A 57,065-nucleotide genomic window follows, 5' to 3' on the forward strand; every position below is an offset into this window, starting at 1 on the left:
GACCTGCTCGACGAAGTCGTCCAGATGCAGGTGAACCACGGGTACGAACTCGCCGGAGCGACGAGTTTCCGGTCGAACAACCCCGTCTACATCATCGTCGGCCGACGCGACGCCGGAGGGCTGGACTGATGACCGTCTACGGAATCGGTCTCGGTCCCGGCGACGCCGACCTCGTGACCGTCAAAGGAAAGCGAATCCTCGAATCGGTCGATGTCGTCTACTCGCCGGGGCGACTCTCCCGGACAGTCGCGCTGAACCACGTTCCCGAAGAGCGAATCGGCGACCTCGACTTCCCGATGACGCGCGACCCGGACGAACTCCGGCGCGCGTGGAAGGAGGCCGCCGCGGAAGTCGCAGCGAGAGCCAAATCCGACGATGTCGCGTTCGTGACGCTCGGCGACCCGAACGTCTACTCAACCTTCGGTCACCTCCGCCGAACGCTCGACGCGTTCCACCCCGAAATCGAACTCGAAGTCGTCCCCGGTGTGAGCGCGATGACCGCGTTCGCAACCGCGCTCGGCGTCGAAATCGAGTCGGGAACCGGGCTCGCACTTCGCGAGGCCGCCAAGGGAGCAGCCCCGACCGGTCCCGACAGGATGATTCTGTTCAAGGTCACGGACGCTCCCGCGACCTACGAGGGGCTGACTGAAGCCGGATACGACGTGAAATTCGGCCGTCGGCTCTTCATGGAACAGGGCGAGACGCTCGTCACCTCCGACCCCGGGGAACTCGAAGAGCGCGACTACTACACGCTGGCCTACGCCGAGCGAGAGGGTATCGAACGCGACGTTGCGACCGCGGAATTCGAGGCCGAGTCGGCGGACGCCGACGCGGTCGAGCCGGAGGTGTCGAAATGAGCGACACCGTCGACGGCGACGCAGACACCGGGTTCACCGACAACGAGGGCATCCCCTTCATCGGTGCCGGTCCGGGCGACCCCGAACTGCTCACGGTCGCCGGACGGCGACTCGTCGAGGAAGCTGACCTCGTCGTTCACGCCGGGTCGCTCGTCAACAGTGAACTCTTGGACGAGTACTGCGACCACGCCGAACAGGTCAACAGCGTCGGCAAGGACCTCGAAGAGCTGATTCCGCTGATGGCCGACGCCTACGAATCCGGCGAGACGGTCGTCCGACTCCACAGCGGCGACCCGGCGATATACGGAGCCGCACTGGAGCAGATGGACGCGCTGGCGGAAGCGGGCGTTCCGACCTACCTCGTTCCGGGCGTCACCTCGGCGTTCGCCGCGAGCGCGACCCTCCGCACGCAGTTGACCCTGAATGAGGTCGCCAACCACGTCGTCTTCACCCGACCGCAGGGCCGAACACTCACTGCCGAAGAAGACCATATCAGCGATTTCGTCGGCTTCGGCGACACCACGGTCTGTATCTACCTCGGCACCCACGCCGTCGCGGAGACGATGGACCGCCTCCTCGACGAGGGCCACGACCCGGACACCCCCGTCGCGGTCGTCTACCACGCCTCGTGGCCGGACGAGGACGTTATCGAAGGCACCATCGAGACCATCGGCGAGAAGGTCGAAGACGCGGGCTATCGCGCTTCGGCACTCGTCATGATTGGCGACGCCGTCACTGGCTCGGACTACGAGCGGTCGTTCCTCTACGGCGACTGGGCCCGCGGCGGCGACGCACCGAACGACGACCCCGATTCTGAACCACAGGAGCGTGATGCACAATGAGTGATTCTGATTCCGGAAGCGGACACTGCCAAACGCCAGACAGCGACGGAGAGGTCGCACGCGAGATTGGCATCGTCAGTTTCGAGCGAAAGATGGAGACGGCCGAGGAAATCAAGGCCGAACTCGCCGACGACTACGACCGCATCGACATTCTGCCCTACCACGGCGAGGTGTTCGCCGAGCACTGGGGCGAATACGACTGTTTCGTCGGCCTGATGGCCAGCGGCATCGCCATGCGAAAGACCGCTGGCCTCCTCGACGACAAGTGGGACGACCCCGCGGTCGTCGTCGTGGACGAAGAACTGACGTGGGCGATTCCGCTCACGGGTGGCCACCACGGCGCGAATCAAGTCGCCTACGACCTTTCGAAACTCGGCGCGGTCCCGGCGATGACGACCGCCTCCGAGGCGGCCGGAAAGCAGGGCGTCGAGAGCAAGGCGAAGGCACTCGACACGCACGTCGTCAACGGCGATTCGACCGTTGCGACGAACCTCGCGGTCCTCAACGACGAACTCGGGCCAGTCGCCCGACTCGACGGCCCGAAAGCCGTCCTCGTCGACGACGACGTGACCGTCCTCAAACGAAACGGCGACGACGGCGTCGTCCTCGGAACTGGCAGCGTCTCCGGCGCGAAGAAAGAGCAGTTCCTGACCGCGTGGGAACGCGCCCTCGACGACGCCGACTGCGACTGGGGCGACGTGGACTTCGTCGCGACCGGGACGCGAAAGGCCGACGAACCCGGCATGCTCGACGCTGCCCAAGAAATCGGCGCGGGCGTCGTCTACTTCGAGAAGGAGACGCTGACCGAGTTCGAAGGACCGACCCCGTCGCGGTCGAAGGAACTCATCGGCTGGCCGGGAATTGCTGAAGCGAGCGCGATTGCTGGCGGCCGTGACCACGAACTGGTCGTCGAGAAACAGCGCTACGACGATGCAGTGACCGTGGCGGTGGGACGATGAGCGACGGTGCGGAGACGATGAACGACGGCGCGGCGACGGCGACAGACAGCCACTCGGAAGTCCCCGACGATTACGGCACACTCTACGTGGTCGGCATCGGCCCCGGCCTCCCGGCGCACATGACCCAGCGCGCTAAGGAAGTCATCCAAACCGCAGACTGCGTGGTCGCGTCGAACCTGTATCAGGAGTTCCTCCGCGACGACGACACGCTCCCGCCCAAGGACAGCGACGACGGCCCGGAAGTCGTCCGGTCGTCGATGGGCCAGCAGGTCGAACTGACCCGCGAGGCCTTCGAGCGAGTTCGCGCGGGAGAGGACGTAGCGCACGTCTCCGGCGGCGACCCGAACGTCTACGGCAAGTCCGACCTCGTGTTCACGATGGCCGACGCCGACGACGCGACGGACGTGCCAATCGAAATCGTCCCCGGCGTGACCGCCGCGCTCGGCGGCGCGGCGATGATGGGTGCGCCGCTGTCGAACGACTTCTGTACCATCTCGTTGTCCGACAAGTGGCGCGGGTGGGACGAAATCGAGGAGAAACTGCGCGCGGCCGCCATCAGCAACTTCGTCATCGTCCTGTACAACTGCTGGCGGAACTACACCCGCGCCATCGACATCATCCGCGAGGAACGCGACGACGACGTTCCGGTCGGCATCTTCAACGACGCAGGCCGGGGCGAAGCCGGTCGAAATCTGGACGACGAGACGTTCTCGATTACGACCCTCGGCGACGCGAAATCCCACGACGAGGACGTCGGCGGGATGGGAACGTCGATTCTCATCGGCACCCACGAGACCGAACCCTGGAGCAACGACTACGAAACGTACCTCGTCACGCCCCGCGGCGGGCGCGACGTCGACGACTTCTAATCCATGAGCGACAGCAACACAGCATCCGAATCGAAGTGCGGCGGAAAGACGACCGAATCAAGCGACTCCTCGGCCTCCAAATGCGGCGGGTCGAAGAAGTCGGACTCCTCGTCGAGTTCCAAGTGCGGCGGGTCGAAGAAAGAACAGACCGACGAGAAAGTCGAAGCGACAATCGACGACTTCGACGGCGAACCCGGCCAACTCGTCGCGGTCGGTCTCGGCCCCGGCCGAGCGAGCGAGATGACGACGCTGGCGAAAGAGACGCTCCGCGACGCAGAACACATCGTCGGCTACACGACCTACATCGAACTCCTCCCGGACGACATCGTCGAAGGCGCAGAAGACATCTACTCGACGCCGATGTGCGGCGAAGTCTCCCGAACCGAAGAGGCAATCGACCGGACGCTCGCCGGAAACGACGTGGCAATCGTCGGCAGCGGCGACCCGAACGTCTACGCGCTGGCCGGTCTCGCGCTCGAAATCCTCGAATCGAAGGGCGCGACCGCGAGCATGGTCGATTTCGACGTGGTTGCCGGTGTGCCCGCTGCGCAGTCCTGTGCGGCCCGACTGGGTGCGCCACTGGTGAACGACACCGTCACCATCAGCCTCTCTGACCACCTGACGTCGATGCCGACCATCGAGTCGCGTCTGCACTCGGCCGCGAAAGAGGGCTTCACCATCGTCATCTACAACCCGTGGAGTCGCAAGCGCCGGTCGAACTACGAGAAGTGCTGTGAGATTCTGCTCGAACACCGCGCCCCCGAGACGCCGGTCGGTATCGTCCACGGCGCGGGCCGCGACGACGAGGAAGTCGAAATCGTCGAACTGCAAGACCTCCCCGAACTCGGCGAGACCGACCTCGTGGACATGACGACGACGCTGCTCGTCGGCAACGAGGAGACCTACGTCTGGGACGACCGGATGGTGACGCCCCGCGGCTACGAACAGAAATACGAGTACTGAGATGTTCGAAATCGAAATCGACCGCGACGCCTGCGACGGCATCTTCGCCTGCCTCACCCGCGACGAGCGGTTCATCGAAGACGACGACGGACTCGCCACGGTCGACCCGAACGCAGCGGGCGTCGTGTCAGTGTCTCGGGATGGCGACAGAGTCGTTGCGACCGTCGATGGCGACATCGACGACGCGAACCTCGCCGCGAAAGCGTGCCCGCCAAATGCCATCGTGATTCGGGAGGCAGAGACATGAGCGATACCGGTATCGACACTGAGACCGAGACCGACACCGATATCGATGTCGCCCCCGCCGACGACCTGCTGAAGAGCGCGCCCGAGACGGCCTACCTTTGGGGCCACGTCGCCGGGAGCGGTGATATCGAAGCTGAGGCGGCGACGATTCACACGAACGACGAGACGTGCGCGAATCGCCTCGCCGCAATCGCCGGGGGCGGCGACATCGACAAACAGGAGACAGCGCACCCCTACGCGCACAACACCTCCGTCACCCGCCGGAAGGACGAGTACCTCGTCACAATCGAAGGCGCAGTCGTCGCGAACGCGACCGGCGCGTTCGGCCTCCCAGTCGGCGACGACGCGGGCGGCTACCGATTCGACGTGTTCGAGGACGCCCGGAAACAACTGCTCCGGGGCCTCCTCGAAAGCTGCGGGACGGTCTGTTTCAAGTCCTCCAGCGGCACGGTCGGCATCTCGTTCGTCCACGACGACCGGAATCTGCTGGAGCGAATCGACCGCCTGCTCGACTCCTGTCCAGTAGACGCGCCGACTGGCGACATCAGTGAAACCTCCTCGGGTGGCTACTGGTTCGGCATCGACGACGACGCCGCGGGAGACTTCGGCACGTGGGTCTACGACGGCAGCGGCGAGACGAACCTGTTCGCGCCGACGCGCCGACAGAAGCTCACGCGAAGCCTCGAAGAGGCCGAAAACGCATGAACCACCCCGGTTCTGAACGAGCATGACAGCCGCCAAGCCCGAACGAGCATGACACCCACCGAATCCGACCACGAATGAGTCTCGACCATCCCTCACTCGACGACGAGACGGTCCTCCTCGTCGGCCACGGGTCGCGCCGAGAGAAATCCAACGAGCAGGTTCGGACGCTCGCCTCCAAACTCGAATCTCACCTGTCGCTCCCCGTCGACGCGGCGTATATCGAGCTTGCCGAACCCGCAATCGAAGACGCCATCGAGTCACTGGCACCGACGTGCCAGTCGATGACCGTCGTTCCGCTGTCGCTGTTCGCCGCCAGCCACGTCAAAAACGACGTTCCGCTGGCGGTCCAGACCGCCCGGGCGCAGTACGACGACCTGAACTTCCACGTCGGGTCGCACCTCGGTATCCATCCCTCTATCGTGGACCTGCTCGACGACCGCGCTCGGGCCGTCGAGACCGACCTCGGCGTCGACCGCGAGGCTGACGACGTGGCGGTCGTCCTGTGCGCCCGCGGGTCGAGCGACCCGGATTCGAACGGCGACGTGCACAAACTGGCCCGGCTGCTCTACGAGGGCCGCGAATTCACCCGCGTCGAGTCGGCCTTCATCGGCGTCACGACGCCCCGCCTCGAAGAGACGCTTCACATCGTGGCGAAAGACCGGCCGGACGCAATCGTCGTCCTCCCGTACATGCTCGGTGACGGCGTCCTGACCCAGCGAATCGTCGACAAGACGGAGACGTTCGACGAGGAGTATCCTTACGTTCGCGCTGGCGCATCTGGGCCGCTTGGCACCGACAGCCGAGTCGTGGATGTACTCGCCGACCGCTGCCAGGAAGCGCGGACCGGGAGCGTGCAGATGTCCTGTGACACCTGCAAGTACAAAGTCGAACTCTCGGGCTACGAAGAAGACCAAGGCGGCGCTCGTGCGATGCTCCGCTCGCTCGTGCATCAGGCCGAACACGCCGACCGGAGCGACGTCGACGACGACCCGCACGTCCACGACGCGCCCGAGAAACACGTCGCCGTCTGTACGAACCAGACCTGCGCCGCGAGCGGCGCGGCCACCGTTCTCGAACGCCTCAGACAGGAGTCGCGGGACGCCGACGACTGCGACGTGCACGTCTCGCGCAGTTCCTGTCTGGGGCAGTGTGGTGACGGCCCAATCGTCGCCGTCTATCCTGATAGCATCTGGTACGGCGGCGTGACGCCCGACGACACAGAACGCATCGTTTCGTCCCACCTCGAACGGGACCGCATCGTCTCCGACCTCGTCCACCAATCACTCTAACCATGGCATGCGCTGAACTCGAAGCACTCCGACTCGCACTGATGAACATCACCGGCACGACCGACGAGAGCGTCAAACGACACGCCGAAGCCGAACTCGAAGGCTACCTCGACGAACCCGGCCCGATTCAGGCGCTCGCGAACGCGACCACCCTCGACGAGGCACAGCGGCACCTCGACGCCGCCCTCGTCGACCTCGAAGAGAAGGCGACGCAGACGCCGAACGACGACCCGAAATCCGGCTATCTCCGAGGTCGTGTCATCGCTGTCCGGGACGCCGAGCGGTCGCTTCGGCGACTTCGCACCCAGACGGACTCACTCCTCGACGACCTCGGCGAGGCGCACCACGGCCTTCACGACACGTTCCCCGTCGAGGAGTAACGCGATGGCCGACTTCACGAACCACCGCGAACTGGGACCCCTCGACGCCGCCCGAAGCCGACACAACTGGGCGCGGTCGGCAGTCGCGACGGCCGACAGCCGTGTGTTCGTCGGCACAGCAGACGGTCGAATCGTGGCGTACGATTCGGCTCTCGACCGTGTGCAGTGGGATGCAGACGGTGGGGAACAGCAAGACGCGACCGGCGACCACCGAATCGTCTCGATGGCCGCAACCAACGACTGTCTCGTCGTCGGCGAACGCGGCGGCGACGGCACCATCAGCGCCTTCGACCCGGAGACGGGAACAGAGCGCTGGTCGTACGCGACGACCGACGATATCGGTACTGCGACGAAGGACTCGCTGTTTTTCCTCCCTTACGTCGTCGATGTCGCGGTCACAGAGGAGCGAGTCGTCGCCGCCGCCAGACGCTACGAACGCGACGGTGAGAAGCGAGTCTGGTCGAGCGTCGTCCTCGGATTCGACCACGACGGCGCGGTCCAGTGGCGCTCCTGGGTCGCCGCCTCGCCAATCGCGCTGGATACCGATGGCGAGCGCGTCGCCGTCGCGTACAACCGCTGTCCCGAACCTGAGCAAGATGGACTCGTCGTGCTGGACGCCGAAACGGGCGATTCGGTCACGACGTGGGACCCCGAACTCGACGCAGAACGCCGCGTCGGCGACGTGGCGTTCGCGGGCGACGACATCGCCGTCTCCTGCCACGGCGACAAGCGCGGCTATCTGCTCGATTCCGACGGGAAAGAGCGGTGGTCGGTCGACCTCGCGGTGAAAGAACCAATCGGCGACGAGACGGTGTACGCCTATCCGAACCACGTGTGCGTCGCCGACAGTGTCGCGGTCTTCGTGACGGGCAACACGTTCGCTGAATCGACCCGCGACCCGGACGCGAGACATCCACAGGAACACACTGCGTTCGCTGTCGAAGACGGCGAGATACTGTGGACCCACGATATCGGCGGGTTCGCCCGCGGCGTCGAGTCAGTCGGTGAGCACGCACTCATCCCTTCGGCCCAGAACTTCCGGCGGCGGAGCGCCGACACCCACGGCGTCCACGTCTTCGATGCGGAAGGCGGACACAGCGAGACGACCGCACTGTCGGGGATTCCGACGGCGCTCGCAGTCGGCGACGGCCTGCTCGCAGTGGTCGAAGAGCCAGTCGAATATCACGACGAAGAAGTCACGCACGGAGCGTATCGACTCCACTCAGGAACGCTGGAATAGCTGTTTTCGGGGGGTCAGCGCTCCTGTTCGGACGTCGCCGCGTCCGCCACTCGTTCTGCCGAGAGTTCTGAAAGCGGGATTCGCTGGCCGCCCGTCTCGGAGACGAGGATATCGGTCACGCCGACGCCGTCATCTCCGGCATCGACGACGACGACCGAGGCATCCGCGGTTGCGAGTTGCCGCGCCGCCGAGCGCGTCTCCCCGGTCGGACTGCCGTCGGCGACGTTGGCCCGGCCGTCGGTTACGACGACGACGAGCGACGAGTCGGCCTTCGCGTGGGTGACAAGTCGGTGTGCTGCGTCCAATCCGGACGGAAGCGGCGTTCTATCGCCCGTCGGGAGTTCCTTCAGGTGGCGGGCCGCGAGCGTCACGCTGTTGGTCGGCGGAAGGAGCACTTCGGCCGAGTCGCCAGCGACCGCGACGAACGCGACTTCGTCTCGTTGCTGGTAGGCGTCTTCGAGGAGAGCCATCACCGTCCCTTTCGTCTGGCGCATCGCCGACCGCATCGACGCGCTCGCGTCCACGACGAAGACGACGAGCGAGCGGGCCGAGCCGCGTTTGACCGACGTTTTGAGGTCTGATTTGGTGACGCTGGTTCGCCCGCCGGTCGCCGCCGCCCGAACCGAGGCGGCCACGTCGATGTCGTCGGATCCCGTCGCCGATTCGGTTCGAACTCGTGACCCGCGTCCCTGCCGCGATTCGCCGACAGTGGCCCGGGTTCCGCCGCCGGGCGTCTCTGCTCGTAGCTCCGTGTCGTCGACTGGTGGTTGGTCGACCTCGCCGATTGACGCCCGCTGCTGTCCGGGAAGAAGGGGCGTCGCTTCGGGTGCGTCGTCTTCGTCGTCAGAATCCGAGTCCGACGGAGAGTTGTCGTCGCGGTCGTGGTCGGAGTCGCCTTCGTTGTCGTCGCTATCGTTGCCGTCGCCTTCGTGGTTTGGGGCCGTCTCGATGTCGCGGGACTCAGACCCGTCCTCGTCTGTCGGAGAGTCGCCGCCGCTTTCGCCGTCACGCTCCGAATCTCCGTTTCCCTCGTCGCCAGTTTCTGTCTCGCTGTCGGCGCCCGTTTCGTTGTCGGGGTCCGTCTCGTCTTCGGCGTTCGTTTCGCCATCGGCGTCTGTCTCATTGTCGGCGTCACCCTCACCCGACTGTTCTTCGTCGTCGAAGTGGTCGTCGAGAATCTCGTCGGTGTCGGGGGCGTCGTCGAACGGTCGGCTCTGGAGGCGATGGGGGAGCGCGAGCGCGGCCGCCTCGCGAACGTCGCCCTCGATGACCTTGGTTCGGCCGTCGAGGGCGGCCAGCGTCCGAGCCGTACGGGCGATGGCGATGTCGGCCCGGTGGCCCTCGACGCCCGCGTCCAGACAGAGTTCGGCGATGTCGCGCTTGAAGTCAGTTGGGAGCGAGACGGCGTCCAGCAGGTCCGCCGCGTCGTGGACCCGCGATTGCAAGGCTTCGGTCTCGTCGCGGTACGCGTCGGAGGCCGGGGGCGACTCGGAACCTGCTGCCGACGAGTCGCGGCCGCGGTTCAGCGCGCGGTCGATAATCGTGACTCGCTCGTCGATGTCGCGGCTTCCGACGACAGTCGCCTGTAGCGCGAATCGGTCCCGAAGTTGCGGACGTAGGTCGCCCTCTTCGGGGTTCATCGTCCCGACGAGCGTGAACTCCGCGGGGTGTTCGACGCTCACACCGTCGCGTTCGACGCGGTTGACGGCACTTGCGGCCGCGTCCAACAGGAGGTCCACGAGGTGGTCGTCGAGGAGATTGACCTCGTCCACGTAGAGGATGCCGCGGTTTGCGCGAGCGAGCAGGCCGGGGTCGAAGGTGGCCTCTCCGGCAAGTGCATCTGAGACCGAGAGCGTCCCGACGACCCGGTCCCGAGTCGCGCCGAGCGGGAGCGTGACGAGCGGGACCGACCGCAATTCTACCTCGTGGTCGTCGCGCTCGCGGCACGACTCGCACTGTCGGGGCGGGTCGTCTGGCGGACATCCGTAGGGGCAGTCCACGACGACTGTCTGTTTCGGCAGCAACTCAGAGAGCGCCCTGACGGCGGTCGATTTCGCCGTCCCCTTCTCGCCGCGGACGAGCAAGCCGTCCAATTTGTCGTTCACGCCGACGGCCAAGAGCGCCCGCTTCAACTCCGCCTGCCCGACGATTGCCGGGAACGGAAACGACTGCGTCTTCATGAAGTCATGAAACCTTACTTGTAGTAGGGCAATAATGCTTTACTAAGAATGCCAACAATCGGCTTGTACACGGCAACCGAAAACGAGTTGGGTGCGGTCCAACAGGCCGCCCAGCGACTGGACGGACTCGACCTCGTCGTCCGGTCTTCGAGCGACCTTGACGACGTGACCGACGTGGACGCGTTCGTCGACGAAATCGAGTCGGCGACGGCAGTCGTGCTCTGGCTGCACGGGTCCGAAGACAGCATGCCCGGCTACGACCACGCCGTCGAGCGACTGGCCGACGCGGGCGTCCCGCTCGTCGTCAAATCAACTGGCGACGCTTTCGCCCTCCAGGATACGACCGTCGCCGAGGAAGACCGCGACCGAGCCTACGAATACCTCGAACGCGGCGGTGTGGTGAACATCGAGAACCTCTGTCGGTTCCTCGCCACCGAGTACGACGACTTCGACGCGGCACCCGACGACCCGGTCGAACTGCCGACCGAGGGCGTCTACCACCCGGACTACCCCGGCGTCGAGTACGAGGAACTACTCGACACCCACGACGACGACAAGCCGACGATTGGCCTGTGGTTCTACGAATCCCACTGGACGCACGCGAACACGCGGTACGTCGATGCGATGGTCGAACGACTGGAATCGCTCGGCGCGAACGTCCTGCCTGCGTTCTGTAACCCCGCGACCGACGAGGAGGGGCAGGAGAACGCCGAGTGGGTCGCGAAAAACTGGTTCTCCGACGACGACGGCCCACTCGTCGATGCTGTGGTCAGTTCGTTCATGTTCTCGCTGTCGATGAGCGAGCGCGGCCGAAGCGCGTCCGACGAAGGCGACGATGCAGAAGACGTGTTCCTCACGGAACTCGGCGTCCCCGTGTTGCAGGCGATGACGACGATGCGGTCGCGCTCGCGGTACGAAGCAAGCGACACCGGCGTGATGGGCTTCGAACTCGCGCTCTCTGTCGCCCTGCCGGAGTTCGACGGTAACGTCATCACCCACCCGATTAGCGGGAAAGAGCGAATGGAAGACGAGGCGGGCGTCGGCAGCGCGCCGAAACAGCACTTCCCTATCGAGGACCGCGTGGACCACGTCGCCCGACTGGCAGTCAACTGGGCGAACCTTCGACACCTCTCGAACGACGAGAAGAACGTCGCCGTCGTCCTCCACAACTACCCACCGAGCGACGACGGCATCGGCACGGCCTTCGGGATGGACAGCCCGGCGAGTACAGTCAACCTCCTGTCCGAACTGCGGGAGCGTGGCTATTCCGTGGGCGACGTGCCGACCGACGGGCAGGCGCTCATCGAGGAACTCACGTCGCAACTCACTCTCGACGACCGCTGGGTCGCACCCGATGATGTTCGGGACCTGAGCGTCGACGTGGTCTCGCCCGACCAGTACGGCGAGTGGTTCGAGGAGACTGACGAACGCTTCCAAGAAAATCTCATCGACGAGTGGGGCGAACCGCCGGAGCGCCCCTTCGCGATTCCGGGCGTCGAGTTCGAAAACGTCCTCGTGACGGTCCAGCCGCCGCGCGGCTTCGGGATGGACCCCTCGAAGGTGTACCACGACTCGGACCTGCAGCCACCCCACGACTACCTCGCGTTCTACGGCTGGCTTCGAAACGAGTTCGAGGCCGACGCCGTGGTCCACCTCGGCACCCACGGGAGTCTCGAATGGCTGCCCGGCAAGACGGTCGGGCTGAACGGCGAGAGCGCGCCGGACCAGTTGGTCGGCGACCTCCCGAACGTCTACCCGTACATCATCAACAACCCCGGCGAGGGAACGCAGGCCAAGCGCCGCTCGTACGCAGCCATCGTCGATTACCTGACGCCCGTCATGCGAACCGCCGGAACCTACGACGACCTCGCCGACCTCGAAGAACTCGCCCGCGAGTACCGCGAGGCGGGGATGGACGAGGCGCGACCCGACCGCGGCGACCACCTCCGCGAACTCGTCTTAGAGGCGGTCGAAGAACTGGACCTCGCGGTCGAACTCGGCTTCGAGGACGCCGACGATATCGACTCGTTCGACCCCGGAAACGTCGATTTCGACAATCTCGTCGAGCGCATCCACGAGTACCTGACCGACGTGAAGACGACGCAGATTCGACTGGGGCTGCACACGATGAGCGAACCCCCAGAGAACGACCGCCTCGTGGAGTACCTCGTCGCTCTCACGCGACTGCCGAACGCCGACACGCCGAGCCTCCGAGCGAGCGTCGCGGGCGTCATGGGCGTCGATTACGACCAGATGCGAGACGAACCCGGAACCTACGACGAGGACCTCGGGATGTACCTCTCGGAGGCGGCCGACCACGTCTACGACCAGTGTGTCGAACTGGTCGAAACCCTCGCGGAACACGACTTCGACGTGCCCGAATCGGAGGTCGAAGCCGACCCCGACGACGAGGTGAACATGAACCTGCTCGTCGTCGATATCGACCAACTCGGCGACGCGCGAGCGAAGCGCGGCGCGCACGACGACCTCCGAGAGGTGCTGGCGTTCATCTGCGACGAGGCCGCCCCGCGAATCGCCGCCGCGGAAGACGAGATCCCGCAGACCGCGAACGCACTCGCAGGTGAATACGTCCAACCGGGTGGCTCCGGCGCACCGACTCGCGGCGGCGTAGACCTGCTCCCGACGGGCCGGAACTTCTACACGCTCGACCCCCGGAAGGTTCCCGCCAAACCGGCGTGGGACGTGGGCAAGCGCGTCGCTGAAGGCGTGCTCGAACGCCACCACGACGACCACGACGAGTACCCAGAGGAGTTCGGTGTCGTCGCGTGGGGGACGCCGACGGTTCGAACCCGCGGCGAAACCATCGCGCAGGTGCTCGCGTTCATGGGCGTCGAACCGGTCTGGACCGACGCGGGCCGCATCGACGACGTAGAGCCGATTCCGCTCGACGAACTCGACCGCCCGCGAATCGACGTGACCACCCGCGTCTCGGGACTCTTCCGCGACGCGTTCCCGCAAGCCGCGAGCGTTATCAACGACGCCGTGGACGTGGTCGTCGAACTCGACGAACCGCACGAGATGAACTACGTCAAGAAGCACGTCGAGGAGGAAGCCGAGGAGTTGGAAGCCGACGGCTTCGACGCCAGCGAGGCCGAGAAACTGGCCAAGCACCGCGTCTTCACGACCACGCCCGGCGGGTACGGCGCGGGGACGAACAAGGCAGTCGACGAAGGCAACTGGGACGACAGAAGCGACCTCGCGGACGTGTACGTCCAGTGGGGCGGCTACGCTCTCGGGAGTCGCGGCCGAGTGACCGAAGCCCACGACGCGTTCGAACGACGCCTGAGCGGAGTCGAAGCGACAGTGAAAATCGAAGACACCGCCGAGCAAGACGAGTTCGACTCGTCGGACTGGTACGCCTTCCACGGTGGGTTCATCTCCGCAGTCGGCGAGATTTCCGGCAGCGACCCGGCGTCCTATGTCGGCGACTCCAGCGACCCGGACAACCCACAGATCTACACCAACGAGGAGAAGGTTCGCAAGACGATGCGGGCGCGCGTCCTCAACCCCGATTGGCTCGATAGCATGGAAGAACACGGATACAAGGGTGCTGGCGACCTCTCGACGACGGTCGATGTCGCGCTCGGCTGGGACGCGACGACCGGCGTCGTCAGCGACACCCTCTGGGAGAGTCTCGCCGAAGCCTACGCCTTCGACGAGGACCGACAGGAGTGGATGCGCGACGTGAACCCGTGGGCGCTCGAAAGCATCACCGAGACGTTCATCGAGGCCATCGACCGCGGTCTCTGGGACGCCGACGCCGACGTGAAAGAACAGCTACAGGACATCAACCTCTCCGTCGAGGGAGACCTCGAAGCGAACACGACCAACGCGGTGACGCAGACCAATGACTGAAAAAGAAGCCTACGCGGACCTCGGTGCAACGACGCAGGAAGCGATGGATATCGCGGAGACGAGCATGGACATCGTCCGGACGTTCGTCCCCGACGAGACGCTGAACGACCGGCTGCGGCAGAAGGCGGTCCACTCGACCGGCGACATCGAGTTCCAGCACCTCATTCGCTGTCAGAACAACCCGGTCGTCGCCGGTGCGCGGGCCGTCCTCGACGAACAGCCAATCGTGACGGATATCACGATGGCGAAAGCCGGAATCACCGGCCGCGGCCACGACTGCCCGGTCCAGAAGGCAATCGGCAACGGTGCCGAACTCGCCGCCGAAACCGGAATGACACGCACCGCGGCCTCGGTGCTCGAACTCGACAAGCAAGGCGTCTACGAGGGTGCAATCGCGGTCGTCGGCAACGCCCCGACCGGCGCGCTCGCGCTTGCCGACTGCATCGAAGACGGAACTCGCCCGGCAGCAATCGTCGCCACCCCCGTCGGCTTCGTCAAAGCCGAGGAGAGTCGAAAACGCATCCGCGAGGTTGCCGACGAGTACGACATCCCCGCCGTGACGAACGTCGGAAAGCGAGGCGGAAGCGGCCTCGCGGCGGCGCTCACGAACGAACTGATTCACGTCGCGAGCGACGCCCGCGACGGCGAGGTGGACCTGACCGCTCATGAGTGAGGACGACCCGTACGACCTCGATTCGGGGCCGGACCCGGCGACGTTCGCGGCCACCGAACCCGAGCCGAACATCGAGGAGGCCGACAACCCAGTCTACGGCGTCGGCGTCGGCCCCGGGAATCTGGAGTATCTGACGCCGCGCGGCCTGCGAGCCATTCAGGAAGCCGACGTGGTCGTCGGCTTCCAGACGGTCGTCGATTTCGTCGCCGACGAGACCGACGCGGACCTGCTCACCTGTGGGTACGCCGACGAAGCCGAGGCGCTAAACGAGTTCGCCGAGCGCGTCGCGGCCGGTGAGCGCGGGACGGCAGTCCTGATGGGCGACCCGAACCACTCGGGCTACCAGTTCCTCGGGAAAGTTCAGCGGGCGGTTCGGCGAGTGTCCAAGCGGCCGGTCAAGGCGATTCCGGGCATCTCCTCGCTGCAAATCGCCGCGAGCCGCGCGCGAACGCCGATGGAGGACACCCGATTCGTCACGCTCCACAAGAGCGGGTCGCTGGACTCCGACCTCGACCGGCTCGCCGAAGTCGTCGGCGAGCGACACCTCCTCGTGTTGCCGCGCCCGTTCGATTTGATGCCCGGCGATATCGCCGACTTCCTGCTCGACTCCGGCGCTGACGAGTCGCTGGACGCGCTCGTTCTCGAACGACTGACCCACGACGACGAACACATCACGCGAACGACGCTCGGCGAACTGAGCGAGTCTGCCGGTGGGAGTGGTCCCGAATCGACGCCGTACTCGGACCTGTCCGTACTTGCGGTTCGCGCGCCTATTGGGGAGGAAGAACGAGCATGAAAGGGTTCGTCCTCGGCGGCACGAGTTCCGGCGTCGGAAAGACAGTCGCGACGCTGGCTATCGTGAAGGCACTCCAAGACGCAGGATACAGCGTCCAGCCCGCGAAGGCCGGACCCGATTTCATCGACCCGAGCCACCACGAGCAGGTCGCCGGACGGCCATCACGGACACTCGACCTGTGGCTCGAAGGCGACGACGGCGTCCGCCGGAACTACTACCGCGGTGAGGGCGGCATCTGCGTCGTCGAGGGCGTGATGGGACTGTACGATGGCGACGGTTCGAGTACCGCGATGGTCGCCGAAGCGCTCGATATTCCGGTCGTGTTGGTCGTCGATGCCAAAGCCGGGATGGAGAGCGTCGCGGCTACTGCGCATGGATTCCGCGAATACGCCGCACATGCTGGACGCGACATCGACGTTGCCGGAATCGTTGCCCAGCGCGCCCACGGCGGCCGCCACGAAAACGGCATCAAAGACGCCCTTCCGCCGGGTATCGACTACTTCGGTCGCATTCCGCCGCGGTCGAATCTCGAAATCCCGGACCGGCATCTGGGACTCCACATGGGCGATGAGTCGCCACTGGACGAGGATGCGCTGTCGGAGGCTGCCGAATCCTTGCGCCCCGAGCAATTGGTCGATGCCGCGCGGGAACCGCCTCGGCCAGCCTCCGAAGAGCCGCCCGAGAAGACCGGCGCACGAGTCGCACTCGCCCGCGACGAAGCGTTCTGCTTTGCCTATCCTGCAAGTGTCGAACGCCTCCGAGAGCGAGCCGACGTGGTGACGTTCTCCCCCGTCGCTGGCGACGAACTTCCAGAGTGCGATGGCGTCTACCTCCCCGGCGGCTACCCTGAACTCCACGGCCCCGAACTGGAACAGAGTCCAGCACTCGACGACATCGCCGACCGCGCCGCTGACGGCCTCCCGGTGTTTGGAGAGTGCGGCGGGCTGATGGCGCTCACCGAGTCGCTGACGACTGACGACGGCACGTACGAGATGGCCGGCGTGCTCCCGGCGTCCGTGACGATGTGCGACCGCTATCAGGCGCTCGACCACGTGGAACTGCAGGCGAAGACAGACACGCTCACCGCAGGGCAGGACGGTCACCTCCGCGGTCACGAGTTCCACTACTCCAGTGCAGACGTCGATTCGGACGCACGCTTTGCCTTCGACGTGGTCAGAGGAAGTGGGATTCAGGATAGTTCAGACGGCCTCTTCGAGTATCAGACGCTCGGCACCTACTGCCACGTCCACGCAGAGAGCGGGGCGTTCGATACGTTCGTCGAGCGTCTGTAGTCGCTCCTCGAGACAGCTTCTCGGAATCTTCCCGGAAGCGTTCTCCGAACTACGTCAGCGTGTCACACACCGCGTCGAGTTCGGACTCGACGTCCGAAACCGACTCGCTGACGTCCGAGATGCAGGCCCCGAACGTCACGAGTTGAAGCGCAGAGTCGTATTCGACGAGCCCCGCCCGGTCGAGTTTCGGGAGGTGGATGTGGTGTAGCATGACGATGAGTTCCTCGTCGACGAGGCCGCGGTGCGATGGGTCGCGTTGCGAAAGCGTTCCTGCGAGGCCGAAGAGCGTAACGGGACTGGTTTGGGAACCCAGCTCGACGATAATTTCCCGGCGGCGGTGGTCGCTGAGGATGTCGAATAGCTCGTCGGTAGATGCGGGAGAGCGCTCGGTTGACCCGATCGTACTCATACACGTCTCAACGAACGTCGAGTAGATAAAGAGACACTAGAACTCAGATCGAAACAACACAAAAATTCCGTCTCTGCCTCCATATTTTCACTAATATATACTAGTTGAACAACTTTCGTTCAATTTAGTCCAGACGTTTTGAATATCCGATGACTCCTACTATCCGCATGGTCTCCTTCGACCGAGAGCGAACGGAAGATAGGGCAATCGAGCTTATGACAGAACTCTCTCTGACCGAGTATGAGGCCCGCACGTTCGTTGGCTTACTTCGGCTCGGGCGAGGGAGCGCGAAAGAAGTGAGCGACACCGTCGAAGTTCCCCGCTCGCGGGTGTACGACGCGGTGGAGTCGCTCCACGAGATGGGGCTGGTGGACATCCGCTACGGGACGCCGAAGCAGTTCATTCCCGTCTCCCGCGAGACGACGGTCCGGAAGTTCGAGGTGAAGTACGAAGACCTGACCGAGGAGCTTTCGACGACGTTGGAGCGGCTGAATCCCACAGGGGCGATGACCGAACAGATTGGCGTCTGGACGGTCACCGGAACAGAGAACATCAATCGGCGTATCGTCGAGTTCGTCAACGACGCGAAGGCCGAAATCGTGTTCATGACCGACGCCTCGCTGTTGTCGACTGACATCGTCGAATCGCTCACCGCAGCGGAAAAACGGGACGTTGGCGTTCACCTGGTCGGCGTCACAGAGGAGACGACAGACACCGAGACCGTGCAGCCAGATTCCAGTGTCGTCGAGGCGCTTTGGGCGTGGTCTGGGTCACACATCTCTCGCTTGCTGCTCGTCAACGACGAAGTCACGCTCGTGAGCGTCGAGCGCCCGGTCGACGACACGGAGACTGTCGAGGTCGCAATCTGGGGCCGCGGGACCAAGAACAACCTCGTGGTCGTCCTGCGGACGATATTCGCTGTCCAGTTCGGTGAAGACCGAGACACGGTCGAACTGGATACAGACCTGCTCGAAACGACCGAAGAGACAGACCTCGACGGGTAAACGACACCCACGAGACGGGTGTGAATTAATCCACAGCACATCAGGCAGACACATCCATTCGAGACATAATCGCGCAACCACACACTTTTGGCCCGCCTAAAAATCGAAGAAGGTAAATTGTTTTAGGTTAGCCTAAACAGTATGCAGAGAGAAAATGCAGGTGAGAGCGGCCCGACGCGCCGCGAGTATCTGGCGTACGCAGGTGTCGTTGGGAGCGGACTGCTCGCTGGCTGCACAGCGAGCGGCGACGGCGATTCGACCGAGACAGAGACGACCGAAACGGCCGTGACGACAAGCCAGCCCGAGACGGAGACGAAAACCGCCGAACCGGAGTCGGGGTACTCGGTGTCGATGTCTCCTGTGGGTGACGTCGAGTTCGAGTCACCGCCCGAGGATGCGATGGTCATATTCTCCCACTACGCAGACATGGCCGTCGCACTGGGCAAGGCAGACACCGTCAATTCGCTCTACGCACCCAGCTTCGCAGGCCCGGCGCTGGACGCATTCTACAGCCGACTCGACGGCGTTTCGCTGGAGTGGGACGGCCTGCCGGACCCGCTTTCGAACGGCGTCGACAAGGAGATGCTGTACGAACTCGACAGCGACGTTCACTTCATCGACCCGTCGTACGTCGTCAAAAACCAAGACAAGTGGAACACCGACGACGTCGCGGAAATCGCCGAGAACGTGGGGCCGTGGTTCGGGAACTACCACAGCGGACTCCACGACAAGCCCGTCTCGGCCTACGCCGACGACTACCAGTACTACTCTCTCTGGGAACTGTTCGAGAAGGTCGCAGCAGTGTATCAAGAACAGGAGCGCTACGAGGCGCTGCGGGCAGTCTACGACGACATGGTGCGCGACATCGAGTCGTCGCTCCCCCCCGAATCGGAGCGTCCGACGGCGGCTCGCGTCACGCTCATCAACGGCACGTTCTACGCGTACAAGCTGAACGCGCCGGGATTCTGGCACGCCGACACGCGGCCGCTCGGTGCGACCGACGCCTTCGCCGACGTCGAGTGGGAGGGGACGTGGGGCATGTTCGACTACGAGACCATGCTCGAAACCGACCCCGACGTCATCCTGCACCTCTGGGGGATGTCGCCGGGCTACTATATCGACGACATCCGGGAGGAGGTCGCAAACGACCCGGTCGGCAGCCAACTCTCTGCGATTCAGAACGACCGCTTCTTCGCCGGTGGCGTCCGCTTCCAAGGCCCACTCACGAACCTGTTCCAACTCGAACTGACCGCGAAACAGCTCTATCCCGAGCAGTTCGGCGAGTGGCCAGGCTACTCGCCCGGAGAGCCGTACCCGGAGATTCCCGAAGCAGAACAGTTGTTCGACCGCCAGCGCGTCGCAGACATCGTCAACGGAGACCTGTAACGCGAACCGAACACCCAGCAACGTACACTGAACACCCTACTGTCCCCCATCCAATGTTTGGAACAACACTCGTCGAAATTCGGAACCACATCGAAGAACTCGCCACGGACGACGGCAGCTACGTCATCGTCTGCGGGCGGACAGGTGAACAGCCCGTTCCGACTACCGGACTCACTTTCGAGGACCGAACGACCGCCGAGAACGCCGTTCGGGCCGCGACGCAGTACCGGTCCGCACTTCGGCGATACGACCCCCGCGTGCCGTACTACGACCTGATTGTATCGCAAAGCGACGACGTACGCATGGTGTCGGCCCGACCCAACGGGACGTGGGACACCAAGACCGAACAGGAACGTGGGCCCCCGGTCTTCGAAATCGAGGGAGACGGGGGACAGCAGACCGAGCGCATCGAGTTCTGTCATCGCGTCGCCTCCTCGGTGTTCGAAGCGCTCAGCGATACCGGGCACCGGGCCGTCGAGACGGCGGTCATGGACGCGTACTTCGAACTCGCGGAGACGACATCGAGTCCTGACGAACTCTGCCTGCGACTGCTCGAAAGCATGGCAACAGAGTTGCACTACCGGCTGGAGTCGTCCGAACAGGCTGCGGTGCTCGCTCGCGCCTCGGAGCGTCTCCCCTCGCGACCCGGCGCAGATGGCTCGGTCGAAGCGACGTTAGACGAGATGCAGCGACTCGGGCTCATCGGCTCGTACACCTGCTCTCAGTGGTCGCCGAACCCAGAAGACGGCACGAAGTCGGTCGAAATCACCTTCGGCGAGTACGCGCTCTCGGAACGGGAGGGTCGGCTGCCGGTCCTGCCGGTCATACTTGACCTCTACCGGCGGCGCGGGGCGTCGAAGCCGGTTTCGCTGCACGTCACTCGCGAGGGCGACGAATGGCACGGAAGGCTGGCAGTGTCGGCCGAATCGAAGGGAGTCGGTCTGGCGAGCGTTCCGATTCACTCGAAGATGACCGGGTAGTTCGGTTCGGGTCTGTTCGGAGAAGGAAAGTAAGGGAAGGGTAGGGAAGGACTGACGCCGTCGCTGGGGACGACGAGGGACGCGCGCTGTGACAGTTGAGTTTGGGACATACCAACCGAATTTGAAAGGGGGTTTCACTCGTTTTTGCACACAGACAGTGGCATCCGAACACGCTCGAACGGGTGAGTCCCACGCCCGAGCCGACGCAGAACCGATATCGTCCCAGAGGCAGCAGTGGCGGCAGGCCGCTCGGCAAGGACTCGCGCTCTGGGGACTGGTCGTACTGGGATGGCTGGTGGTCCCTGCCGACCATCCAGCCCAGATTGCCGTCGGATTCGGCGGGATGTATGCAGCGATTCTCTTCGCAGTGGCGCTCTACTTCGGGTATCGAGGAGGCGAGACCGCGGCGTGTGTTCGAAAGGTAGTGGGCTGTAGAGTCGGTCTCCGGCGGTCTCGCTGCCAGTGTGACTCGTAACTCCCAGTCGAGTCCGAGAAATCGAGCGCGACCGCTGATTCGGGTCCGAGAGAAGAGACGTTACGCCGTTGCGCCCGCTCGCATGCTGTGTAAGCCGTCTTCGCCAGTCGCGTCGAGCAGTTCGCGGTAGCGCTTCCGAATCGTCACCTCGCTGATGTCGGTCGCCTCGCTGACTTCGCTTTGGGTCAGTTCTTCGTCCGCGATGAGCGCACCGGCGTAGATGGCCGCGGCGGCAAGTCCGACCGGGCTCTTTCCGCTGTGGATACTCTCTCGTTTCGCCGTCTGGAGGAGCGTCCGAGCGTATCGCTCGACTGCGTCGTCGACACCGAGTTCGGAGACGAACCGCGGGAGGTACTGCGCCGGGTCCGCGGGCCGAATGTCGAGTCCCAGTTCACGGGAGATGTAGCGGTAGGTTCGCGTGAGTTCCAATTTGTCGACGCGGGAGACGTGCTGGACTTCGTCGAGCGACCGCGGAACGCCGACCTGTCGCGCGGCGGCATAGATAGCCGCCGTGGCGACGCCCTCGATAGAGCGACCCGGAAGCAGGCCGTCGTCGAGTGCGCGGCGGTAGATGACCGACGCAGTCTCGCGGACGGTGTCTGGGAGACCGAGCGCCGAACCCATGCGCTCGACTTCGCCGAGCGCTTGTTTGAGATTCCGCTCTTTCGAGTCGCGGGTGCGATAGCGCTCGTTCCACGTGCGGAGTCGCTGCATCTTCTGGCGCTGCCGCGACGACAGGGAGTTTCCGTAAGCGTCACGGTCCTGCCAGCCGATGTTGGTCGACAGCCCGTTGTCGTGCATCAGGTTCGTCGTCGGCGACCCGACGCGGGATTTCTGGTCGCGCTCTGCGGCGTCGAACGCCCGCCACTCGGGACCGCGGTCGACAGCGTCCTCGCGGACGACTTCGCCCGTCTCGGGGTCGACCCACTCACCATGCTGTTCGTCGTAGACGAGGTCGTCGTCGTCCATCGCCGACTCGGCTCGCGTTCGCACGACGTCGCGTGACTCGCTGTTTGCGGACGACTCGACACGACTCCCTGCGGAACGCCAACTGATTCGCTTCGTCTCGGACATTGAGGTACCTCTTCGTTCCGGCGTCTGGCTAATGGAATCTCGTTTGGGACATTCCAACTGGACAGTCTATCGGGCTACTTCGCGAGGAAGGAATCGACTGCCGCGACGACGCGTTCCGGGGTCTCACTGGGGCCGCTGTGGCTGACGCCGTCGAATTCGACGAACCGACTTCGGGGCAGTGTTTCGTGAACACTGCGGGCGCTCTCGCGGAGGAAGTCCGGGCCAGCGGTCCCTGAGAGGACGAGAACCGGAGCATCTACGTCGAGTTGGTCGGGGAGTCGGTACTGTTCGACAGCGCGGTTCATTCGAATGACTTCCTCGACGAGGTCGACACACTGGGGCCACACCGGCCAGTCGTCGAGCCACGCGTCGAGGTCGGCGAGACCATCCGGGTGGAGCACCATCTCGATGTAGCGTTTGATAGCCTCGCCGGGGCGACCGACCTCGACCAAATCTGCCATTCGGTCGGCGAGGTCGGCCTCGCGGCGGAAGTCGTCTGGGAGAATCGCCGGTTCGTAGGCGACCACTGCCTCGACATCTACCTCGCTGGCTGCCTCGATAGCCGTGAGTGCGCCGAAAGAGTGCCCAAACAGGATTGGGTCGCCATCGACGGCGTCGGCGAGTGCCCGGACGTAGTCGACTTCTCGCGCCAGTACGTCGGCAGCGCTTGTCTCCTCGGGGTCGTCGAGACAGGTGCCGAACCCCGGTCGCTGGGGGACGACTGCGGCGTAGTCGTCCAGGTGGGGAAGGACCGGATGCCAGTACTCTTTGGGGGCCATTCCCCCGTGGAGCAACAGCATCGGTTGTCCGTCGCCGTGTCGTTCGTACGCAACCTCGATTTCGTCGACCGAGTGTGATGACTGCATTGCACTCCGTGTTGGGCCGTGCCCCGGCTAAGCCGTTCTCTCAGTGGTTCGGCCGTTTAAGTGGTGGCGGGAATCACGGGGGCTGCGTCTCGATGCCGCTTCGACACGTCCATCACTTTCGAGAGGGACCGGAGTCCATGGGACTCGTCGCCGAGTTCGAGATTGATTGCGATGCACTCCCGCTCACTGGGGTCGCCGCGGCGGTACCCGAAGCGACGGTCGTCCTCCAACTCCAGTTCAACCACGGTCCCCGGCCGATGTTTCTCGTCACCGTGACCGACGGGCCAAAACAGGCCGTCGAACAGGCGTTCGACGACGCCTACGATGTCGCGGAGTGGTCGCTCGTCGGAACGGCCGGAGCGACGCGACGCTATCAGGCACGGCCAGCCCTGAGTTTCGAAGCACAACTCGGCGACGCTATCGACGACCTTGGCGAACTCGAAGCCCTCGCTCGGGCCGACGCCATTATCGAACGAATCGAAGTCCAGAAAGACGGGTGGAGACAGACCGGGTGGTTCGCTGACCGCGAGGAGTTCGGCGCGTTCTCGTCGTTCTGGCAGCACCACGCCGGATTTCGACTGTGTCGTCTTACCCATGACGGCGAGTCCGAATCGTCCGGGAGCGGCTTGACCGACTGTCAACAGGAGGCGCTCCGAATCGCCTACGAACGCGGCTACTTCGAAATCCCGCGCCGAACGTCGCTCGAAGAAATCGCGACAGAACTCGGTATCTCTCCCTCGTCGGCGTCCGAGCGGCTCAGGCGAGCGCAAACGCAACTCGTCGAAGAGACAGTCGCACCGACGTGGCCGCCGCTTCCCGACTAAGCTACGGGCGAGTGCTTAGAGTTCGACGTCGAACCCTTCGTCGCGGAGGGCAGCTTCGAGACGCGCTCCGTGTTCTCCTTGGAGTTCGATAGCGCCGTCGTCTGAAACCGTTCCACCGACCGCGAGTTGGCTTTTCAGCGTCGACGCGAGCGACGCGAGTTCGTCCGCCGGGAGGTCGAGTCCGGCGACGATAGTGACGGGCTTTCCGTACCGGCGGGTGTCGACGCGAATCGAGGCACGCTGGTTCGACCGGGCGAGGTCGTCTTCGATTCCGAGGTCGTCTGGCAAGCCGGTGATGTCGCTGAATGTGTCCTTTGCCACACTCCTGAGTAGGAAGGGAGAGCCAATGACGACTCGTTTGGAATGTACCAATCCGAGGGAGAACCCTGATTAGGCGCTGAGTTCGAGTTCGGCAGGGTCGATGCGGTCTTCGACTTCGGTGCCAAGCGTGTCGGAGACGAACTGCTGGGCTAACCACGCCTCGGCGCGCGTCAGGCGGTACTGGAGCGTCGAGTTCGGCACGTCGAGTTCGTTCGAAATCTCTTGGACGGTGTTGCGTCGCGGCGTCTCGTAGTACCCGTATTCGACCGCTGCTTCGAGGGCGGCCTGTTGCTCCGGCGGGAGGCCGTCCGGACCGACGCCCGCTTCGAGCCAGCACTCGGGTTCGCTGATGCGCTGGACGCTGAGCGAGAGGTCGTCGCTCAGCGCATCGTGGACCTCTTCGTAAATCTCGCCGACCGTGTCGTCGTCGTCGATGAGGAGTCGCCACTGATACTGGTTGCCCCGACGCTCGGCTTGCATCAGGAGGCCGTCGCCGATGTGTTTCGCCGCGATGTGCGGAATCGAGTGGACGCCGTCGCCCTCCTCGCGGAAGGAGTAGACGATTCGCTTGTCGGGGGTGCGAGAGAGAACTTCGAAATCCCACTCGACGACCGGCGCGCCACACATTCCCTTGACGCCGTCGCAGTGGGTGACGTATTCGGTGATGTCGTCGAACTGTTCGAGAACCTCGGTCGGCCCCGTAAGCCGGTCGAGACGCCACATCGACTCGCTTGTCGCGTGGATGGCCATCGTCTTCGAGTGCAACCCCGGATTCTCGATGAAGAGGTCCATCAACTCGTCGACGCCCTCCTCGTATTCGATAGTAAAGACGAACTCGCGCATGTTGCTGGTGTATTCGGCTCCATGCCTATAGCCTTGGTTGGAATATTCCAACTGGCTTGCTGCAGAGTGCTCGCGCAGCGACAGGTCTCGGAATACTCCAAGCGAGGACTGAGGGGCCTTGCGAACGAAGAACGAATCGGATGAGCGACCGATGGGCCACCCTCACCGACGCGCCGCTTTCGTGTTACGACTGCGGGCACTCGTACTGGTACGTCGGCGACGGACCACACGACGGACGCTGCCCACGTTGCGGTTCGCGACTTGTCTCACCCGCAGGCGACCTCCGAATCGTGAACACGCAACCGGTCGATGCCGAAGACGACACAGCAGGCGTCCAACTCGTCGGACGCGACGACTCGGGGCGGCTGTTTCAGTACTGGCTCTGCACGGATAGCGACGAGCGTGCCCGCTGCACCCGAATCGACATCTGCGGCAACCGAGTTCCGCACGGAGACGAAGGCGGATACCCACCCGAATTCTTCCCACCGGCAGTTCAAGACGCCGCCACCGAGGCCGGACTGGTCGTTCCAGACGGACCATACGGCGAGTGACAGTCAGGCGGTGTCAGCCCCCCAATCCACCTCGGTGGCAAAAATTTCAACTCGGAGAGTGATTGCGTGAACTATACCAACCAGAGTCCCCACTGATACCGTATGTCACACGACAGGGTGACGGTCTCACTCGACGCCGACGCTCGGGCGGCGCTCGAAGACCTGACGAGCCGCACCGGCGTCGGGCAAAGCGAGATGGTTCGCCGGGCGCTCGCGTTCTACGCCGCGAACTTTCAGGCGGCAACCACCGATACCAGCGCGAACCTGCAAGATTACCACGAGATGCTCTCGGGGGGCGAACACGTCCTCCTCGACATCGACTTCCTGCACTGCTTTCTCGACTTCGTCGAGGGTGAAGACGGCAAACCCGACCCGAAGTTCCTCGAAGGTGCCGACCAAGTATCGGACTACCACGCCCACGAATACGACGGCGAGTTTGACTCACTCGGTGAGCTACTGGAGTGGCTCTCGCTCTGTGGCTTTCTCACGGTTCGGCGGAGCGAAGAGAACACCTACCACGTCGTCTACCCGTCCGAGCAACTTCGGTGGTTCATGACCCGATTTATCGAACGGAGCGTCGTCAATCTCCCTTTCACCGTCGATATCGAAGAGGGGCTTACGAAGGTGCTGATGACCGAGACACCCAAGTGACTGCGACCTATTTATTCATTCTTCATACTCGTTCATAACTATTCATACGCGGTCGACACCACCTCATACGGCGCACACACGCCATGAGACACGATAACAAGAGACTATATAGGCCCGCCATACAGAGGCATTAGCATGTCAGAGGGTGACAGATTCCAAGACGCGCTCAGACGGCGGCGGTTCATGCGGCTCGCTGGAATGGCGGGCGTCGCTGGGCTGGCGGGATGTATCGGACAAGAAGACGTCCAAGAAGGCGGAAACACCGGCGGAAGCGGTGACAGTGGAAACGGTGGCGACTCCGGCGGCGACACCACCGAAAGCGGCGGTGGTGGCGACGAATCCAGCGGAGAACCCGTCGACGTGGGCGTGGTCATCCCGTTCAGCGGCGACCTCTCGGACTTCGGCGGTCCGATGATGAACGCGCTGCGGATGGCTCAAAAGGACATCAACGCGGCTGGCGGCCCCCTCGGTCGGGAACTCAAGCTTCACGACGAGGACTCGGGTACCGACTCGACGCAGGGCGTCAACGCGGCGAACAAGCTCGTCGACACCAACGGCGTGAGCGCGGTCATCGGCGCCGTCTCGTCGGGCGTCACGATTTCCATCGCGAAGTCGGTCACAATCCCGAACGAGGTCCTGCACATCACCTCGGCGTCCTCGTCGCCGAGTATCAGCACGCTCGACGACGACGACCTCGTGTTCCGAACGCGGACGAACGACCGCTTCGTCGCCAAGGTGATGGCGAGAATCATCGAAGACCAGGGCGTCGAGAAGGCGTCGGTCGTCTTCATCAACAACGACTTCGGCGAGGCGCTCGCCGATACGTTCGAATCGTCGTTCTCGGGGACGACCACGACCACGGTCGGATACGAATCCGGCCAGTCGTCCTACCAGCAGGTCCTCGCGAAGGCGTTCGAGGACGACCCCGGATTCGTCGCGTTCGCGGGCTACCCCGAAAGCGGGACGACCATGCTCAGCCAGTGGGCCGAAGAGGGCTACGGCGGCAACTGGGTGCTGCACACCAGTCTGCTCTCAGAGGACGTTATCTCGAACGTCGGCGCGGAAGTTATGAACGACATGTACGGCGTCCGAACCAAGCCACCGAGCGGCGGCGCGACCGAGTCGTTCGTCTCCGACTACCAGGAGGCCTACCCCGACGCGCAGGTGTTCGACCCCTACTCGTGGAACTCCTACGACGCACTCGTCTCGTACGCGCTCGCCGTCGAGAAGGCCGGAACCACCGACGCCGCCGAGGTCAAGAAAGCGATGCGCGAGGTCTCGAACTCGCCCGGAGAGGCCGTCGGCTACACCGAGTTCGGTGCTGGCGCGGATAAAATCGGTGCTGGCACGGACATCGACTACAGCGGCCCCAGCGGCAACGTCAACTACGACGACAACGGGGACGTGGCGAGTGACATGGTCATCGTCCAGGTCGAAGACGGGACGTTCGCGAACAAGGACACGATTCCGGCAGACGAACTCGTCTAACACACATGTTCCATCTTTCCGACGTACGCAACACAGCCCAGTCACGACTGTCGCGAAGGTCGCGCCGCCGACCGTCGCGAGACCCCCGCTCACGACCGGTACGGAGGTCCTATGAGTGAGGAGCGCCGGGTCGGCGTCGACATCGGCGGGACGTTCACCGACATCGTCACCATCCACGACGGAACGGTGAACGTCTCGAAGACGCCATCGACCCCCTCGAACCCGGACGAAGGCGTCATCAACGGCCTCACCAAGGTCAGCGACCGCGACGACTTCGACCTCTCGGAAATCGGCTTTCTCGCCCACGGGACGACCGTCGCTACCAACGCCGTCCTCGAAGGCGAGTGGGCCGATACCGCCCTCGTCACCACCGAGGGCTTCCGCGACGTACTCGAAATCGGCCGCCAAGCACGGCCCGACATCTACGACTTTCAGGTCGAAAAACCGACGCCAGTCGTCGAGCGAGACCGCCGTTACGAGGTGCGCGAACGCCTCGACGAGCGCGGGAACGTCCTCACCGAACTCGACGAATCGGACGTGCGCGACCTCGCGGCCGACCTCGTCGAGGCCGACGTGGACAGCGTCGCCATCAGCCTGCTGTACGCCTTCGAGGACGACAGCCACGAACAGCGCGTTCGGGACATCCTCGCCGAAGAGGGCCTCGACGCGACCTACTCGCTTTCGAGTGGAGTCCTCCCCGAGATTCGCGAGTACGAGCGCACCCTCACCACGGCGCTAAACGGGTCGCTCAAACCGGTGATGGACCGCTACATCGGCAACCTCGAATCGAAGGTCGAAGCCGAGGGCGTCGGCGCGGAGCTGAAGATTATGCAGTCCAACGGCGGCATCATCACCGCCGATATTGCCCGCGAGCGCCCGGTCAACACCCTGCTTTCCGGCCCCGCCGGTGGCGTACAGGGCGCGACCTACGTCTCCGGTCTCTCCGACGAATCCAACCTCATCACGATGGACATGGGCGGCACGTCCTGCGACGTGTCGCTCGTCGAAGACGGCACGCCGCTGGTCTCGACCGACACCGAAGTCGGCGACTACCCGGTGTCGGTTCCGACCATCGACATCCACACCGTGGGCGCGGGCGGCGGCTCTATCGCGTGGATTGACGCCGGTGGCGCGCTGCGCGTCGGCCCGAAATCCGCGGGCGCAGACCCCGGTCCAATCTGTTACGGTCGCGGCGGCGAGCAACCGACCATCACGGACGCGAACCTGCTTCTCGGCCGTATCGACCCCGGCGCGTTCCTCTCTGGGGAACTCGACGTGGAACTCGAAGACGTGCGCCGAACCGTCGAGGAGGAAATCGCCGACCCGCTCGATATGTCGGTGACGGAAGCCGCACAGGGAATCCTCGATGTCGCCAACGCGAACATGGCGCGGGCGCTCCGGGTCGTCTCTGTCGAACGCGGCTACGACCCCCGCGAGTTCGGTCTCGTCGCCTTCGGCGGCGCTGGCCCGCTGCACGCCTGCAAACTCGCCGAGGAACTCGACATTCCGAAAGTCATCGTCCCCCGGACGGCGGGGGTCCTCTCAGCGCTCGGGTTGCTCATCAGCGACATCCTCTACGACTACAGCACCTCACGAGTGCGTCCGTGGGCGGACGTGTCGCCTGCAGACCTGCACGCTCAGTTCGACGAGTTCGCCGCCGAGGGGCGCGAGCGCCTCGACTCCGAGGACCTCGACGCGGACGCGATGCAGTTCGAGCGCACCGTGGACCTGCGCTATGCGGGACAGGCGTTCGAACTCTCCGTCTCCGTTCCCGAAGGCGACCTCGACGCAGACGCGATGGAGACGATTGCCGAGCGCTTCCACGAGCGCCACCGGCAGCGCTACGGACACGCCTACCCCGAAGAACCGGTCGAACTCGTCACCATCCGACTCCGGGCGCGTGGCGTGGTTGAGACGCCTGACCTCCGCCCCGCAGAGACGGGTGGCTCGGTCGAGGCTGCCGTCACCGACACCCGCGAGGTTGTCTACGACGGCGAACCCACGGAGACGCCGATTTACGACCGCGACGCGCTGCCAATCGGCTCCTCGTTCGAGGGTCCCGCGGTCGTCAGCGGGGTCGAGAGCACAGTCGTCATCCACCCCGGCCAGCGGGTGTCGGTCGACGACTTCGGCAGTCTCCACGTGGAGGTGAACCAATGAGCATCGATTCAGTCACGCTCGAAGTCATCAGAAACGCCTGTATCGCCATCGCCGAGGAGATGAACGCGAACCTGATTCGCACCGGCTACTCGCCGAACATCAAGGAACGACGCGACTGCTCGTGTGCGATGTTCGACGCCGACGCCGAACTCATCAGCCAGGCGGAGAACATGCCCGTCCACCTCGGCGCGATGCCGTTCTCGGTGGCTGCGGCCATCGACCGCTATCCACCCGAGACACTGGAAGAAGGCGACGCGATAATCCTCAACGACCCCTTCCGCGGGGGCGCGCACCTCCCGGACCTCACGCTCGTCACGCCAATCTTCGTCGACGGCGACATCGTCGCCTACGCGGCGAACCGCGCCCACCACGCCGACATCGGCGGGGCGCGGGCTGGCAGTGTCGCCGCCGACTCGACCGAAATCTACCAAGAGGGCCTTCGCATCCCGCCGGTGAAGCTGTTCGCCGGTGGCGAGGTGAACGAGCCGGTCATGGAGATGATTCTGTCGAACGTCCGGACGCCGGACGAACGCCGCGGCGACCTCCGAGCGCAGGAGGCCGCCAACCAGACCGGCAAACGGCGCTTTACCGAACTCGTCGAGAAGTACGGCGTCGAGACGCTCACGGAGGCACTCGCGGAGATTAAAGACTACTCCGAGCGCCGGATGCGCTCGGAAATCGAGTCGCTTCCGGACGGGACCTACTCGTTCGAAGACGTGCTCGACGACGACGGCGCGGGCAACGAGAACCTGCCCGTCGTGGTGGAGTTGGAGGTCGACGGCGACTCGGTCCACGTGGATTTCGAAGGCACCGCACCGCAGACAGACGGCCCGATAAACGCCGTCTTCGCGGTGACCGCGAGCGCGACCTATTACGCGGTTCGCTGCGTGACCGACCCGGATATCCCGCCGAACCACGGCTGTTATCGACCCATCGACATCCACGCACCCGAGGGGACCATCGTCAACCCGACGCTCCCCGCGGCCGTCGTCGGCGGGAACCTCGAAACCTCCCAGCGCGTCACGGACGTGGTGCTTGGAGCCTTCGGGAACGAAGTGCCAGAGCGGGTCGTCGCGGCCGGGCAGGGCACGATGAACAACATCACCTTCGGCGGCACCGACCCGCGCGACGACTCGCCGTATGCCTTCTACGAGACGCAGGGCGGCGGCTTCGGCGGTCGCACCGGGAAAGACGGCATGGACGGCGTCCACGTCCACATGTCGAACACGATGAACACGCCCATCGAGGTGCTGGAGACGGCCTACCCGCTTCGGGTGACGCGCTACGAACTCCGGCAGGACTCGGGCGGTGCGGGCGAGTTCCGCGGCGGCCTCGGCCTCCGGCGGGACATCCAGGTCCGTGACCACCACGCGACCTTTAGCTTGCTCGCCGAGCGCCACCGCAGCACCCCGTACGGACTCGCAGGCGGCGAATCCGGCGGCAACGGCGCGGCCTACCTCATCGACGGCGACGAGGAGAAACTGCCCGAGAAATCGACGCACGTGCTCGAACCCGACCAAATCGTGAGCGTTCGGACGCCCGGCGCGGGTGGCTACGGCGACCCCGACGACCGCGACCCCGAGGCTATCGCTCGGGACCTTCGGCTCGGCAAGGTATCGCCCGAATTCGCCCGCGAGCACTACGACTACGAGGACTAACGCATGACGACCCGACCCACTCGGTCACTTCGGCTCACGCCGCATCTCGCGGTTGCCAGCGTCGGCTACGTGGTGTTTGCTTACGCCGCGGTTCCCGACGCGCTGATGGCCGCTTACGGGGTCGGGTTCACCGAAATCGGCTTGCTGATGAGCGCGGCACTCGCCGCGTTCGTCCTCGTGCAGGCTCCAACGGGCCGCCTCACCTCGAAAACGGCGACGACGCGGCTGCTCCTCTACGGGACGGCCGCCCACGCCCTACTCGCGGTGTTGCTCGACGTGGTGTCGGGATTCGCCGCACTGCTCGCGCTCCGCGCGCTCTGGGGGCTGGCTGGAGGCTTCGTCCTCTCGGTCGGCGCGACCCACATCGCCCGCCTCTACTCGGGGCAGGCCGCGACGCGGCAACAGGGCCTCTACGGCGGGATGCTGACGCTCGGCGGCGCGGTCGGCTTCGCTGTCGCACCCGCGCTCGTCGAGGAAGGGCTGCTCCACGGATTCGGCAGTGGGCTACTCCACAGCCCCGGCGCGGTGCTGGCGACTCCAGCACTCGTCGTCCTCGCGCGGGAGCGCCACGACACGCTCACAGTCCCAAAGTCGGGGACCTCACCCGGCACCTTCTCGTCCACGCTCACCCTCGCGGTGGCGCTGGCATCACTGTGCTACGTGGCCATCATCGCCTCGTACATCACGCTCTCGACGTTCATCACGGCCTACGCCGCAGACATCGACGTGACCGGGCCACTCAACGTGGCCGTCTTGCTGACGGCCACGCTCGGGCGGGCGACCGGCGGCGCGGCGGTCTTCCAGTTCTCGATAGGCGACCCGTGGTTCATCGCCGGAGCGACCGCGCTCGCGGCGGCCTGCTTCGCGGGACTCGCCGGACTGGGCACCTCACCACTCACCTTGGTGTTGCCCGTGGCGGCGATGCTCGCCGTCTCGGTTCCCTTCGGGGCAGTGTTCTCGGTCGCTGCCGACGCCGCCGTCCACGAAGGTGCCGCAATCGCGGTCGTCGTCGCGGCGGGCAACGTCGCGGCGCTCGTGCTTCCGGCGGTCACCGGCATGCTGCGCGACGCCACGGGCACCTACGCGAGCGGGTTCGCCCTGCTCGCCGGACTCAACGTGGTCGCCGTCGGCGCGGCCACGCTTCTCGGAACGAACCGGTTCTCACAGACTCACCAGACATGACTCACAGACACAGACAAACGGACGTATCGCCAGCCGTGGAGGAGGGTCGCTGATGGCATCGGCGGGCCTCCTCGACGCGCTGTTACAAGGACTCATCACGGGGATGATTATCGCAGCGGGCGCGCTCGGCCTCTCGCTTATCTACTCCATCGCGGAGGTTCCGAACTTCGCCCACGGCGATATGATAACCATCGGTGCGTACCTCGCACTCGCTTTGAACAAACCCGGGGCGATTCCCTTCGTTCCCGAATTCGGCGGCCTCCCGCTCATCGCGGCGGGCATCCTCGGCGTCGCCGTCGCCGGTAGTACCGGGGCAATCTACGAGGTCGCCATTTTCCGGCGGTTCCGCTCGAAAGGAGCCGACCTCATCACGATGGTCATCGTCTCGCTCGGCCTCGCGCTCGTGCTCAGAAACGTCGTGTTGTTCCTCGTCGGCTCGGGGAACATCAACTACGACACCGAGCGCGTCACCAACACCAACGTCGAACTCTACCTGACCGGAAACGGGCTGAGCGTCCAGACCGTCCAGCGACAGGCCGGTGACCTCGTCACGCTCGGCGAGTGGGGCTACGGCTGGCTCTCGCTGCTTGCTATCGTCGCTCTCGCCGCCGCGGTCGGCATCGGCGTCTACCGCTGGCGGAGCGACGACGCCTCCTTCGAGACGGTCCACCTCGTCTCGCCGCGCATCTTCGGCATCGCTTCGGGCATCACCGCCCTCGCCGCCCTCGCAACCGTCTTGCAGGGCGCACCGCACACCATCGACGCCGCAGTCTGGTCGACGAGCGTCGGCGTCAGCATCAAATACGGCGTCATCATCGGCCTCACGCTGGTGACGATGCTCGCCATGAATCTCCTGCTCAAGGGGACGAAGACGGGTCGCGCGATGCGCGCCACCGCCGACAACATGGCGCTCGCAGAGATTCGCGGGGTCAACATCGACCGCGTCCAGCTCGTCGTCTGGGTTCTCGCCGCGCTTTTGACCGCGCTCGCGGGCGTCCTGACGGGCTGGTTCGCGAGCAACCTGAATCCAAATATGGGCTTTTCACTCCTGCTTCCCATCTTCGCCGCCGTCATCATGGGTGGCATCACCTCCCCCTACGGGGCGGTGCTCGCCAGTCTCATCATCGGCGTCTCGATGGACGTGGGCGTCTTCCTCCTGCCCGCGGAGTTCGCGACGTACCGGACCGCAATCGCCTTCGTCATCCTCATCGGCGTCTTGCTCGTCAAGCCCGAGGGACTGTGGGGTGACGTCTGATGGCGCTTGCTGACTTCTTCATCAGCCTGCTCACGTTCGTCACCATCTACAGCCTCTTCGGGCTGGGACTCAACGTGAAGTTCGGCTTCACCGGCCTCATCGACTTCGGCCACGTGGCGTACTTCATGATTGGCGCGTACGTCACCGTCTTCGTCGCCATGCCAGCGGGTCTCTCAGAGACCTACGAGGGCCTGACGGGACTTGGTCTCGCCACGGCCTTCGCGGGAGTCCCCGGCGGCGACCTGCTCGGCTGGCTCGTCGCGCTCGTCATCGGGATGGCCGCCGCGGCGCTCGTCTCGGTGTTGGTCGGCATTCCGACGATACGCCTCCGCGAGGACTACCTCGCCATCACGGCGCTCGGTATCGCCACCATCCTGAACGCGATCTTCCACAACGAGCGCTGGCTGTTCAACGGCGCGTTCGGCATCCGCGAGGTTCACGAACCCCTCTCGGGCGCGTTCCCCATCGGAACGGGGAGCTTCCAGCTGAACCTCCTGCTCTTCGGCCTGCCGTCGGTGGCCATTCTCGGTTACGCGGCCTACCGCACAGCCAAGGTCGTCCGCCCGCTCAGTGTCCGTCCGGCACTGCTTGGGACTGGCGCGACTCTCGCGCTCGCCGGGAGCGTCGTCTTCGTCATCACGACGATGACGGGGCTCGTCGTCGACCTCGGCGTGTTCGTCCTCAACGTGGACAACACCATCGCGTTCGTGCTGCTGGTCGGGTCGGTCGTCGCGGGCCGGGCGGCGCTCACGGAGACCGACCACATCGGCGCGCTGCTCGCGCTCGCGTCGGCGCTCCTCTTTACGCTGTGGTACCTCGGCCAGCCGCTCGTCGCGTTCGTGACCGAAGGTGAGACCGCAGACCTGCTTCTCAACCTGTTTTGGCTCTACGACGCCACCGCAGGCTCGGCAGGCGGACTGGACTACGACCGGTTCTTCTTCCTGTTCACGCTCGCGTTCCTCGTGGGCGCGTACCTCTGGGTCGAGCGCACGGTCAACAGCCCCTACGGGCGCGTCCTGCGCGCAGTGCGCGAAGACGAGTCGGTGCCCGAAGCACTCGGGAAGCCGACGTTCCGCTACAAGATTCAGAGCCTGATGTTCGGGTCCGCGCTTGCGGGCGCTGCGGGCGGTCTCTGGGCCGCCAACATCGGCTTTATCGACCCGACGCAGTTCGCCTCGACGGTGACGTTCTTCGCCTACACGGCGGTCATCATCGGCGGCACCGCGAACAACCGAGGCGTCATCCTCGGAACCGCGGTCTTCTGGGTCATCAACTCGGGGACGCGCTTCCTCGACGACTTCTTCCCGAGCGAGTACGCCCAGCAACTCGCGGCGCTGCGGCTCATCCTCATCGGGGCGCTGCTCATCGTCATCCTCTACTACCGGCCGGAGGGGATGCTCGGCGAGCAGGACTACGACATCGACCTCGGCCGGGGAGGTGTGAGCGATGACTGAGATTCAAAACCCGATTCTCGACGTACAGGGCCTCGAAAAGCACTTCGGCGGTATCACCGCCATCGGCGGCCTCGATATGCGCGTCGGCGAGGGTATCACCGGCCTCATCGGACCGAACGGCGCGGGGAAGACGACGTTCTTCAACTGCGTCACCGGCGCGCTCACTCCCGACGCGGGTCGCGTCGCCTTCGCCGACGGTGACATCACCGGCAAGCGCCCCTCGGCAGTCGCACAGGAGGGACTCGTTCGGACGTTCCAGATTCCACGGGAACTCCCGGAGATGACCGTCCGCGAGAACCTCCAACTGGCACCGCGCGGACAGAGCGGCGAGCGTCTGGCGCAGGCGTGGCTCCGCGGCGACGAGTTCGCCGACGACGAACGACGCGTCCGCGAGAAAGCAGCCGAGATGGCCGAGTTCCTCGAAATCGACCACGTCCTCGACGCGAAAGCGGGGACGCTCTCGGGCGGCCAGCGCAAGTTGCTCGAACTCGCCCGTGTCCTCCTCACCGAACCAGACATGATTCTGCTCGACGAACCGCTCGCGGGTGTCAACCCCACGCTGGAACAGAAGATTCTCGACCGCATCCACGACCTCGAATCGCAGGGGTACAGCTTCCTCTTTATCGAACACGACATCGACGTCATCATGGAGACGTGCGAGCGCGTCGTCGTCATGCACCAAGGGCAAGTCCTCACGTCGGGCGAACCGGCGGACGTAAAGAGCGACGACCGCGTCATCGAGGCCTACCTCGGGGAGGAGGTCTAAATGCTCGAAATCACCGGACTCGACGCTGGATACGGCGACCTCCAGATTCTCACCGACGTGGACATGCACGTCGACGACGGCGAGTACGTCACCATCGTCGGCCCGAACGGAGCCGGCAAATCGACCGCGATGAAATCTGTCTTCGGACTGACCACCCACATGGACGGCACCATCACCTTCCGCGACGAGCGGATAGCGGGTATCGACACGCCCGAAATCATCCGTCGCGGCATCGGCTTCGTTCCCCAGACGGACAACATCTTCCCGACGATGACCGTCCGCGAGAACCTCGAAATGGGGTCGTACATCGACGAAGAGTCGGCCGACGAAGCGCTCCAAGCGGTGTTCGACCGCTTCCCCATCCTCGAAGAGCGCCAGCGCCAGCGCGCCGGAACCATGTCCGGTGGCCAGCGCCAGATGCTCGCGATGGGTAGCGCGCTGATGCTCGACCCCGACTTGCTCCTCCTCGATGAACCCTCGGCGGGGCTCGCACCCGACCTCGTCGACGAGATGTTCGACAAAATCGACGAAATCAACGAAGCAGGGACGGCCATCCTGATGGTCGAACAGAACGCAAAAGAGGCGCTTCGACGCTGTGACCGCGGGTACGTACTGGTCAACGGCGAGAACGCCTACGACGGCCCGGGGACCGAACTCCTCGGAGACGACGAAGTGCGCCAGCGCTTCCTCGGTGGCTGAGCCTCGCTCGGCCGCCCTCAGGGTCTTGTCAGAGAGACCCCACTGGCACGACGAGTCAACATCGGATGTTGGTGAGAATCCACGTTCCGACCGTCTTTTTCGACAGTCGCTTTCTTACGATGATTGTGACAGCGACGATATGACCACCAAAATTGTCGTCTGAGAGCGTTCACGTCCCGACGGTGAGAGTTGAACCGCGCGACGACAGTCTTTCCGATGGACGGATCACTGCCGGAAATTAAGTCATTGTTTTTACACTATCGGGTCGTAAGCCAGCTATGGCGACGACAGAACCCATTCAAATCACCGACTTCGACTTCATGGAAGGCGACGACGGGAAGACGCTCGTCGTCGTCGAGATGCGTAATGCGAGCACGGAAGCACAGACGCGAACGCTCAACGTGGTCGGGTCGTCGGGTGGAAACGAACGCGAGGGGTCGGCGACCGTGACGGTGTCGCCAGAGAGACCGCAGTCGGTCGAAGTCCCGCTTGGCCTCGAATTCGAGATGTTTCGTGTTCGCGGCGACCTCTCGTTCGACCTCGAATAGTGTGGCTGGGTTCGACCTGAAATGGGTGGCCCGTGCGTTCGACCTGAAGCAGATATTCGACGCGAAGCAGTGGTCGCGTCAGTTCCACCCGAAATAGACGTCTGTTCTGCTCGATCAGAGACAGGCTGTCGCCTGAATCGACCCTATGTGGACGATTCCTGCCGATACTGGTCGAGTGTCTCCTGTACCGCACCCCACGAGACCGGGGGTTCGAACTCGTCGATAGCCGACTGGAACGCGTCGAGGTCGTCGCCGTAGCGGTCTGTCCACGCCGACTGTGCGAGCGAATCGAGTTGTTCGGCGAGCCGTCCGGCTCGGGCGTCGATGTCGTCGAGTCGGTCGCCGATGTCGTCCAGTCCCCCGGTCTCGTCGACGTCGTCTCGACTCGCCAACTCCCGCAGATCGTCGAGTTCTGCCCGCACGTCGGCGACGAGGAGCGGGACGACGCGACACCGGAGCGCCGCCTCGTACCACGCGTGGGCCACGTCGTTGCCGTCACTCACGGAACTTGATACGTTTTCTCGCGTGCGCGCGATGTCGTCGAGCGACTGCTCCAGTGCGTCCACGTCGGTGTCGAGGTCGCGCCGCCGCAGGTCGTGGTCGGCCAACCAGCGTTCGAAGTCTTCGAGTTCGAGTTGCGTGTCGTCGGCCGCCATCTGGACCGTTTGGGCGTCCGAAGCGATGTCCCGCAGTCCGGTCACGAGGTCGAAGACGGGGCGGTCGTCGCGTTGCCAATGTGAGAGCGACTGCAGTTCGGACCCAAGTCCAGAGACTCGCTTTTCAGCCGCGGTAACAGTCTCTTCGAACGAGTCGAGGCGGGTTCGGACAGCGTCCACGTCGGTGACGTCGCTGGCTTCTTCTTCGGCCTCTGAGAGCGCGATTTCAGCCAGTTCGACGCGCGTCTCGGCCGTGGAAAGCATCATCGACGTGTCCGTCACGGCGCTGTCCACGGCCGACTGGGTAACGACACCGTCGTCGTCAGTAACGTGGTCGAGGACGGCGCGCACGTACTCGGGGTCGCGCGTCTCGTCTTCAGCGAGGAGTACGTCCACGGCGTCGTCCTTCGACAGCCCGACGATGCACTTCGGGGCGTCGCTGTCTCCGTCGTCCATATTTGAAGTCGTCTGACCGCCGCATTCTACATTCTATCGGTCAGAGAATATATAGCAGAACGTAGCACTCAGTCCCCATCATATGTGGTTGTAGCAGTCACGTACTGTATTAGCGGCGTCATACCGCTCATTATTACTACAGTCGAATACTATTGGACTAAAGTAGTATTATAAACGCATTTTATTATATCACGGGTCGGTGCTGGTGATGGCGCGCGACTCCAAGCAGCTCACAGAGAGCGTATCACGTCGGAAATTCCTCGTCGCATCCGGTGCCGCCGGCCTCGCTGGTCTGGCAGGATGTAGCGGTTCCTCGGGTTCGGAGACGGACGCAGCGACCGATGCTCCCGAAACTGAAGCGGAGACTGACGCCCCCGAAACCGAAGAAGAGACCGCGAAGCCGGAAGACAACGAGCCAGAGATGCTCACCGCCGAGGGTTCCTCGACGGTCTACCCCATCGCGAACAAAGGCAGCTCCTACTGGAACTCTAACGCACCGCCGAGCGACGGTGAGTACTGGGGTTCGAGCTCCGAAGGCACCGTCCCCGGCTGGTCCGAACTCGGCGAGCCAGACATGCGTCTCGCAGACTACTTCGCGAGCCTCTACGGCTTCGAGCCGACCGAAACGCAGGCGAACCCGCCGTTCGCGACCAGCATCGGTCTGAGCCACTCGGGTACCGGTTGTAAGTCCGTCCGTGACGGCCTCGTCGACATCGGTAACTCCTCCGGTCCCATCACGGCCGAACTCGGAATCAGCGAAGCAGAGCGCGACGAGAAGTACGTCGACCACGTCGTCGGCCGCGACGGTCAGCCCGTCGTCGTCTCGAAGGACATCTTCGACGCCGGTGTCACGGAACTCACCGGTGAAGAAGTCAAGAAAATCTACCAGGACGAAATCACGAACTGGAAGGACGTCGGCGGCCCGGACAAGGAAATCTACGTCGTCGGCCGTGCGGAAGGGTCCGGTACGGACACCTCGTTCCGCCTCAACATGCTCGGTGACGCCGATGCGTCGATGGAAGGCGTCGACACCCGGAAGGGTCAGAACCAGCAGGTCAAGACGGTCGTCCAGCAGAACGAAGGTGCCATCGCGTACATGGCACTCGCGTTCACCGGCCCGCAGGTCAAGCCCATCGGTATCGAGTTCGAGGGCACGCTCTTCGAGCCTGACAAGGACGCCGAGAACACCATCTTCGACAGTGCCTACCCGCTCAACCGTGACCTGCACCAGTACACGACCATCACGGACGGGACGCCCAACGGCACCGACAAGCGCGAAGCGGCGTTCATCAACATGTTCCTGACGACGTTCGGCCAGGAGCTGTTCGTCGAGGCGAACAACTACATCCCGCTTCCGACGAAGGACCTCGAAGCCGAGAAGGCGAAGCTGCCCGACCAGGCGTAACTCCCCGGTCCGCACGCAGCACAGGCCTGGACTCGTTCTTCACCATTCATTTCAATTTCAATCATGACCATACTGCCAGACAAAGACGCCGGCGACCTGCGAGCCGCAGCACGGCGTGAGGTCCAGCGGGGGCGTGACTTCGTCGACGAAGCCGACCCGGAGGCGCTCGTCACGGTGACAGTCGCCTCGGTGGCACTTCTCGCCGCGTTCGTTGGCTTTCTCGCCGTGTCGTCGCTCACAGCCATCCCGTTCGTGGTGTTCCTCATCGCGTCCGGGTACGGCTGGTTCAGACATCAAGAACTGACCGCGCGCGTCCTCACGCTGACGACGACCGTCTCGACGATTCTGATACTCGGGCTCATCCTCGTGTTCATCTTCGTCGAGGCGTGGCCGACCGTCGAGTACGCGACTGTGACGGTGTTCGGACTCCCCATCCCCGGGCTTCGACTCTTCATCGACACCCGCTGGAGTCCGGTCTCGCCGCCAATTCGCTACTCGTTGGTGCCGATGATTCACGGGACCGTCCTCGTCACCATTATCGCGACGGCCGTCGCCGCACCACTGGGCGTCGCGGCCGCGCTCTTCCTGAGCGAAATCGCACCCCGAGCGGTCCGCGAAGTCGTCAAACCGGGCGTCGAGATTCTCGCCGGAATCCCGTCTATCGTCTACGGATTCATCGGGTTCACCATCCTCAGCCCGTGGGCGTCGGACCAGTTTTCCATCGTCGGACAGGGAACGTACCTGTTCGTCGGCGTCGTCGTCGGTCTGATGGCGCTTCCGACCGTCGTCTCGGTCGCCGAAGACGCCCTCAACAGCGTCCCCGAATCCATGAAAAGCGGGTCGCTCGCGCTCGGCACGACCGACTGGCAGACGATGACCTCGATTACGCTTCCGGCGGCCTTCTCGGGCGTGTCGGCGGCGGTACTCCTCGGTGTCGGCCGCGCCATCGGCGAGACGATGGCCGCGACCGTGATGCTCCGCGGGAGTCCGGGCCTCACGAAGCCACTGTACAACGTCTTCTACGGAAACGATACCCTGACCTCGCTCATCGCGGCAAACTACGGTGATGCCGACGGCCTGCAACTCTCGGCGCTGTTCGTCGCCGGTGTCATCCTGTTCATCACGGTGCTGTTCCTCAGCATCGGGTCGCAGTACATCGAGGCGCGCATGCGGAAGAAGCTCGGAGGTGCCGAATAATGGCTGGCGCAGTCGAATCCGAACTCGTCAGCGAAGACACCTCCGAGACGGAAGCCGTCGCGGCGGCCGCGGTGGGCGTCGCCGCAATCCTGTTCGCGCTCTCGCTCGCCGCGCTGTTCGAACTCGTCACGATTACTGACACCGTCGCGGGCATCCCGATGGTCGCACTTCTCGGCGCACTGTTGATTCTGCTCGGTCTCGGCGTCGTCGGCTTCGGCGTCGGGTCGCGACTCGGCTACGTCGCCACCAACCCGCGACCGTCTGCGGGCTTGGTCGCGGCAGTCGCCTTCTCGGGTATCTGGTTCGTCGTCGGTGGCCTCGTCGCCTCCCAAACGCTCGGACTCGGAACTATCGGCTGGGGCGGCGTCGCGTTCGTCACCGGTGGGCTGGCGTTCGCCGTCACCGCGCTCCCCCGCGAAGACATCGGCTCGACGCTTCCGGCAGGTCTGCTTGCAGTGTTTGCCGGCGCTGTCTTCGTCACCGGTCTCATTGGCCCAGGGTGGGTGTGGGACCTCGGGTGGGAGCAGTCTGCGTCGTTCAATGCTGAGTTCACCATCCCGGTGATTACGGCGTTCTGTTCGCTCCTCGTTTCGTGGGGAGCCGCCAAATCCTACGGCGGATTCGGTGCTCGCGGCCGACACGTGGGCGCGTATCTCCTCGTCTATCTGAACGCTCTCTCTATCATCGCCGTGCTGTTCCTCCTCGTCGCGTTCACCGTGTTCAAAGGCCTTCCGGGGCTGTTCAACAGTATCTCGTTCGGCCTCGGAGTAGGACCCGAGACGACCCTCTTCGGGTTCACGTTCGCGTGGCCGCTCTCGTGGCCGTTCGTGATGAACGGTGTCGCGCTTCTCAACGACGTCAACGGCGTTCTTCCGGCTATCGCTGGAACCATCTGGCTCGTCATCGGGGCCGTACTGTTCGCCGTCCCGCTCGGCGTTGGTGCGGCGGTGTTCATCACCGAGTACGCCGAACACGGCCGGTTCACGCAGGTTGTCGAAATCGCGACGAACGGCCTCTGGAGTACCCCGAGTATCGTCTTCGGGCTGTTCGGCCTCGCCTTCCTCGTTCCGCGTCTCGGAAACGGGAAGTCGCTCTTGGCCGGGATGCTCACGCTCGGATTCATGCTCCTCCCGCTTGTCGTCATCACCAGTCGCGAGGCGATGCTGGCGGTTCCCGACGAGTACCGCGACGCGAGCGCGGCCCTCGGCGTCACCAAGTGGCAGACGATTCGCAGCATCGTCCTGCCCGCGGCACTTCCCGGTATCGTCACGGGAATCATCCTCGGCGTCGGCCGCATCGCGGGCGAGACCGCACCGATTCTCCTAACCATGGCCGGCAGCGTCGCGCCGCCGGGCAGTCAGACGGTGGACGTTATCGGCGGCTTCCGATTTATCTCGTCGCCGCCGTTCGTGGAGAATCCCGAACTTCTGCAGGCGACATCTGCACTTCCGTACCAACTGTACTCGCTTATCACTGCGGGCGTCGGGCAGTCGTCGAGCATCGCGAACATCGAACAGTTCCGGTGGGCGACGGCGCTCATCCTGCTCGTGGTGGTCTTAGGCTTCTATGCGGTGGGTATTGCGACCCGGTACTACTTCCGGCGGAAACTACAGCACGAGTGACCAATGACTGAAACGACACAATCGACAGATACGGATCAGGCGGCAGAATCGGCGCAGACGAGCGATATCGAGATGCAGGGCTCGGGTCAGCCACTCGAAGTCACGGCTGGCGAGACGCGAGAGAAGACTCGCGACGAGTGGACCGACTACGAGTTCGAAGGCGACGCGAAGTTCGCCGTCGAAGACCTCGACGTGTACTACGGCGACGACCACGCGCTGAAGGGCGTCTCGATGGATATTCCCGAAAACAGCGTGACCGCGCTCATCGGCCCCTCGGGCTGTGGGAAGTCCACGTTCCTCCGGTGTCTCAACCGGATGAACGACCGCATCAAGGCGGCCAGTGTGGACGGCACCGTCGAACTCGACGGCGAAGGCATCTATCAGGACGGCATCAACCTCGTCGAACTCCGCAAGCGCGTGGGCATGGTGTTCCAGTCGCCGAATCCGTTCCCGAAGTCGATTCGGGACAACATCTCCTACGGCCCGCGAAAGCACGGCGACCTCGAAACGGGCTTTCTCGCGAACCTCCTCGGCCGGAGCGACGACGAGGAAGTCGAGGAACTGGTCGAGCGCTCGCTCACGCAGGCCGCTCTCTGGGACGAGGTCAAAGACCGCCTCGACGACAACGCACTCGGACTGTCCGGTGGGCAGCAACAGCGACTCTGCATCGCCCGCGCGCTGGCGACCGAGCCAGACGTGCTCTTGATGGACGAGCCCGCGTCCGCACTCGACCCGATTGCCACCTCAAAAATCGAGGACCTCGTCCACGAACTCTCGGAGCACTACACCGTCGTCATCGTCACCCACAACATGCAGCAGGCGGCGCGTATCTCCGACCAGACCGCCGTGTTCCTGACGGGCGGCGAACTCGTCGAGTACGGCGATACCGAGCAGGTGTTCGAAGACCCAGAGAGCCAACGCGTCGAAGACTACATCAGCGGCAAGTTCGGGTGAGGAAAGTGGCACCGAGCCGACCCCCGAACGGTCGGCCGCCCGCGGCAGTGAGCCACTGGTCCCCCGACACTGTCGTGGACACGCGCACGGAGAACCATGGAGACACGTAAGATACAACAAGTCAGCAACGGGACGTTCACGGTCTCACTGCCGAGAGACTGGGCGGATTCGGTCGGTATCTCCGCCGGGGCGGTCGTCGACCTCCACACGCACATCGACGGCCTACTCGTGATTCAGCCACCGGAGAGCGAACTGGACACGGTCGCCGCAGTCGAAATACAAACCGAGTGCGGTGACACGGCCCACCTCGAACAGACCCTCCGTGCGGCCTACGCCGCCGGACCGAGTGAAGTCGTCCTTACCGGAAGTAGCGAGTTCACCGGCAGCCAGAAACAAGTCATCCGCAGCGTCGTTCGCAACCTCGTCGGCGTCACCATCGTCGAGGAGTCGGTGTCACACGTCGTCGTGCGAAACGTCCTCGACTCGACGGAGGTGTCGGTTCGGCAGTCTATCCGCCAACTGCAGTTCGTCGCGCTGTCAATGCACCGCGAGGCGACCACTGCACTGACGAGCGACGCGCCCGCGGTGGGCGGTGCCGACCAAGACGACCGCGCCGACAGACTGTACGCGATGGTCGAACGGCACTTCACCCGGAGCCTCGAACGCCTCGACGAAGTCGACGCGCTCGGCGAGACCCGCCGGGAGTTGTTTCGGCTCCACGAGACCGCACGCGAGTTAGAGCGCATCGCCGACCACGCAGAACGAATCGCGGACGTCGCGACCGCAGTCGACAAGTCGCTCGCTGACCCACTCGCAGAGGACGTGTCAGCAGTCGCCGAGCGCGCCCGCGATGCCGTCGAGTCGGCTGTCGATGCTGTCTTCGACGATGGGAGCATCGAGGACGCCCAGTCGGTGTTCGAAGCTCGGGACGACGTGTTCGAGCGCGTCGACGCCCTCGAACGCGAGTTGTTCGACGCAGCCGACGCCGAGTACCAGTACACCCACGCGCTCGACAGCATTCGCCGGACGGCCGCCCACGCCGGAAACATCGCCGAGCGAGGGTTACAAACCGCTATCTGTCAGCAGGAACCGGCCGACGTGGCAGTCGACTTCGGCGGGAACGAAGGCGTCGGAAGCCAACGCGTCGGCGAGTAAGTCCCCGCAGGCACACTCACACATCGTATTCGATAGCCCAGTGGTGAAGGTGGGCGAACACAGGAAACAGCGCTTTGCCTTTCTCTGTCGGTTCGTACTCGACTCGCGGCGGCATCTCGTCGTAGGCACGCCGAGTCAGCAATCCCGCCTGCGTGAGTTCGTGCAACCGTGTCGAGAGCGTGTTCGGCGGGACGTCGAGGTCAGATTCGAGGTCACTGAATCGCAGTGGCCCATCTGCGAACGCGAAGGCGCTGAGAATCGACATCGCGTGGACTTTCCCGAGCACCGAAAGCAACGACGCGACCGTCTCCTCGATTCGCGCTCGCTCGTCGGGGTCGAACGACGCTCGCAACGCGGTCGCTTCCTCGCGGGAGAGTTTTTCGCCGATTTCGGGCGTGGGTGCTTCCCCAGTGTCGGGTGTAGGCGGCGTCTCGGACGTAAGTTCGTCCTCGTCTGTGGGCGGCGTCTCAGCCATGCCTCCTTCTACACCGCCATCCGTAATGAGCACTCGCACCAGCGTGCTGTTAAACCGCGATTTGAGTTTCGAGACCTTCGATACTTCGAAGATTCGAAGTTGCAAGTATTTCACTTCAACATCCGTATTGTTGGTATGCGAATCACAGTGTTCGGGGCCTCCGGTCGGACCGGCGTCCCCTTCGTTCGACAGGCAGTCGCCCGTGGACACGACGTGGTCGCGTTCGTCAGAAACGCCGACCGCTTCCCGGTGACAGACGAGTCGGTGACGGTCGTCGAAGGTGACGCCTACGAGGGAACTGGTGTCCGAGACGCCGTCCGCGACGCCGACGCCGTCGTCTCAGTCCTCGGCCAGACGAAGTCGGGGCCAGACGACCTACTCACCGTCGCGGGCGACACCGTCGTCGCGGCGATGCGTGACGAAGGCGTCAGCCGGTACGTCACGCTCGTCGGCGCGGGCGTCCGCAAAGACGGCGAATCCGTCTCCCTCTCGGGGAAGGTGATGGGAACGTTGCTGAAAGTACTCGCTGGCGAGGTTCTCGACGACGCGACAGAACACGTTCGGCGGGTCCGAGCGAGGGACCTCGAATGGACCGCCGTTCGCGCACCGCGACTCACCGACGACGAGGCGACCGGCGAGTACCGCCACGGCGACATCGACCTCGGATTCGAGTCCATCGCCCGCGGGGACGTGGCGACGTTCCTCCTCGACTGCGTCGGAGACGATCTGTACGTCCACGACCTGCCAAAGGTGGGACCAGCATGACGGCACAGCGCGTGTTGGTCACAGCAGGAACGGGGACCGTCGGACAGCACGTCGTCCGAGAGTTACGCGATGACGACATCGAGGTACGCGTCGGAACGAGACGGCCACAGTCAGTTCGGGAGGCCAACGACAGCGACGAGTGCGTCGTCGAGTTCGACTTCGTTCGACCCGAAACGTGGGGGGCTGCGCTCGACGGGGTGGACGCCATCTTCCTCGTCAGGCCGCCCGGTGTCGAACAAGGACAGGTCACGGCGTTCGTCGACGCGGCGAGTCGCGTCGGGGTCGAGCACGTGGTCTATCTCTCGACACTCGGCGCGGACAAGAACGTCCTCATTCCGCACCATCGTATCGAATCCCACATCCAGCAGTCGGCGGTCCGCCCGACGTTCCTCCGCGCGTCGTTCTTCAGCCAGAACCTCCACGAAGTCCACGGACAGGACGTCGTCGAACACCACGAGATTTTCGTCCCCGCAGGCACGGGTGAGACGAGTTTCGTCGACGCTCGTGACGTCGCCGCCGTCGCCGCTGTCGTGCTCACGGACGACCGTCACGACAAACAAGCCTACGACCTCACCGGTCCCGAGGCACTCCGATACGACGAGGTTGCAGCGGTGTTCAGCGACGCTCTCAACCGCCGAATCACCTACGCCGAGCCGTCGATTCCGGCGTTCATCCGTCGAATGCTCTCCAGAGACCTCCCGCTGTCGTACGTCCTCCTGATGGTCGGCATTTACAGTACGGCGCGATTCGGCTTCGCTGGTCGCGTGACCGGCGACGTGGGACGGCTGCTCGGTCGTCCACCACGAACTGTCCGAGACTACGTCGAAGACTACCGAGACCGCTTCGAACCCGCCAACCCTCCGGCAGCGACACACTCCCCGGAGCGATGACGCCACCCAGTACGGTTGTGCGCATTAATCGCCCACCCGGAGCAGAATTACCCGCTGACGCCCTTCCTACACACCAATGACAAGTAGTCCGACGCGAACGGGAACCCGCAGACGATTCCTCCAACTCGCAGGCGCAGGGACAATCGGTCTCGCTGGCTGTCTCGGCGGTGGGTCGGGGTCGGCAGACGGAGGCGGCGGAGACGGAAGTGGCGGAGACAGTGAAAATGGCGGTGGTGGTGGCGATGAGAACACGGCCGGTGACGGCGCGTGGCGTACCACCGAACTCACCGACGTGCTCACGGGCGAGACGTTCACCGTCGAGGGGCTTCTCGACCGCCCGGTCCTCCTCGAAACGTTCGCAGTCTGGTGTTCGAACTGTCTGCGACAGCAAAAAGAGATGATTTCGTTCCACGAGGCGGTCGGCGACGACGTGGTGACCGTCGCCCTCGACATCGACCCGAACGAGGACGCCGAGAAGGTCCGCGAGCACGCCGAGCGCCACGGCTTCGACTGGCGATACGCCGTCTCGCCCGAGCCGGTGACGAAAAGTCTCACCGACGAATTCGGCTCGTCGATGGCGAGCGCGCCGACCGTCCCGATGCTTCGTATCTGCCCTGACGGGACGGCAACCCGTCTCAAGAACGGGCACAAGACCACCGAGTTCCTCCGCGAGAAAGTCTCTGAGTGCTGATGGGGCTCGGTACGAAACTCCTCGAACTGTTCGTCATCGGCGTCGGCACGCCACTGACCGCGGCGTGTGCGCTCCCGCTGTACCCCGGATTTCTCGCGTATCTCGCCCGACAGAGCCGACAGGGAGGCGACGACGCCGGGGCCGGAGCTACCTCTGCACCTACCGGCCTCCCAATCGCCGTCCTCGGCGTGCTCGTGACGCTCGGTGCAGTGACGTTCATGCTCGGCGTCGGCGTCCTGTTTTCGCTCCTCTTGGAGGTTTCACTCACGGCCGTCGTCAGTGTCGTCTCCCCGGTCGCGTTCGGTATCCTGTTCGTCGTGAGCCTCGCACTCCTCGCGGACGCGAAGATATTCACTCGCATTCCGACTATCGAACCGCCGGAGACCAGACACCCGGCGCTGTCGGCGTTCTCCTACGGATTCTTCTTCGGAGCCATCATCCTCCCGTGTAATCCCGGGTTCATCGCGCTGTTCTTCGCTCGCGTGCCAGTCCTGTTCGATACGGCTGCCGAGAGCCTGCTCGGCTTTCTCGCGTTCGGCCTCGGTATCGGCGCGCCGCTGCTCGCGTTCGCACTCGTCTCCGAGCGCTACAGTCGGCAGGTGACTCGCTGGTTCGCCCGCCACACCACCGCAATCAACCGCGTCACCGGCGCGGTCATGCTCGTCGTCAGCGTCTACTATCTCCTCGTCGTCTTCGACGTGCTCGGCGTCGCCGGGGCGGTCGAGATGGTCTTCGATGCAGTTCTCAGCCCGTTTACTGGCTGATTTTCTATCGAGTCGTCGTCCTGTCGGTTGTCCGTAATAGCGCCTTTGACGCTTCGACCCGTCTCTCACGGGAGAGACGATGGAACCCCGACAGGGGGAACGCGGCGACCAATCCGTGCCCGAACAGACCCGGCTCTCGCTTCTCACCAGCAACCTCAGACGCCTCGATAGGCAGGCCTGCCGCGCGTTCGTCGCCGACCTCTGGGCAGCCCGTGGGTTCGAGACGCAGGTCGATGGCGCGGTCATTCGGGCGACTCGCGGCGGGCGACGCACGACGATTCTCCCCGTCTCCGGCCAGCGTCGCGATAGATTCCGTTCGTCGAACCCCAGCGTTTCCGGGGTGGAAATCGACGTGGTCGCTTCCTTCGGAACCAACAATCGCGGGGCGCGACTCGCAGACGAGCACGACGCTCGACACCTCGACGCGACTGCGCTCTCCGAGATGCTCCTGTACGCGCTCGACCACAACGTGGCCGACGCACTCTGCGAGCGCCACTTCGGTGCACCGCTCGATGGTCTTCTGCCGCCACTTTCGACGCGCACGCAGTACCGCATCGAATACGTTCGACAGCGCGTCTCTCGTGTCGGGCGTCGCGTCACCAGTCCTGTCGCCCGTGGGTTCCGCGTCGGTCGGAATCTGGTACCCGACACCCCTCAGACGAGCCGAGGGGTTGCAACACTTCTCGTCGTCGCCCTTCTCGTAAGTGGCGCGGCAGTCGCACTCGGTCTCGTCGACAACCCATTCGACGAAGACGGCCACTCCGGGAGCAACGTGGCCCAAACGACAGCCCAATCTGGCGATAGCGCAGCGAACCAGGCGACCGCAATACCGCCAGACGGGACGGGGCGATTCGGTGATACGCTGGTGTCGCCACCGATGTTCCCCGAGGAACGAGAGCAACCGCCACTCGAACCAGTGGAAGCCGGTGAGCTCGCGGGCGTCCCGGGCGTCGGCCCGACGGGAATTACCAACCTGACGGCACTCAGTGCAGCCCACCAGACAAGCCTCGAAAATCGGTCGTACACGCTGTGGATAGACGAGTACCGACCCCGAGACGACGACCCGAACGAGACGCGCGTCCAGTACGATACCGACGTTACGGTCGACGGAGACCGGTATTTCGTCGCCGAGAACGTCGAAGCGGGTCGCACGCAGGTCCGCTTGCGAGCGGTCTACTACGACGGGACCGACTGGTACGTCGCCGAGCGCGAGAACGGAACCGAGCGCGTTCGTCGAATCGGCGGCAACACGTCTGCGCCGTCGATGGAATTCGACCCGGGGAAACGGAACGAGTCGCTTGTCGGCCAGTATCTCGCCACGCTGAAGACGAACGTCACGGGGAAGGTCCGCAGTGGCACGAACACGTACTACCGTATCGAAGGCGAGACGCGACCGACCATCGGCAGCGACGGCCTCGTTCGAGACTATCGGTTCGTGGCGTACGTGGACAAACAGGGGTTCGTCGCCGACGCAATGGTGACGTACGTCCACCTCACCAGCGACGGCCCGGTTCGCGTCCAATTCGAATGGACCTACGGCCGACTCGACGAGACGACGCTGACTCCACCGCCGTGGGCCGAAGAAATCGAGACTGCGGACGACGCTCCGCCGTAGTCGCCCGGGAGACGACTACGACGGTCGGGTACGGCAGGAATGGATTACAGCGACCGGTTCGGGAGGATGCTCGGGTCCGGCGTGTACGTGACCGTCGCGTCCACACGGAAGACGTCCGCGAGGAGTTCTTCCGTGACGACGTCGGTCGGCGGTCCCCAGTCGTAGACCGAACCGTCCTGCATGGCGATGAGGTAGTCGGCGAAGCGAGCGGCCTGTGCGATGTCGTGGAGGACGACTGCGACCGTGACGCCGCGTTCCTCGTTGAGTTGGCGAACCGTCTCCAACACGCGCAACTGGTGGTGCAAGTCGAGGTAGGTCGTCGGCTCGTCCAACAGCAGCACGTCGGTGTCCTGTGCGAGCACCATCGCAATCCACACGAGTTGGCGCTGTCCGCCACTCAGGCTCGACACCTGTCTGTCGCGGAGGTGTTCGACCCCCGCAAGGTCGATAGCGCGGTCGATAGCCTGCCGGTCGTCCTCGCCGAGTTGCTCGAAGAACCCACGGTGTGGGTACCGACCGTGTGAGACGAGCTTCTCGACGGTAATCGAACCGGGGGAGTCGTGTTCCTGTGAGAGCAAGCCGAGTTCCCGAGCGAAGGCTCCGTCGTCGTACTCGGAGAGTTTCTGGCCGTCGAGGTAGACGTGTCCCTCGTCGGGCGACAGTTGCTTGGCGAGTGACTTCAAGAGCGTACTCTTGCCGGACCCGTTCGGGCCGACGAGCGCCGTCACCTCACCGCGCGGGATGTCGATTCGGTCGCATTCGACGACCGGGCCATCGCTCGTCGGATACGAAAGCGCGAGTTTGTCGCCGACGAGCGCGCTCTCGGTTTCGCTCGACGCTCGGGTGACGTCAGACTCGGACGCTGCAGCGTCGGGAGCCGCCATCGCGACCTCTTCGGAGGTGCCAGTGCGGGCCTCGTCCGTCTGGCCATCGGCGGCCGCGTCTCGTTCCGATTCCATCCCTGACATCATACCTCCCCCAGCTGTTGTTGTTTTCGCATCAGGTAGAGGAAGTACGGGCCACCGACGAGCCCAGTGACGACCCCGACCGGAAGCTGCGAGGGGCTCAAGAGGAGTCGCGCGCCGACGTCGGCGACGACCATCAACGCGGGTCCCGCGAAGACACACCCGAGGATGAGCCGTTTGTAGTCGCTGCCGACGATGTTGCGAACGAGGTGGGGCACGACCAAGCCCACGAAGCCGACGATACCGGCGACGGCGATGCTCGCTGCGGCCGCGAGAACGGCGACACCGGCGAGGGCGAACCGAACTTTCTCGATAGACATCCCCAGCGAGCGCGCGGTCTGTTCGCCCAAGAGGAGGACGTTCAGCTGTCTCGACCCCGCGAGCGCGAGGAAGATTGCTAATATCGACCACGGCAGGGCGGTTCTGACCTGTTCCCAGTCGGTCCCCGTGAGCGACCCAGTGGTCCACGCGAGGGCGGACTGGACGACGCCGAGGTCGTCGGCGAAGAAGAACAGCCCCGTCTGGAGGCTCTGGAAGACGGTGCCGACGACGACACCGGCCAACACCAGTCGAACCGGGGACGTGCCGTTCTTCCACGCGATGGCGTAGACGATGGCGAACGCGGTCGCCCCGCCGAGTGCGGCGAGAATCGGGAGGAACGCCGACAGCCCGGAGAAGACCACGAGCGTGAGCAAGATTGCGAGTCCAGCCCCGGAGGAGACGCCGAGGATGAACGGACTCGCAAGCTCGTTGCGCGTAATCGCCTGGAAGATGGCCCCGGAGACGGCGAGGTTCGCCCCGACGAGTATCGCAACGAAGACGCGCGGGACGCGAATCGTCCAGACGACGAGTGTCTGCTTCGCGAGGTCGGGAAGCGCGCCACCGAGGAGGAGCGACACCCACACGCTGGGGTTGGAGACGACCGCCGGGTCGAAGACGGCCTGCCACGCCTCGGCGAGACTCATCGAGAACGCGCCGAGGCTGACCTGCACGAGTCCCCCGATGAAGACGACGAGAATCGACGCGAGACAGAGCGACACGAGCGAGCCGTCTATCCATCCGAGTGGGTTCGCCGACTGCGACTCGGTTCGGTGTGCGTCGCTCACAGTTGATTCACCTCGCTGTCGGCTGTGTCGTCATCGCTCGCCTCTCGGTTGCCGTCAGTCGAGTCGAGATACGCCTGAATCTCGTCTTCGGGGAGGGCGTCGAGGACGCGGTCGGTGCCGAGTACGTCCACAAGTCGGCGAATACCGCGGTCCTCCATCGCCTCGACTTCCTCGTCGCTCCGACGAGTCTCGAACGCGCGGTCGATGTAGGACTCACGGAGGTCGGCGAGTCGGTCGTCGCTCACGTCGCAGTCCTCGGGCACTTTACCGTCGAACCACTCGCGCCAGCGGTCTCGGTCTCCCCACTCGCCCGAGAACTCTGTCTCCGGGCGAAGCCAGTCGTAGTGGTCGGCGAGCATGCCGGGATATCCCTGCTCGCGGCGGTGGTCTTCGAGCAGACACCGGGCGACGTGTGCGCCCTGTCCCGCGGAGATTGCGACCTGTGCGTTTCGCTGGCCGGACGGGGAGGCGACGTACAGCCCATCGACCGGCGTTCTGCCGTCTTCGTCCGAGTACGATGGGTCGAAGTGTTCGTGCTCCTCGCCGTGGTGGTCGTGGCGTTCGAACATCGTGTCGTCGTCATCGAGGCCGCGGAGATACGACCCGTCGTACCACGCTGCAGCCAAGACGGCGTCGGTGGCGACGCGTCGTCCGTCCTGTGTCTCGACGACGAATCGCGTCTCGGCTTCGTGGTCGTCGTCTGCGCGGTCGACCGAGACGACCATGTCGGAGACGAGTTCGCCACCCGCGTCGTCGACGTGGGCGTGCAGCAAGTCGAGAAGCGTCTCGACGCCGACGCCGCCGGGGAATCCGGGGTAGTTCTCGACGTAGGCACACCGCTGCAGTGCGGCGTTCCCGCGGTCGAAGACCACGGTGTCGAGACCGTAGCGGGCGGTGAATATCGCCGCTGCACAGCCCGCTGGGCCGCCACCGACGACCACGACGTCGGCGACATCACTCGTCTCGCGTTGCTCGGAAGTGGACATCGTCAGAACTCCCCGGCGACGATATCGGCGACGCGCTGGGCGTCGTAGAGTTGTTCGTCGATATCGTAGAGCGACTCGGCGGTGCGCTGGGTGAGCACGAGGTTCGTAATCGGACCCTGATACAGACTGCCTGCACGGTAGATGTCCCCGTTCTCGACGGCGGTGAGCGCGCTCGCAGTCTCGTGGTTCTGCAGGAAGTCGACGACCGTGGACTCGAACGCTTCGCGGGTCTTCGACTCGTAGCCGCGGAGTAAGAGCACTTCGGGGTCGACTTCGAGGAGCGTTTCGAGGTCGATAGCGGCGCGCGTACCGTGGAAGTCCTTCACGTCGGAGGCGGCGAGGGCGTCCTTCACGCCGAGGTCACGGAAGTGCTTGAATCCGGTTCCGTCGCCGATGATGTACGGGTAGTACTTCTCGGGTTCGTCGCCGACGCCCCAGAGAACTGCCCCGGCGGGGCGGTCGCCCTTGGCCGGAACGACCGATTCGAGGTTCGTCTTGAACTCGTCGTGGAGTTCGACGAACGCCTCGTAGCGGTCGGTGCGCTGGAACACCTGCGCGAGTTTCTCGAAGCCTTCGTACAGAGAGTAGTAGCGGTAGTCCTCGTGCCACGGGTAGTGCTGGGCGTAGATGCAGTTCCCGAACATCGGGGCGACTTCGGAGACGACTTCGTCCACGTCCTCTTGGGTCCAGCCCTTAAACCGGTTCATCAGGAAGTTCGGGTCCATGACGTGCACGTCGGCGTCGAGTTCGTAGAATAGCTCCTTGCTGACGCCGTCCTGATACAGCGAGACCATGTCGCTCTTGTCGACCGACAGCCCCGGAATCGCGTCGTAGTACTGGGTGTGGTACCGTCTCGTCAGCCAGACGGCTTTCGGCGCTTCGAGACCGAGGGCGACGCCCATGTCGGCCCAACTGCCGTTGTTCGCAACCCACGTCTCGGGGACGGACTCGAACTGAACGTCACCGACGGGGTCGATGGAGACGGTGTACGAATCGTCTGGCGCGTTCGTCGTCTGCTGTGTATCGGTCTCGGTCGGCGCGTCCGTCTGCGTCGACGTTTTCGTCTCCGCATCGGCTTCCGAACTCGTCTGTCCCATACACCCGGCGAGCAGTCCGGCACCCGCGATGGCTCCCGCACTGTGAATAATCGACCGACGTGTCGGCCCACTCGAATTCGTCTCGTCTCCGTTCATACGTTTTAGGCTAACCTAAGGCGATAAACTACTTTCGAATTTTAGGCGCTCCTAAAACCTGAGAACGGGCCGAGAAAACAACGAAGCAGAGAATCGTTAAATCGTGGAAGGGGACGTAGCAGATGGCTACGCCGAAGCGACCCACAGTATATAGCGTTCGCGTAGAAACGTAGGCACACCCTGGTCAACTGCCTCGGGGTCAAGCCCCGAGGCTTGTCAGTGGATTCCCGCTCTAACCAAGTAACTCGGTAGGTCGGAATCGGCCGTTCGCGTTCAACGTCCCTGACTTGAGAGCCAGTTGACTTGTGGCCCGTTCAGCACCAGACTTGAGCCAGTGCTGAACAAGACGCCACCCGACGTTCCGAGCGGCGTTATAGTCGGCGTGGAGTTCTTTCCCGCACTTCAGACACTCGAACTCGTCACCATCTCGATTATCTTCGTGGGTGAATCCACATTCACCATGACTGCATCGTTGAGAAGTGTACGCAGGGTTCACGTCGTCCACGCCGATACTGTATTCTTCGGCTTTGTATTCGACGTGCCGTTGGAGTTCCTTGAACGCCCACTGCTGGAACTTTGAAGCGTTCGAGATACGCTTCCTGATGTGTTTCAGGTTCTCGAACGCGATTGCCGTACAATCGTTCTCCACGGCTTCTTGCACGATTTCTTTGGAGATGCGGTGAAGGTAATCGGCACTCCACCGAGCGAATCGGTCGCCAATCGACTGTATCGTGAGGTGGGCCGACCGAGTGCCTGTTTGTTGCAGGTTTCCACGCCGATGTTCGTACTCATCGCGTCGATGGTTGAGGTAGTCTGCGTTACCGAGGAACGCTCCTGTGCTGGTGACGGCGACGTATCCGTCCACGTTGAGGTCTACACCGAGAACCACTCCGTTCTCGGATTCTTCGTCGCAAGAGGTGTCAACGTCTTTCTTCACGGCGACGTGGAGGTAGTACGTGCCATCGCGTTTGTGGAGCGTTGCTTCGGCTTTCTCCCAGTCATCCGTCCAGTACTCTGCGAACGGCGTTCCGTCTTCGTTGACGGGCGTGACGTACTCTGCGGTCACGCGCTTGTCTGTGGTAGCGAGGGAAACGTGGTCGTCGTTGTACGTGATGGTTCGACCATTGTACACAACGACGCTCCCTCGGAACTCAGGTTTGCTTGCTCGTTCGCCGTCAAAGATTCTGTCTTTGCAGTTCCCGAGTGCGGTGGCCGCGAGGTTTCTCGCGGATTGAACGAGACTGGATTGCAGGGAGAGTTCATCACGAACATCAGAATACGTCTCGTCGTGGAGCGTATTTTTGGTGTCCGTGATGTTGTAGGGGTTGTCGTCCCATCCATGGTCTGCGACGTGTTGGGCCGCTTGTCGGAACTGCTCGAACGTCTCATCGAGGACTTCAACGTCCTCAGGGGAAACGTCGAGTTTGACTTGGATGTTCCGAACAACCTCCATACTTCATTAGTATGGAGAGAAATACTTAAACCACATAATGGGGTGAGGAGTCGGCCTTGCTATCGAGCGTGGTTTGTGAGGGGTAGTGTCGGCTTCCTCCCCGAGGTCAAGCCTCGGGGTATCCGCCTTGAAATCTGATGAAATCGTATCCACCGCTCCCACGACTCGCCGACGCACCCGAGGAGTTGCTCGCGAGTGGTCACCTGTGGCTCCGGGAGGACGTGACCGGCCCCCGGATACGGTTTCAGATGACCTCGGCGGGACTCCTGGTCTTCGGGGACCGCGAGCACCGCTTCGACGACATCCCGCCCGCCTACAGATACGCCGTCCGGTATGTCCGAGACCGGTTCGACCGCGACGCCTTCGGCGACGCCGTCTCCGAACCCACCGACTTCGTCTTCTTCGGCGTCGCACCGTGTAACCTCGGTCTCGACTACGATTGGGCACGCCTCCCACCATTTCTCGGACACGCTGTGTGGACAGACGAACAGGACCGGCTTCTTCCAGTCGATACGGCCGAACAGGTGTTCGAACGACTCGGTCTCGACCCGGTGAACACCGTCGAAAAGGAAGTGAACGTCAGGGACTTCCACCCGGGTCGATACGAGATTCCGGACTCGGCGTGGGGTAACGGTCCCGCAGCAGGCGTTATCGTCGAAAACAGACGCGGCGGGCGCGCACTCCTTCGAAACCCGGCGTTCGACGACCGGGACAGTCCGGGACCGATTCGAGACGACCCTGCATCGGTTGCCGACAGGCTCGTGACCAGCGACCGAATCGAACGAGCGGTCGGCGAAGTCGAATCGGCTGGGAACCCGGTCACGACGGAAGCGGTTCGCACACGGGTGTTCGAGATGGTCGCCCGAGAGGAGTACATCCGACTCGACGCGGCAGGCGTGGACTGGGATGGCCTACGTTCGGCCGTCGGGTCAGTTGTCGGCGCAGCACTTGGTCGA

General features: G+C 64.0%; 55 protein-coding genes (2 of these 55 cut by a window edge). 42 read left to right on the forward strand and 13 right to left on the reverse strand.

Annotated elements, in window-relative coordinates; all coding sequences use genetic code 11:
* The 11 genes from cbiT to C453_RS18580 form a co-directional block, all read left to right on the forward strand.
* Positions 1–129: the 3' end of a precorrin-6Y C5,15-methyltransferase (decarboxylating) subunit CbiT gene (gene cbiT / locus C453_RS18530; protein WP_008327007.1), read on the forward strand. 429 nt of this gene lie to the left of the window's left edge; only the last 129 of its 558 coding nucleotides appear in the window; the start codon falls outside the window, past its left edge; its stop codon occupies positions 127–129.
* Positions 129–857, forward strand: coding sequence for a cobalt-factor II C(20)-methyltransferase (locus C453_RS18535; RefSeq protein ID WP_008327009.1), 729 nt, complete (start codon positions 129–131; stop codon positions 855–857). Before cbiT ends, C453_RS18535 begins: the two co-directional genes overlap by 1 nt.
* A complete protein-coding gene (locus C453_RS18540) occupies positions 854–1,699 on the forward strand; it encodes a cobalt-precorrin-4/precorrin-4 C(11)-methyltransferase (RefSeq protein ID WP_008327010.1) in 846 nt (281 codons plus the stop codon). The genes C453_RS18535 and C453_RS18540 overlap by 4 nt, the downstream gene beginning before the upstream one ends.
* Complete coding sequence (cbiG, locus tag C453_RS18545; protein ID WP_008327012.1) at positions 1,696–2,658, forward strand: cobalt-precorrin 5A hydrolase; 963 nt, start codon at positions 1,696–1,698, stop codon at positions 2,656–2,658. Before C453_RS18540 ends, cbiG begins: the two co-directional genes overlap by 4 nt.
* A 17-nt stretch (positions 2,659–2,675) precedes the next feature.
* On the forward strand, positions 2,676–3,527 hold the full coding sequence (locus tag C453_RS18550) for a precorrin-3B C(17)-methyltransferase (RefSeq protein WP_049907921.1): 852 nt from the start codon (positions 2,676–2,678) through the stop codon (positions 3,525–3,527).
* Between the two features lie 3 nt (positions 3,528–3,530).
* Positions 3,531–4,490: a precorrin-3B C(17)-methyltransferase gene (cobJ, locus tag C453_RS18555; RefSeq protein WP_008327015.1), complete on the forward strand. Its 960-nt coding sequence runs from the start codon at positions 3,531–3,533 to the stop codon at positions 4,488–4,490.
* A 1-nt stretch (position 4,491) separates the two neighbouring features.
* The gene (locus C453_RS18560; RefSeq protein WP_008327016.1) at positions 4,492–4,737 is read left to right on the forward strand and encodes a ferredoxin; all 246 of its coding nucleotides are present in this window, start codon (positions 4,492–4,494) and stop codon (positions 4,735–4,737) included.
* Positions 4,734–5,441: a hypothetical protein gene (locus C453_RS18565; RefSeq protein WP_008327018.1), complete on the forward strand. Its 708-nt coding sequence runs from the start codon at positions 4,734–4,736 to the stop codon at positions 5,439–5,441. The genes C453_RS18560 and C453_RS18565 overlap by 4 nt, the downstream gene beginning before the upstream one ends.
* 74 nt (positions 5,442–5,515) lie before the next feature.
* Complete coding sequence (locus tag C453_RS18570; protein WP_008327019.1) at positions 5,516–6,730, forward strand: CbiX/SirB N-terminal domain-containing protein; 1,215 nt, start codon at positions 5,516–5,518, stop codon at positions 6,728–6,730.
* A gap of 2 nt (positions 6,731–6,732) precedes the next feature.
* Positions 6,733–7,110, forward strand: coding sequence for a DUF3209 family protein (locus tag C453_RS18575; protein WP_008327020.1), 378 nt, complete (start codon positions 6,733–6,735; stop codon positions 7,108–7,110).
* Between the two features lie 4 nt (positions 7,111–7,114).
* On the forward strand, positions 7,115–8,350 hold the full coding sequence (locus tag C453_RS18580; protein WP_008327022.1) for an outer membrane protein assembly factor BamB family protein: 1,236 nt from the start codon (positions 7,115–7,117) through the stop codon (positions 8,348–8,350).
* A 14-nt stretch (positions 8,351–8,364) separates the two neighbouring features.
* Here the strand turns inward: C453_RS18580 and C453_RS18585 are convergent, their stop codons facing one another.
* Complete coding sequence (locus C453_RS18585; protein WP_008327024.1) at positions 8,365–10,530, reverse strand: VWA domain-containing protein; 2,166 nt, start codon at positions 10,528–10,530, stop codon at positions 8,365–8,367.
* 48 nt (positions 10,531–10,578) lie between these two features.
* On the opposite strand from C453_RS18585, the gene cobN reads away from it, so the two are divergent.
* Genes cobN through C453_RS18605 form a run of 4 tightly spaced genes read left to right on the forward strand, consistent with a single transcriptional unit; the run spans position 10,579 to position 17,167 of the window.
* A complete protein-coding gene (cobN, locus tag C453_RS18590; protein WP_008327026.1) occupies positions 10,579–14,406 on the forward strand; it encodes a cobaltochelatase subunit CobN in 3,828 nt (1,275 codons plus the stop codon).
* Positions 14,399–15,079, forward strand: a complete 681-nt coding sequence (locus C453_RS18595; protein ID WP_008327027.1) for a precorrin-8X methylmutase — start codon at positions 14,399–14,401, stop codon at positions 15,077–15,079. Before cobN ends, C453_RS18595 begins: the two co-directional genes overlap by 8 nt.
* Positions 15,072–15,875: a cobalt-precorrin-7 (C(5))-methyltransferase gene (locus tag C453_RS18600; protein ID WP_008327030.1), complete on the forward strand. Its 804-nt coding sequence runs from the start codon at positions 15,072–15,074 to the stop codon at positions 15,873–15,875. The genes C453_RS18595 and C453_RS18600 overlap by 8 nt, the downstream gene beginning before the upstream one ends.
* Positions 15,872–17,167 carry a cobyrinic acid a,c-diamide synthase gene (locus C453_RS18605; RefSeq protein ID WP_008327031.1) on the forward strand — a complete coding sequence of 432 codons (1,296 nt, stop codon included), beginning with the start codon at positions 15,872–15,874 and terminating at the stop codon, positions 17,165–17,167. Before C453_RS18600 ends, C453_RS18605 begins: the two co-directional genes overlap by 4 nt.
* Before the next feature lie 49 nt (positions 17,168–17,216).
* Here the strand turns inward: C453_RS18605 and C453_RS18610 are convergent, their stop codons facing one another.
* Entirely contained in the window at positions 17,217–17,576 is a 360-nt protein-coding gene (locus tag C453_RS18610) for a DUF7344 domain-containing protein (RefSeq protein WP_008327033.1), read from the reverse strand.
* Positions 17,577–17,743: 167 nt separating this feature from the next.
* Between C453_RS18610 and C453_RS18615 the strand changes: the two genes are divergently transcribed.
* The 4 genes from C453_RS18615 (at position 17,744) to C453_RS20070 (ending at position 21,421) form a co-directional block, all read left to right on the forward strand.
* Positions 17,744–18,580 (forward strand): TrmB family transcriptional regulator, encoded by an 837-nt coding sequence (locus tag C453_RS18615; RefSeq protein ID WP_008327035.1) that lies wholly within the window; start codon positions 17,744–17,746, stop codon positions 18,578–18,580.
* A 141-nt stretch (positions 18,581–18,721) separates the two neighbouring features.
* Positions 18,722–19,966 (forward strand): ABC transporter substrate-binding protein, encoded by a 1,245-nt coding sequence (locus tag C453_RS18620; protein WP_008327038.1) that lies wholly within the window; start codon positions 18,722–18,724, stop codon positions 19,964–19,966.
* Between the two features lie 53 nt (positions 19,967–20,019).
* On the forward strand, positions 20,020–20,946 hold the full coding sequence (locus C453_RS18625; protein WP_008327040.1) for a DUF7551 domain-containing protein: 927 nt from the start codon (positions 20,020–20,022) through the stop codon (positions 20,944–20,946).
* 157 nt (positions 20,947–21,103) lie between these two features.
* Entirely contained in the window at positions 21,104–21,421 is a 318-nt protein-coding gene (locus C453_RS20070) for a hypothetical protein (RefSeq protein ID WP_008327041.1), read from the forward strand.
* Between the two features lie 60 nt (positions 21,422–21,481).
* Here C453_RS20070 and C453_RS18630 read toward each other — a convergent pair whose 3' ends face one another.
* A complete protein-coding gene (locus tag C453_RS18630) occupies positions 21,482–22,495 on the reverse strand; it encodes a transcription initiation factor IIB (RefSeq protein WP_008327043.1) in 1,014 nt (337 codons plus the stop codon).
* A gap of 74 nt (positions 22,496–22,569) precedes the next feature.
* A complete protein-coding gene (locus C453_RS18635) occupies positions 22,570–23,361 on the reverse strand; it encodes an alpha/beta fold hydrolase (RefSeq protein WP_008327051.1) in 792 nt (263 codons plus the stop codon).
* Positions 23,362–23,498: 137 nt separating this feature from the next.
* Here C453_RS18635 and C453_RS18640 point away from each other — a divergent pair, with 137 nt between their 5' ends.
* Positions 23,499–24,185 carry a helix-turn-helix domain-containing protein gene (locus tag C453_RS18640; protein ID WP_008327052.1) on the forward strand — a complete coding sequence of 229 codons (687 nt, stop codon included), beginning with the start codon at positions 23,499–23,501 and terminating at the stop codon, positions 24,183–24,185.
* 15 nt (positions 24,186–24,200) lie between these two features.
* Here C453_RS18640 and C453_RS18645 read toward each other — a convergent pair whose 3' ends face one another.
* A complete protein-coding gene (locus tag C453_RS18645) occupies positions 24,201–24,506 on the reverse strand; it encodes an SUI1 family translation initiation factor (RefSeq protein WP_008327054.1) in 306 nt (101 codons plus the stop codon).
* A 69-nt stretch (positions 24,507–24,575) separates the two neighbouring features.
* A complete protein-coding gene (locus C453_RS18650; protein WP_008327058.1) occupies positions 24,576–25,349 on the reverse strand; it encodes a helix-turn-helix domain-containing protein in 774 nt (257 codons plus the stop codon).
* 140 nt (positions 25,350–25,489) lie between these two features.
* Between C453_RS18650 and C453_RS18655 the strand changes: the two genes are divergently transcribed.
* From C453_RS18655 to C453_RS18705, 11 genes are all read left to right on the forward strand, one after another.
* A complete protein-coding gene (locus C453_RS18655) occupies positions 25,490–25,900 on the forward strand; it encodes a hypothetical protein (protein WP_008327059.1) in 411 nt (136 codons plus the stop codon).
* 102 nt (positions 25,901–26,002) lie between these two features.
* Positions 26,003–26,551 carry a ribbon-helix-helix protein, CopG family gene (locus C453_RS18660; RefSeq protein WP_049907898.1) on the forward strand — a complete coding sequence of 183 codons (549 nt, stop codon included), beginning with the start codon at positions 26,003–26,005 and terminating at the stop codon, positions 26,549–26,551.
* 135 nt (positions 26,552–26,686) lie between these two features.
* Entirely contained in the window at positions 26,687–28,039 is a 1,353-nt protein-coding gene (locus C453_RS18665) for an ABC transporter substrate-binding protein (protein WP_241430794.1), read from the forward strand.
* A gap of 111 nt (positions 28,040–28,150) precedes the next feature.
* Positions 28,151–30,199 carry a hydantoinase/oxoprolinase family protein gene (locus tag C453_RS18670; protein WP_008327065.1) on the forward strand — a complete coding sequence of 683 codons (2,049 nt, stop codon included), beginning with the start codon at positions 28,151–28,153 and terminating at the stop codon, positions 30,197–30,199.
* Positions 30,196–31,857, forward strand: a complete 1,662-nt coding sequence (locus tag C453_RS18675) for a hydantoinase B/oxoprolinase family protein (RefSeq protein WP_008327068.1) — start codon at positions 30,196–30,198, stop codon at positions 31,855–31,857. Before C453_RS18670 ends, C453_RS18675 begins: the two co-directional genes overlap by 4 nt.
* A gap of 3 nt (positions 31,858–31,860) precedes the next feature.
* Positions 31,861–33,039: an MFS transporter gene (locus C453_RS18680; RefSeq protein WP_008327070.1), complete on the forward strand. Its 1,179-nt coding sequence runs from the start codon at positions 31,861–31,863 to the stop codon at positions 33,037–33,039.
* Positions 33,040–33,091: 52 nt separating this feature from the next.
* A complete protein-coding gene (locus C453_RS18685; protein ID WP_008327071.1) occupies positions 33,092–34,294 on the forward strand; it encodes a branched-chain amino acid ABC transporter permease in 1,203 nt (400 codons plus the stop codon).
* The gene (locus C453_RS18690; protein ID WP_008327073.1) at positions 34,294–35,748 is read left to right on the forward strand and encodes a branched-chain amino acid ABC transporter permease; all 1,455 of its coding nucleotides are present in this window, start codon (positions 34,294–34,296) and stop codon (positions 35,746–35,748) included. The genes C453_RS18685 and C453_RS18690 overlap by 1 nt, the downstream gene beginning before the upstream one ends.
* The gene (locus C453_RS18695) at positions 35,741–36,514 is read left to right on the forward strand and encodes an ABC transporter ATP-binding protein (protein WP_008327081.1); all 774 of its coding nucleotides are present in this window, start codon (positions 35,741–35,743) and stop codon (positions 36,512–36,514) included. The genes C453_RS18690 and C453_RS18695 overlap by 8 nt, the downstream gene beginning before the upstream one ends.
* Positions 36,515–37,213, forward strand: coding sequence for an ABC transporter ATP-binding protein (locus C453_RS18700; protein WP_008327082.1), 699 nt, complete (start codon positions 36,515–36,517; stop codon positions 37,211–37,213).
* A 278-nt stretch (positions 37,214–37,491) separates the two neighbouring features.
* Positions 37,492–37,761 carry a hypothetical protein gene (locus C453_RS18705; RefSeq protein ID WP_008327083.1) on the forward strand — a complete coding sequence of 90 codons (270 nt, stop codon included), beginning with the start codon at positions 37,492–37,494 and terminating at the stop codon, positions 37,759–37,761.
* A 143-nt stretch (positions 37,762–37,904) separates the two neighbouring features.
* On the opposite strand, the gene C453_RS18710 is transcribed toward C453_RS18705, so the two are convergent.
* The gene (locus C453_RS18710; RefSeq protein ID WP_008327084.1) at positions 37,905–38,873 is read right to left on the reverse strand and encodes a hypothetical protein; all 969 of its coding nucleotides are present in this window, start codon (positions 38,871–38,873) and stop codon (positions 37,905–37,907) included.
* A 208-nt stretch (positions 38,874–39,081) separates the two neighbouring features.
* Here C453_RS18710 and C453_RS18715 point away from each other — a divergent pair, with 208 nt between their 5' ends.
* The 5 genes from C453_RS18715 to C453_RS18735 all read left to right on the forward strand — a co-directional run bounded on the left by C453_RS18715 (position 39,082) and on the right by C453_RS18735 (position 45,206).
* On the forward strand, positions 39,082–40,278 hold the full coding sequence (locus C453_RS18715) for a PstS family phosphate ABC transporter substrate-binding protein (RefSeq protein WP_008327085.1): 1,197 nt from the start codon (positions 39,082–39,084) through the stop codon (positions 40,276–40,278).
* A gap of 63 nt (positions 40,279–40,341) precedes the next feature.
* A complete protein-coding gene (pstC, locus tag C453_RS18720; RefSeq protein WP_008327086.1) occupies positions 40,342–41,475 on the forward strand; it encodes a phosphate ABC transporter permease subunit PstC in 1,134 nt (377 codons plus the stop codon).
* Positions 41,475–43,097: a phosphate ABC transporter permease PstA gene (gene pstA / locus C453_RS18725; RefSeq protein WP_008327087.1), complete on the forward strand. Its 1,623-nt coding sequence runs from the start codon at positions 41,475–41,477 to the stop codon at positions 43,095–43,097. Before pstC ends, pstA begins: the two co-directional genes overlap by 1 nt.
* 3 nt (positions 43,098–43,100) lie before the next feature.
* Positions 43,101–44,051 (forward strand): phosphate ABC transporter ATP-binding protein PstB, encoded by a 951-nt coding sequence (gene pstB / locus C453_RS18730; protein ID WP_008327089.1) that lies wholly within the window; start codon positions 43,101–43,103, stop codon positions 44,049–44,051.
* A gap of 96 nt (positions 44,052–44,147) precedes the next feature.
* The gene (locus tag C453_RS18735; RefSeq protein WP_008327091.1) at positions 44,148–45,206 is read left to right on the forward strand and encodes a phosphate uptake regulator PhoU; all 1,059 of its coding nucleotides are present in this window, start codon (positions 44,148–44,150) and stop codon (positions 45,204–45,206) included.
* A gap of 16 nt (positions 45,207–45,222) precedes the next feature.
* On the opposite strand, the gene C453_RS20075 is transcribed toward C453_RS18735, so the two are convergent.
* Positions 45,223–45,681 carry a winged helix-turn-helix transcriptional regulator gene (locus C453_RS20075; protein WP_241430795.1) on the reverse strand — a complete coding sequence of 153 codons (459 nt, stop codon included), beginning with the start codon at positions 45,679–45,681 and terminating at the stop codon, positions 45,223–45,225.
* Positions 45,682–45,816: 135 nt separating this feature from the next.
* Between C453_RS20075 and C453_RS18745 the strand changes: the two genes are divergently transcribed.
* The 5 genes from C453_RS18745 to C453_RS18765 all read left to right on the forward strand — a co-directional run bounded on the left by C453_RS18745 (position 45,817) and on the right by C453_RS18765 (position 50,406).
* Positions 45,817–46,446: an NAD(P)-dependent oxidoreductase gene (locus C453_RS18745; RefSeq protein WP_008327104.1), complete on the forward strand. Its 630-nt coding sequence runs from the start codon at positions 45,817–45,819 to the stop codon at positions 46,444–46,446.
* The gene (locus C453_RS18750) at positions 46,443–47,336 is read left to right on the forward strand and encodes an NmrA family NAD(P)-binding protein (protein ID WP_008327105.1); all 894 of its coding nucleotides are present in this window, start codon (positions 46,443–46,445) and stop codon (positions 47,334–47,336) included. The genes C453_RS18745 and C453_RS18750 overlap by 4 nt, the downstream gene beginning before the upstream one ends.
* A 76-nt stretch (positions 47,337–47,412) precedes the next feature.
* A complete protein-coding gene (locus C453_RS18755; protein ID WP_008327106.1) occupies positions 47,413–48,027 on the forward strand; it encodes a TlpA family protein disulfide reductase in 615 nt (204 codons plus the stop codon).
* Complete coding sequence (locus C453_RS18760; RefSeq protein ID WP_008327107.1) at positions 48,027–48,791, forward strand: cytochrome c biogenesis protein region; 765 nt, start codon at positions 48,027–48,029, stop codon at positions 48,789–48,791. Before C453_RS18755 ends, C453_RS18760 begins: the two co-directional genes overlap by 1 nt.
* 79 nt (positions 48,792–48,870) lie before the next feature.
* Positions 48,871–50,406 (forward strand): hypothetical protein, encoded by a 1,536-nt coding sequence (locus C453_RS18765; RefSeq protein ID WP_008327108.1) that lies wholly within the window; start codon positions 48,871–48,873, stop codon positions 50,404–50,406.
* Between the two features lie 44 nt (positions 50,407–50,450).
* On the opposite strand, the gene C453_RS18770 is transcribed toward C453_RS18765, so the two are convergent.
* The 5 genes from C453_RS18770 to C453_RS18790 form a co-directional block, all read right to left on the reverse strand.
* The gene (locus C453_RS18770) at positions 50,451–51,290 is read right to left on the reverse strand and encodes an ABC transporter ATP-binding protein (RefSeq protein WP_394295332.1); all 840 of its coding nucleotides are present in this window, start codon (positions 51,288–51,290) and stop codon (positions 50,451–50,453) included.
* Between the two features lie 83 nt (positions 51,291–51,373).
* A complete protein-coding gene (locus tag C453_RS18775; RefSeq protein WP_008327110.1) occupies positions 51,374–52,477 on the reverse strand; it encodes a FecCD family ABC transporter permease in 1,104 nt (367 codons plus the stop codon).
* Positions 52,474–53,463, reverse strand: a complete 990-nt coding sequence (locus C453_RS20880) for an FAD-dependent oxidoreductase (RefSeq protein ID WP_008327111.1) — start codon at positions 53,461–53,463, stop codon at positions 52,474–52,476. The genes C453_RS18775 and C453_RS20880 overlap by 4 nt, the downstream gene beginning before the upstream one ends.
* Before the next feature lie 2 nt (positions 53,464–53,465).
* Entirely contained in the window at positions 53,466–54,656 is a 1,191-nt protein-coding gene (locus tag C453_RS18785; protein ID WP_008327112.1) for an ABC transporter substrate-binding protein, read from the reverse strand.
* Positions 54,657–54,888: 232 nt separating this feature from the next.
* Positions 54,889–56,109 carry an RNA-guided endonuclease InsQ/TnpB family protein gene (locus C453_RS18790; RefSeq protein WP_008327113.1) on the reverse strand — a complete coding sequence of 407 codons (1,221 nt, stop codon included), beginning with the start codon at positions 56,107–56,109 and terminating at the stop codon, positions 54,889–54,891.
* Between the two features lie 248 nt (positions 56,110–56,357).
* On the opposite strand from C453_RS18790, the gene C453_RS18795 reads away from it, so the two are divergent.
* Positions 56,358–57,065, forward strand: the 5' portion of a protein-coding gene (locus C453_RS18795; protein ID WP_049907925.1) for a hypothetical protein. 18 nt of this gene lie beyond the right edge of the window; 708 of the gene's 726 nt are visible here — the first part of the coding sequence; its start codon is at positions 56,358–56,360; its stop codon lies beyond the right edge, outside the window.

The sequence above is a fragment of the Haloferax elongans ATCC BAA-1513 genome (assembly GCF_000336755.1).
Classification (GTDB): Archaea; Halobacteriota; Halobacteria; order Halobacteriales; family Haloferacaceae; genus Haloferax; species Haloferax elongans.

Coding starts and splice junctions, on each gene's coding strand:
- C453_RS20880 (WP_008327111.1), bottom strand. CDS start 53,463: ATGTCCACTTCCGAGCAACGCGAGACGAGTGATGTCGCCGACGTCGTG.
- C453_RS18785 (WP_008327112.1), bottom strand. CDS start 54,656: ATGAACGGAGACGAGACGAATTCGAGTGGGCCGACACGTCGGTCGATT.
- C453_RS18705 (WP_008327083.1), top strand. CDS start 37,492: ATGGCGACGACAGAACCCATTCAAATCACCGACTTCGACTTCATGGAA.
- C453_RS18695 (WP_008327081.1), top strand. CDS start 35,741: ATGACTGAGATTCAAAACCCGATTCTCGACGTACAGGGCCTCGAAAAG.
- C453_RS18715 (WP_008327085.1), top strand. CDS start 39,082: ATGGCGCGCGACTCCAAGCAGCTCACAGAGAGCGTATCACGTCGGAAA.
- C453_RS18675 (WP_008327068.1), top strand. CDS start 30,196: ATGAGCATCGATTCAGTCACGCTCGAAGTCATCAGAAACGCCTGTATC.
- C453_RS18770 (WP_394295332.1), bottom strand. CDS start 51,290: ATGGCGGCTCCCGACGCTGCAGCGTCCGAGTCTGACGTCACCCGAGCG.
- C453_RS18580 (WP_008327022.1), top strand. CDS start 7,115: ATGGCCGACTTCACGAACCACCGCGAACTGGGACCCCTCGACGCCGCC.
- C453_RS18635 (WP_008327051.1), bottom strand. CDS start 23,361: ATGCAGTCATCACACTCGGTCGACGAAATCGAGGTTGCGTACGAACGA.
- C453_RS18595 (WP_008327027.1), top strand. CDS start 14,399: ATGACTGAAAAAGAAGCCTACGCGGACCTCGGTGCAACGACGCAGGAA.
- C453_RS18710 (WP_008327084.1), bottom strand. CDS start 38,873: ATGGACGACGGAGACAGCGACGCCCCGAAGTGCATCGTCGGGCTGTCG.
- C453_RS18565 (WP_008327018.1), top strand. CDS start 4,734: ATGAGCGATACCGGTATCGACACTGAGACCGAGACCGACACCGATATC.
- pstC (WP_008327086.1), top strand. CDS start 40,342: ATGACCATACTGCCAGACAAAGACGCCGGCGACCTGCGAGCCGCAGCA.
- cobJ (WP_008327015.1), top strand. CDS start 3,531: ATGAGCGACAGCAACACAGCATCCGAATCGAAGTGCGGCGGAAAGACG.
- C453_RS18660 (WP_049907898.1), top strand. CDS start 26,003: ATGTCACACGACAGGGTGACGGTCTCACTCGACGCCGACGCTCGGGCG.
- C453_RS18610 (WP_008327033.1), bottom strand. CDS start 17,576: ATGAGTACGATCGGGTCAACCGAGCGCTCTCCCGCATCTACCGACGAG.
- C453_RS18750 (WP_008327105.1), top strand. CDS start 46,443: ATGACGGCACAGCGCGTGTTGGTCACAGCAGGAACGGGGACCGTCGGA.
- C453_RS18550 (WP_049907921.1), top strand. CDS start 2,676: ATGAACGACGGCGCGGCGACGGCGACAGACAGCCACTCGGAAGTCCCC.
- C453_RS18640 (WP_008327052.1), top strand. CDS start 23,499: ATGGGACTCGTCGCCGAGTTCGAGATTGATTGCGATGCACTCCCGCTC.
- C453_RS18745 (WP_008327104.1), top strand. CDS start 45,817: ATGCGAATCACAGTGTTCGGGGCCTCCGGTCGGACCGGCGTCCCCTTC.
- C453_RS18700 (WP_008327082.1), top strand. CDS start 36,515: ATGCTCGAAATCACCGGACTCGACGCTGGATACGGCGACCTCCAGATT.
- C453_RS18620 (WP_008327038.1), top strand. CDS start 18,722: ATGCAGAGAGAAAATGCAGGTGAGAGCGGCCCGACGCGCCGCGAGTAT.
- C453_RS18765 (WP_008327108.1), top strand. CDS start 48,871: ATGGAACCCCGACAGGGGGAACGCGGCGACCAATCCGTGCCCGAACAG.
- C453_RS18760 (WP_008327107.1), top strand. CDS start 48,027: ATGGGGCTCGGTACGAAACTCCTCGAACTGTTCGTCATCGGCGTCGGC.
- cobN (WP_008327026.1), top strand. CDS start 10,579: ATGCCAACAATCGGCTTGTACACGGCAACCGAAAACGAGTTGGGTGCG.
- C453_RS18655 (WP_008327059.1), top strand. CDS start 25,490: ATGAGCGACCGATGGGCCACCCTCACCGACGCGCCGCTTTCGTGTTAC.
- C453_RS18585 (WP_008327024.1), bottom strand. CDS start 10,530: ATGAAGACGCAGTCGTTTCCGTTCCCGGCAATCGTCGGGCAGGCGGAG.
- C453_RS18615 (WP_008327035.1), top strand. CDS start 17,744: ATGGTCTCCTTCGACCGAGAGCGAACGGAAGATAGGGCAATCGAGCTT.
- pstB (WP_008327089.1), top strand. CDS start 43,101: ATGACTGAAACGACACAATCGACAGATACGGATCAGGCGGCAGAATCG.
- C453_RS18600 (WP_008327030.1), top strand. CDS start 15,072: ATGAGTGAGGACGACCCGTACGACCTCGATTCGGGGCCGGACCCGGCG.
- pstA (WP_008327087.1), top strand. CDS start 41,475: ATGGCTGGCGCAGTCGAATCCGAACTCGTCAGCGAAGACACCTCCGAG.
- C453_RS18790 (WP_008327113.1), bottom strand. CDS start 56,109: ATGGAGGTTGTTCGGAACATCCAAGTCAAACTCGACGTTTCCCCTGAG.
- C453_RS18690 (WP_008327073.1), top strand. CDS start 34,294: ATGGCGCTTGCTGACTTCTTCATCAGCCTGCTCACGTTCGTCACCATC.
- C453_RS18735 (WP_008327091.1), top strand. CDS start 44,148: ATGGAGACACGTAAGATACAACAAGTCAGCAACGGGACGTTCACGGTC.
- C453_RS18605 (WP_008327031.1), top strand. CDS start 15,872: ATGAAAGGGTTCGTCCTCGGCGGCACGAGTTCCGGCGTCGGAAAGACA.
- C453_RS18535 (WP_008327009.1), top strand. CDS start 129: ATGACCGTCTACGGAATCGGTCTCGGTCCCGGCGACGCCGACCTCGTG.
- C453_RS18680 (WP_008327070.1), top strand. CDS start 31,861: ATGACGACCCGACCCACTCGGTCACTTCGGCTCACGCCGCATCTCGCG.
- C453_RS18665 (WP_241430794.1), top strand. CDS start 26,687: ATGTCAGAGGGTGACAGATTCCAAGACGCGCTCAGACGGCGGCGGTTC.
- C453_RS18560 (WP_008327016.1), top strand. CDS start 4,492: ATGTTCGAAATCGAAATCGACCGCGACGCCTGCGACGGCATCTTCGCC.
- C453_RS18670 (WP_008327065.1), top strand. CDS start 28,151: ATGAGTGAGGAGCGCCGGGTCGGCGTCGACATCGGCGGGACGTTCACC.
- cbiG (WP_008327012.1), top strand. CDS start 1,696: ATGAGTGATTCTGATTCCGGAAGCGGACACTGCCAAACGCCAGACAGC.
- C453_RS18575 (WP_008327020.1), top strand. CDS start 6,733: ATGGCATGCGCTGAACTCGAAGCACTCCGACTCGCACTGATGAACATC.
- C453_RS18685 (WP_008327071.1), top strand. CDS start 33,092: ATGGCATCGGCGGGCCTCCTCGACGCGCTGTTACAAGGACTCATCACG.
- C453_RS18650 (WP_008327058.1), bottom strand. CDS start 25,349: ATGCGCGAGTTCGTCTTTACTATCGAATACGAGGAGGGCGTCGACGAG.
- C453_RS18630 (WP_008327043.1), bottom strand. CDS start 22,495: ATGTCCGAGACGAAGCGAATCAGTTGGCGTTCCGCAGGGAGTCGTGTC.
- C453_RS18755 (WP_008327106.1), top strand. CDS start 47,413: ATGACAAGTAGTCCGACGCGAACGGGAACCCGCAGACGATTCCTCCAA.
- C453_RS18625 (WP_008327040.1), top strand. CDS start 20,020: ATGTTTGGAACAACACTCGTCGAAATTCGGAACCACATCGAAGAACTC.
- C453_RS18540 (WP_008327010.1), top strand. CDS start 854: ATGAGCGACACCGTCGACGGCGACGCAGACACCGGGTTCACCGACAAC.
- C453_RS18570 (WP_008327019.1), top strand. CDS start 5,516: ATGAGTCTCGACCATCCCTCACTCGACGACGAGACGGTCCTCCTCGTC.
- C453_RS20075 (WP_241430795.1), bottom strand. CDS start 45,681: ATGGCTGAGACGCCGCCCACAGACGAGGACGAACTTACGTCCGAGACG.